At 73.3% G+C, this 57105-nt stretch carries 49 protein-coding genes, 7 tRNA genes and 1 pseudogene (1 of these 57 only partly in view); 39 read left to right on the forward strand and 18 right to left on the reverse strand.

Annotation, left to right across the window (positions count from 1 at the left end):
• The coding region (gene cobT, locus ACFYUY_RS32110) for a nicotinate-nucleotide--dimethylbenzimidazole phosphoribosyltransferase (protein ID WP_387905875.1) at positions 1–2371 on the forward strand (2371 nt) is incomplete at its 5' end.
• 111 nt (positions 2372–2482) lie between these two features.
• Positions 2483–3730, forward strand: a complete 1248-nt coding sequence (gene cobA, locus ACFYUY_RS32115; protein ID WP_360208811.1) for a uroporphyrinogen-III C-methyltransferase — start codon at positions 2483–2485, stop codon at positions 3728–3730.
• Between the two features lie 90 nt (positions 3731–3820).
• On the opposite strand, the gene ACFYUY_RS32120 is transcribed toward cobA, so the two are convergent.
• Positions 3821–6562, reverse strand: coding sequence for a SpoIIE family protein phosphatase (locus tag ACFYUY_RS32120; RefSeq protein WP_387905879.1), 2742 nt, complete (start codon positions 6560–6562; stop codon positions 3821–3823).
• 100 nt (positions 6563–6662) lie between these two features.
• Here ACFYUY_RS32120 and ACFYUY_RS32125 point away from each other — a divergent pair, with 100 nt between their 5' ends.
• Entirely contained in the window at positions 6663–7475 is an 813-nt protein-coding gene (locus ACFYUY_RS32125) for an RNA methyltransferase (protein WP_360208816.1), read from the forward strand.
• 1478 nt (positions 7476–8953) lie between these two features.
• Here ACFYUY_RS32125 and ACFYUY_RS32130 read toward each other — a convergent pair.
• A pseudogene (locus ACFYUY_RS32130) lies at positions 8954–10273 on the reverse strand (serine/threonine-protein kinase); the annotation flags it as partial.
• Between the two features lie 407 nt (positions 10274–10680).
• On the opposite strand from ACFYUY_RS32130, the gene ACFYUY_RS32135 reads away from it, so the two are divergent.
• Entirely contained in the window at positions 10681–10881 is a 201-nt protein-coding gene (locus tag ACFYUY_RS32135) for a hypothetical protein (RefSeq protein ID WP_387905882.1), read from the forward strand.
• 382 nt (positions 10882–11263) lie between these two features.
• Here the strand turns inward: ACFYUY_RS32135 and ACFYUY_RS32140 are convergent.
• The 5 genes from ACFYUY_RS32140 to ACFYUY_RS32160 form a co-directional block, all read right to left on the reverse strand.
• Positions 11264–11335: transfer RNA gene (locus tag ACFYUY_RS32140), tRNA-Val, on the reverse strand.
• Between the two features lie 41 nt (positions 11336–11376).
• Positions 11377–11448: transfer RNA gene (locus ACFYUY_RS32145), tRNA-Val, on the reverse strand.
• Between the two features lie 41 nt (positions 11449–11489).
• Positions 11490–11561: transfer RNA gene (locus ACFYUY_RS32150), tRNA-Val, on the reverse strand.
• A 33-nt stretch (positions 11562–11594) separates the two neighbouring features.
• Positions 11595–11668 (reverse strand) — tRNA-Cys (locus ACFYUY_RS32155).
• Between the two features lie 40 nt (positions 11669–11708).
• Positions 11709–11781: transfer RNA gene (locus ACFYUY_RS32160), tRNA-Gly, on the reverse strand.
• Positions 11782–12090: 309 nt separating this feature from the next.
• On the opposite strand from ACFYUY_RS32160, the gene ACFYUY_RS32165 reads away from it, so the two are divergent.
• The 3 genes from ACFYUY_RS32165 to ACFYUY_RS32175 all read left to right on the forward strand — a co-directional run bounded on the left by ACFYUY_RS32165 (position 12091) and on the right by ACFYUY_RS32175 (position 15004).
• Positions 12091–13152, forward strand: coding sequence for a chorismate-binding protein (locus ACFYUY_RS32165; RefSeq protein ID WP_360208822.1), 1062 nt, complete (start codon positions 12091–12093; stop codon positions 13150–13152).
• Positions 13153–13186: 34 nt separating this feature from the next.
• On the forward strand, positions 13187–14017 hold the full coding sequence (locus ACFYUY_RS32170) for an aminotransferase class IV (RefSeq protein ID WP_387905885.1): 831 nt from the start codon (positions 13187–13189) through the stop codon (positions 14015–14017).
• A gap of 144 nt (positions 14018–14161) precedes the next feature.
• Entirely contained in the window at positions 14162–15004 is an 843-nt protein-coding gene (locus tag ACFYUY_RS32175; protein WP_360208828.1) for a GNAT family N-acetyltransferase, read from the forward strand.
• Between the two features lie 12 nt (positions 15005–15016).
• On the opposite strand, the gene ACFYUY_RS32180 is transcribed toward ACFYUY_RS32175, so the two are convergent.
• On the reverse strand, positions 15017–15517 hold the full coding sequence (locus tag ACFYUY_RS32180; RefSeq protein WP_387905887.1) for a DsbA family protein: 501 nt from the start codon (positions 15515–15517) through the stop codon (positions 15017–15019).
• 110 nt (positions 15518–15627) lie between these two features.
• Here ACFYUY_RS32180 and ACFYUY_RS32185 point away from each other — a divergent pair, with 110 nt between their 5' ends.
• A complete protein-coding gene (locus tag ACFYUY_RS32185) occupies positions 15628–16089 on the forward strand; it encodes a hypothetical protein (protein WP_360208833.1) in 462 nt (153 codons plus the stop codon).
• A 32-nt stretch (positions 16090–16121) separates the two neighbouring features.
• On the opposite strand, the gene ACFYUY_RS32190 is transcribed toward ACFYUY_RS32185, so the two are convergent.
• The gene (locus ACFYUY_RS32190; RefSeq protein WP_360208835.1) at positions 16122–16691 is read right to left on the reverse strand and encodes a CGNR zinc finger domain-containing protein; all 570 of its coding nucleotides are present in this window, start codon (positions 16689–16691) and stop codon (positions 16122–16124) included.
• A gap of 387 nt (positions 16692–17078) precedes the next feature.
• Entirely contained in the window at positions 17079–17492 is a 414-nt protein-coding gene (locus tag ACFYUY_RS32195) for an SsgA family sporulation/cell division regulator (RefSeq protein WP_030056266.1), read from the reverse strand.
• A 194-nt stretch (positions 17493–17686) separates the two neighbouring features.
• On the opposite strand from ACFYUY_RS32195, the gene ACFYUY_RS32200 reads away from it, so the two are divergent.
• The 3 genes from ACFYUY_RS32200 (at position 17687) to ACFYUY_RS32210 (ending at position 18596) form a co-directional block, all read left to right on the forward strand.
• The gene (locus ACFYUY_RS32200) at positions 17687–18163 is read left to right on the forward strand and encodes a TIGR02611 family protein (RefSeq protein ID WP_387905890.1); all 477 of its coding nucleotides are present in this window, start codon (positions 17687–17689) and stop codon (positions 18161–18163) included.
• A gap of 78 nt (positions 18164–18241) precedes the next feature.
• Positions 18242–18313, forward strand: a tRNA-Val gene (locus ACFYUY_RS32205).
• A gap of 211 nt (positions 18314–18524) precedes the next feature.
• Positions 18525–18596, forward strand: a tRNA-Val gene (locus tag ACFYUY_RS32210).
• A 62-nt stretch (positions 18597–18658) separates the two neighbouring features.
• On the opposite strand, the gene ACFYUY_RS32215 is transcribed toward ACFYUY_RS32210, so the two are convergent.
• Positions 18659–19426 (reverse strand): exonuclease domain-containing protein, encoded by a 768-nt coding sequence (locus tag ACFYUY_RS32215; RefSeq protein ID WP_360208841.1) that lies wholly within the window; start codon positions 19424–19426, stop codon positions 18659–18661.
• 149 nt (positions 19427–19575) lie between these two features.
• On the opposite strand from ACFYUY_RS32215, the gene ACFYUY_RS32220 reads away from it, so the two are divergent.
• From ACFYUY_RS32220 to ACFYUY_RS32235, 4 genes are all read left to right on the forward strand, one after another.
• Positions 19576–20130 carry a DUF4365 domain-containing protein gene (locus ACFYUY_RS32220; protein WP_360208844.1) on the forward strand — a complete coding sequence of 185 codons (555 nt, stop codon included), beginning with the start codon at positions 19576–19578 and terminating at the stop codon, positions 20128–20130.
• A 32-nt stretch (positions 20131–20162) separates the two neighbouring features.
• The gene (locus ACFYUY_RS32225; protein WP_387905894.1) at positions 20163–21338 is read left to right on the forward strand and encodes a hypothetical protein; all 1176 of its coding nucleotides are present in this window, start codon (positions 20163–20165) and stop codon (positions 21336–21338) included.
• A gap of 87 nt (positions 21339–21425) precedes the next feature.
• Positions 21426–23405: a threonine--tRNA ligase gene (gene thrS, locus ACFYUY_RS32230; protein ID WP_360208848.1), complete on the forward strand. Its 1980-nt coding sequence runs from the start codon at positions 21426–21428 to the stop codon at positions 23403–23405.
• A gap of 81 nt (positions 23406–23486) precedes the next feature.
• Complete coding sequence (locus tag ACFYUY_RS32235; RefSeq protein WP_360208851.1) at positions 23487–24047, forward strand: HIT domain-containing protein; 561 nt, start codon at positions 23487–23489, stop codon at positions 24045–24047.
• A 112-nt stretch (positions 24048–24159) separates the two neighbouring features.
• Here the strand turns inward: ACFYUY_RS32235 and ACFYUY_RS32240 are convergent, their stop codons facing one another.
• Positions 24160–25800: a hypothetical protein gene (locus ACFYUY_RS32240; protein WP_360208854.1), complete on the reverse strand. Its 1641-nt coding sequence runs from the start codon at positions 25798–25800 to the stop codon at positions 24160–24162.
• A gap of 205 nt (positions 25801–26005) precedes the next feature.
• Between ACFYUY_RS32240 and ACFYUY_RS32245 the strand changes: the two genes are divergently transcribed.
• Positions 26006–26434, forward strand: coding sequence for a DUF393 domain-containing protein (locus tag ACFYUY_RS32245; RefSeq protein WP_360208946.1), 429 nt, complete (start codon positions 26006–26008; stop codon positions 26432–26434).
• Here the strand turns inward: ACFYUY_RS32245 and ACFYUY_RS32250 are convergent.
• Positions 26422–28470 carry an elongation factor G-like protein EF-G2 gene (locus tag ACFYUY_RS32250; protein WP_387905898.1) on the reverse strand — a complete coding sequence of 683 codons (2049 nt, stop codon included), beginning with the start codon at positions 28468–28470 and terminating at the stop codon, positions 26422–26424. The two genes, ACFYUY_RS32245 and ACFYUY_RS32250, sit on opposite strands and share 13 nt — an antisense overlap.
• 243 nt (positions 28471–28713) lie before the next feature.
• On the opposite strand from ACFYUY_RS32250, the gene pgsA reads away from it, so the two are divergent.
• The 16 genes from pgsA to ACFYUY_RS32330 all read left to right on the forward strand — a co-directional run bounded on the left by pgsA (position 28714) and on the right by ACFYUY_RS32330 (position 44757).
• Entirely contained in the window at positions 28714–29361 is a 648-nt protein-coding gene (gene pgsA / locus ACFYUY_RS32255; RefSeq protein ID WP_360208858.1) for a phosphatidylinositol phosphate synthase, read from the forward strand.
• Positions 29362–29377: 16 nt separating this feature from the next.
• Positions 29378–30364 (forward strand): phosphatidylinositol mannoside acyltransferase, encoded by a 987-nt coding sequence (locus tag ACFYUY_RS32260; protein ID WP_360208860.1) that lies wholly within the window; start codon positions 29378–29380, stop codon positions 30362–30364.
• Between the two features lie 73 nt (positions 30365–30437).
• A complete protein-coding gene (locus ACFYUY_RS32265) occupies positions 30438–31622 on the forward strand; it encodes a glycosyltransferase family 4 protein (RefSeq protein ID WP_360208863.1) in 1185 nt (394 codons plus the stop codon).
• 89 nt (positions 31623–31711) lie between these two features.
• Entirely contained in the window at positions 31712–32077 is a 366-nt protein-coding gene (locus tag ACFYUY_RS32270; RefSeq protein WP_360208866.1) for an isomerase, read from the forward strand.
• A 65-nt stretch (positions 32078–32142) separates the two neighbouring features.
• Positions 32143–32688 carry a hypothetical protein gene (locus ACFYUY_RS32275; protein WP_360208869.1) on the forward strand — a complete coding sequence of 182 codons (546 nt, stop codon included), beginning with the start codon at positions 32143–32145 and terminating at the stop codon, positions 32686–32688.
• 128 nt (positions 32689–32816) lie between these two features.
• On the forward strand, positions 32817–33728 hold the full coding sequence (gene pdxS, locus ACFYUY_RS32280) for a pyridoxal 5'-phosphate synthase lyase subunit PdxS (RefSeq protein ID WP_063346811.1): 912 nt from the start codon (positions 32817–32819) through the stop codon (positions 33726–33728).
• Positions 33729–33824: 96 nt separating this feature from the next.
• On the forward strand, positions 33825–34442 hold the full coding sequence (gene pdxT / locus ACFYUY_RS32285) for a pyridoxal 5'-phosphate synthase glutaminase subunit PdxT (RefSeq protein ID WP_360208872.1): 618 nt from the start codon (positions 33825–33827) through the stop codon (positions 34440–34442).
• A 79-nt stretch (positions 34443–34521) separates the two neighbouring features.
• On the forward strand, positions 34522–35280 hold the full coding sequence (locus tag ACFYUY_RS32290; RefSeq protein WP_313762932.1) for a YebC/PmpR family DNA-binding transcriptional regulator: 759 nt from the start codon (positions 34522–34524) through the stop codon (positions 35278–35280).
• A 224-nt stretch (positions 35281–35504) separates the two neighbouring features.
• Entirely contained in the window at positions 35505–36053 is a 549-nt protein-coding gene (gene ruvC / locus ACFYUY_RS32295; protein WP_360208875.1) for a crossover junction endodeoxyribonuclease RuvC, read from the forward strand.
• A gap of 13 nt (positions 36054–36066) precedes the next feature.
• Positions 36067–36678, forward strand: coding sequence for a Holliday junction branch migration protein RuvA (ruvA, locus tag ACFYUY_RS32300; RefSeq protein WP_360208877.1), 612 nt, complete (start codon positions 36067–36069; stop codon positions 36676–36678).
• Positions 36679–36748: 70 nt separating this feature from the next.
• Positions 36749–37825 (forward strand): Holliday junction branch migration DNA helicase RuvB, encoded by a 1077-nt coding sequence (ruvB, locus tag ACFYUY_RS32305; RefSeq protein WP_360208879.1) that lies wholly within the window; start codon positions 36749–36751, stop codon positions 37823–37825.
• Positions 37826–38072: 247 nt separating this feature from the next.
• Complete coding sequence (gene yajC / locus ACFYUY_RS32310) at positions 38073–38474, forward strand: preprotein translocase subunit YajC (RefSeq protein ID WP_360208882.1); 402 nt, start codon at positions 38073–38075, stop codon at positions 38472–38474.
• A 146-nt stretch (positions 38475–38620) separates the two neighbouring features.
• Positions 38621–40432 (forward strand): protein translocase subunit SecD, encoded by a 1812-nt coding sequence (gene secD / locus ACFYUY_RS32315; RefSeq protein ID WP_387905906.1) that lies wholly within the window; start codon positions 38621–38623, stop codon positions 40430–40432.
• A 4-nt stretch (positions 40433–40436) separates the two neighbouring features.
• Positions 40437–41534: a protein translocase subunit SecF gene (gene secF / locus ACFYUY_RS32320; protein WP_360208884.1), complete on the forward strand. Its 1098-nt coding sequence runs from the start codon at positions 40437–40439 to the stop codon at positions 41532–41534.
• A 29-nt stretch (positions 41535–41563) separates the two neighbouring features.
• Positions 41564–42148, forward strand: coding sequence for an adenine phosphoribosyltransferase (locus ACFYUY_RS32325; protein ID WP_360208886.1), 585 nt, complete (start codon positions 41564–41566; stop codon positions 42146–42148).
• A gap of 191 nt (positions 42149–42339) precedes the next feature.
• The gene (locus tag ACFYUY_RS32330; RefSeq protein WP_387905935.1) at positions 42340–44757 is read left to right on the forward strand and encodes a RelA/SpoT family protein; all 2418 of its coding nucleotides are present in this window, start codon (positions 42340–42342) and stop codon (positions 44755–44757) included.
• Between the two features lie 86 nt (positions 44758–44843).
• On the opposite strand, the gene ACFYUY_RS32335 is transcribed toward ACFYUY_RS32330, so the two are convergent.
• Complete coding sequence (locus ACFYUY_RS32335; protein WP_360208888.1) at positions 44844–46073, reverse strand: DUF349 domain-containing protein; 1230 nt, start codon at positions 46071–46073, stop codon at positions 44844–44846.
• A 264-nt stretch (positions 46074–46337) separates the two neighbouring features.
• Entirely contained in the window at positions 46338–47165 is an 828-nt protein-coding gene (locus ACFYUY_RS32340; protein ID WP_360208891.1) for a peptidylprolyl isomerase, read from the reverse strand.
• 275 nt (positions 47166–47440) lie between these two features.
• Between ACFYUY_RS32340 and ACFYUY_RS32345 the strand changes: the two genes are divergently transcribed.
• The 4 genes from ACFYUY_RS32345 (at position 47441) to ACFYUY_RS32360 (ending at position 51811) form a co-directional block, all read left to right on the forward strand.
• Complete coding sequence (locus ACFYUY_RS32345) at positions 47441–48148, forward strand: MBL fold metallo-hydrolase (protein WP_360208894.1); 708 nt, start codon at positions 47441–47443, stop codon at positions 48146–48148.
• Positions 48149–48159: 11 nt separating this feature from the next.
• Entirely contained in the window at positions 48160–49422 is a 1263-nt protein-coding gene (gene hisS, locus ACFYUY_RS32350) for a histidine--tRNA ligase (protein WP_360208897.1), read from the forward strand.
• Positions 49419–51209: an aspartate--tRNA ligase gene (aspS, locus tag ACFYUY_RS32355; RefSeq protein ID WP_387905910.1), complete on the forward strand. Its 1791-nt coding sequence runs from the start codon at positions 49419–49421 to the stop codon at positions 51207–51209. The genes hisS and aspS overlap by 4 nt, the downstream gene beginning before the upstream one ends.
• A gap of 92 nt (positions 51210–51301) precedes the next feature.
• Positions 51302–51811: an N-acetyltransferase gene (locus tag ACFYUY_RS32360; RefSeq protein WP_360208901.1), complete on the forward strand. Its 510-nt coding sequence runs from the start codon at positions 51302–51304 to the stop codon at positions 51809–51811.
• Here ACFYUY_RS32360 and ACFYUY_RS32365 read toward each other — a convergent pair.
• Positions 51808–52737 carry a LysR family transcriptional regulator gene (locus ACFYUY_RS32365; protein ID WP_387905913.1) on the reverse strand — a complete coding sequence of 310 codons (930 nt, stop codon included), beginning with the start codon at positions 52735–52737 and terminating at the stop codon, positions 51808–51810. The genes ACFYUY_RS32360 and ACFYUY_RS32365 overlap by 4 nt on opposite strands.
• Positions 52738–52945: 208 nt before the next feature.
• On the opposite strand from ACFYUY_RS32365, the gene ppk2 reads away from it, so the two are divergent.
• From ppk2 to rpsD, 3 genes are all read left to right on the forward strand, one after another.
• On the forward strand, positions 52946–53764 hold the full coding sequence (gene ppk2, locus ACFYUY_RS32370) for a polyphosphate kinase 2 (protein WP_387905916.1): 819 nt from the start codon (positions 52946–52948) through the stop codon (positions 53762–53764).
• Between the two features lie 93 nt (positions 53765–53857).
• Positions 53858–55207 (forward strand): replication-associated recombination protein A, encoded by a 1350-nt coding sequence (locus ACFYUY_RS32375; protein ID WP_360208908.1) that lies wholly within the window; start codon positions 53858–53860, stop codon positions 55205–55207.
• Between the two features lie 344 nt (positions 55208–55551).
• A complete protein-coding gene (gene rpsD, locus ACFYUY_RS32380; RefSeq protein ID WP_360208910.1) occupies positions 55552–56166 on the forward strand; it encodes a 30S ribosomal protein S4 in 615 nt (204 codons plus the stop codon).
• Positions 56167–56299: 133 nt separating this feature from the next.
• On the opposite strand, the gene ACFYUY_RS32385 is transcribed toward rpsD, so the two are convergent.
• Together ACFYUY_RS32385 and ACFYUY_RS32390 are read right to left on the reverse strand one after the other, a co-directional pair.
• Entirely contained in the window at positions 56300–56620 is a 321-nt protein-coding gene (locus ACFYUY_RS32385) for a tetratricopeptide repeat protein (RefSeq protein WP_387905937.1), read from the reverse strand.
• Between the two features lie 56 nt (positions 56621–56676).
• Positions 56677–57105: the 3' portion of an ATP-binding protein gene (locus tag ACFYUY_RS32390; RefSeq protein WP_387905920.1), read on the reverse strand. The gene runs 1761 nt beyond the window's last position; 429 of the gene's 2190 nt are visible here — the last part of the coding sequence; its start codon lies off the right edge, out of view — the gene reads right to left on this strand; it ends in the stop codon at positions 56677–56679.

Genomic DNA, 57105 nt, shown 5'->3' on the forward strand with positions numbered 1-57105 from the left:
GTCGGCCGAGGCCCCTGCGGTGCAGGAGGTCCCGGAGGCGCAGCCCGTCGCCGAGGCGGTCGTGGAGCAGGCCCCCGAGGCCGTGGCCGAGGTCGCCGCCGAACCCGCCGCCGAGGTCGTCGCCGAGGCCGCCGCACCGCAGTCCGCCCCCGAGGCGGCTCCCGTCGCCGAGGGTGAGGCGCCCGTCGTCGAGGCCGCCGCCGAGGTGCCCGTGGTCGTCGAGGCCGTGGAGTCGGTGGAGTCGGCCGAGGCCCCTGCGGTGCAGGAGGTCCCGGAGGCGCAGCCCGTCGCCGAGGCGGTCGTGGAGCAGGCCCCCGAGGCCGTGGCCGAGGTCGCTGCCGAACCCGCCGCCGAGCCCGCCGTCGAGGCCGAGGTGCCCACCACGGCGGAGGCCGGTCAGGAGGCGGCCCAGGCCGCCGAGCAGGCCGAGCAGCCCCAGCAGGCCGTGGAGGCCGTGGAGGCGCCGGCGACCGAGGCGCCCGCCGCCGAGGCCGCCGCGGTGGAGGCCGTGGCCGCCGACGCCGGGGCGCCCGAGCAGCCCGCCGGCCAGTCCGCCGAGCAGCCGGAGGAGCAGCCCGCGGCCGAGGCGGCCGTCGAGGAGCCCGCCGAGCCGCGCGGCCCGGCCGCCCCCGGCTTCGACGAGGCCGGCCGCGAGGCCGTCCACCAGGTGATCCGCGAGCGCCGTGACATCCGCAACGGCTTCCGCCCGGACGCGATCCCGCACGAGGTGCTGATCCGCGTCCTGGAGGCGGCCCACACCGCGCCCAGCGTCGGCTACTCCCAGCCCTGGGACTTCGTGGTGATCCGTTCGGCGAAGACCCGTCGCCGGATGCACGCCCTGGCCGAGCGCCAGCGCGAGGCGTACGCGGACTCGCTGCCCAAGGGCCGGGCCAAGCAGTTCAAGGAAATCAAGATCGAGGCCATCCTCGACACGCCGGTCAACATCGTGGTGACCGCCGACCGCACCCGCGGCGGCCGGCACACGCTGGGCCGGCACACCCAGCCCCAGATGGCCCCGTACTCGGCCGCCCTGGCCGTCGAGAACCTCTGGCTGGCCGCCCGCGCCGAGGGCCTGGGCGTCGGCTGGGTGAGCTTCTTCGACGACGAGGAGCTGGTCCGCGAGCTCGGTCTGCCCGAGCACCTGGAGGTCGTCGCCTACCTCTGCGTCGGCTTCGTCGACAGCTTCCCGGACGAGCCCGAGCTGGAGCAGCAGGGCTGGGCGAAGAAGCGCCCGCTGTCCTGGGTCGTCCACGAGGAGCAGTACGGCAACCGCGCCCTGCCGGGCGAGGAGCCGCAGAGCCTGCTCGCCGAGACGCTGCGCGGGATCCGCCCGCTGGACGCCAAGGCGCTCGGCGAGGCCTGGGACCGTCAGAAGCGGATGACCAAGCCGGCCGGATCGCTCGGCATGCTGGAGATCATCTCCGCGCAGCTGTCCGGGCTGTCCCGCAAGTGCCCGCCGCCGATCCCGGAGCCCGCCTGCGTGGCGATCTTCGCCGCGGACCACGGCGTGCACGCCCAGGGCGTCACCCCCTGGCCGCAGGAGGTGACCGCCCAGATGGTCGGCAACTTCCTGGCCGGGGGAGCGGTGATCAACTCCTTCGCCAAGCAGATCGGCACCGAGGTCTGCGTGGTCGACGTCGGCGTGGCCGCCGAGCTGCCGGACGCCATCCAGCAGGGCCGCACCACCGGTCTGCTGCCGCGCAAGGTCCGGCCCGGTACGGCCGACATGACCCAGGGCCCGGCGATGACCCGCGAGGAGGTCCTGCAGGCCGTCGAGGTCGGCATCGAGACCGCCCGCGACCTGGTCGCCGCCGGTAACAAGGCGCTGGTCACCGGCGACATGGGGATCGCCAACACCACCGCCTCGGCCGCCCTGATCTCGGTCTTCACCGGCCTGGACCCGGCTGAGGTCACCGGCCGCGGCACCGGCATCGACGACGAGACCCACGCCCGCAAGATCGAGGTCATCCGCGCCGCGCTGGCCCTGCACCAGCCCGACCCGGCGGACCCGATCGGCGTCCTCGCCGCCGTCGGCGGACTGGAGCACGCCGCGATCGCCGGCTTCCTGCTGGGCGCCGCCTCGCTGCGCACCCCGGTGGTCCTGGACGGGGTCATCGCGGGCTCGGCGGCACTGGCGGCCAAGGCGATCGCCCCCGAGGTGCTGGCCGCCTGCATCGCCGGCCACCGCTCGGCCGAGCCCGGCCACCAGGCGGCGCTGGCGAAGCTCGGCCTGCGTCCGCTGATCGACCTGGACCTGCGGCTCGGCGAGGGCACCGGTGCCCTGCTGGCCCTGCCGCTGGTGCAGAGTGCGGCCCGGGCGATGCACGATGTAGCCACCTTCGACTCCGCCGGGGTCACCGAGAAGGCCTGACGCACCCCGTCACCGCTCCGCGGACCGGCCCGAGGGCGCGCCGGTCCGCGGAGCGGCGTCACGTCGTACCCCCACCCCCACACCCGCACCACCGATCCAGGAGCAGCGCCGATGACCGCGCCCACCCCGCACCCCAGCACCGAAGGACGCACGCCCTACCCGGTCGGCCTGCTGCTCGCCGGCCGCCGCGTGGTCGTGGTCGGCGGCGGCCAGGTCGCGCAGCGCCGGCTCCCGGCGCTGATCGCCACGGGTGCGGACCTGCACCTGATATCGCCGGCCACCACCCCTGCCGTCCAGGCCATGGCCGACGCCGGCGAGCTGACCTGGCACGCCCGCCCGTACCGGGACGGCGACCTGGCCGGTGCCTGGTACGCCCTGGTCGCCACCGACGACCCGGAGGTCAACGGGGCGGTCAGCGCCGAGGCCGAGCGCGAGCGGGTGTTCTGCGCCCGCAGCGACGACGCCTCCGCCGCCACCGCCTGGACGCCGGCCAGCGGCCGGGACGCGGGTGCCACCGTCGCGGTGCTCACCGGCGACCCGCGCCACTCGGCGGGCCTGCGCGACGCCATCGTGGACGGCCTGCGGGACGGCTCGCTGGCCGCCCGCCAGTTCCGTGCGCACGGTGCCGGCGTGGCCCTGGTCGGCGGCGGCCCGGGCGACCCGGACCTGATCACCGTGCGCGGCCGCCGGCTGCTCGCCGACGCCGACGTGGTGGTCACCGACCGGCTCGCCCCGCGCGAGCTGCTCGCCGAGCTGCCCGAGCACGTCGAGGTGATCGACGCGTCCAAGATCCCGTACGGCCGGTTCATGGCCCAGGAGGCGATCAACCGGACGCTCGTCGAGCACGCCAAGGCCGGCAAGTTCGTGGTCCGGCTCAAGGGCGGCGACCCGTACGTCTTCGGGCGCGGCGGCGAGGAGCTGCTGGCCTGCGCGGAGGCCGGGCTGCCGGTCACCGTGGTGCCCGGCATCTCCAGCTCGATCAGCGTCCCGGCGGCGGCGGGCGTGCCGGTCACCCACCGGGGCATGACGCACGAGTTCACCGTCATCTCCGGCCACGTCGGCCCGGACGACGAGCGCTCGCTGACCAACTGGGCGGCCGCCGCGCAGATGAGCGGCACGCTGGTGCTGCTGATGGCGGTGGACAAGATCGGTGCGATCGCCGCCCGCCTGGTGGAGCACGGGCGCCCGGCCGACACCCCGGTGGCGATCGTCCAGGAGGGCACCACCGCCGCCCAGCGGCGGGTGGACGCGACCCTGGCCACCGTCGCCGCCGTGGTCGAGGCGGAGCGGATCAAGCCGCCGGCGGTGATCGTCGTCGGCGACGTGGTCAACGTGCTCGCGGCGGCCTTCCGCAGCTGAGCGCCGCGCGGTTCCGGGGCGGGCGGCGGGTCAGGCCCCGCCCCCGGAGCCGCGCGGGGACGCCGCACCGGCGGCCGGGCCCCTGGCGGGCTACTCCAGCGGCTGCTCCGTCCAGATCACCTTGCCCGTCGCCGTGTAGCGCGTCCCCCAGCGGTCCGCGAACTGGGCGACCAGGAACAGCCCGCGCCCGCCCTCGTCCGTGGTCGCCGCGTACTTCAGGTGCGGCGAGGTGCTGCTGCCGTCCGAGACCTCGCAGATCAGCGCGCGGTCCCGGAGCAGCCGCACCCGGATCGGCCCGGAGCCGTAGCGGATCGCGTTGGTCACCAGCTCGCTCAGGATCAGCTCGGTGACGAACGCCGCCTCGTCCAGCCCCCACGACGCCAGCCGCTCCGCCACCGACGACCGCACGGCGCCCACCGCGGCCGGGTCGGAGGGCACCTCCCACTCCGCCACCTGGTCCGGTGCCAGCCCCCTGGTCCGGGCCACCAGCAGGGCTATGTCGTCCAGCGGGCGCTCCGGGAGCATCGCGCCGAGCACGTCCGCGCAGGTCTGCTCCGGCGTGCGCGGCGGCCCGGTCAGCGCCGCGCGCAGCAGCTCCAGCCCCTCGTCGATGTCCCGTTGGCGGTCCTCCACCAGGCCGTCGGTGTACAGCACCAGGCGGCTGCCCTCCGCCAGGTCCAGCTCGACGGTCTCGAACGGCAGCACCGCCAGCCCCAGCGGCGGGCCGGTGGCCAGCTCCGGGAACACCACCCGGCCGTCCGGGGCCACCACGGCCGGCGGCGGGTGCCCGGCGCTGGCCATCGTGCACCGGCGCGCCACCGGGTCGTAGATCGCGTAGAGGCAGGTCGCCCCGGCGAGCGCCGCGTCCGAGCCGCTCGCGGACTCGTCCTGGTCGATCCGGTTGACCAGCTCGTCCAGGTGCCCGAGCAGTTCGTCCGGCGGCAGGTCCAGGGTCGAGAAGTTGTGGATCGCCGTCCGCAGCCGCCCCATCGTCGCCGCCGCGTGCAGGCCGTGCCCCACCACGTCCCCGACCACCAGCGCCACCCGTGCGCCCGGCAGCGGGATCACGTCGAACCAGTCGCCGCCGACACCGGCCTGGGCCGGCAGGTAGCGGTGCGCGACGTCCAGCGCGTTCTGCGCGGGCAGGTTGCGCGGCAGCAGGCTGTGCTGGAGGGTCACCGCCATCGCGTGCTCGCGGGTGTAGCGGCGGGCGTTGTCGATGCACACCGCCGCGTGCGACACCAGCTCCTCGGCCAGCGCCACGTCGTCCGTCTCGAACGGCTCGGGCCGGTCCGAGCGCCAGAACCGGGCCACCCCCAGCAGCACCCCGCGGGCCCGCAGCGGCACCCGCACCAGCGAGTGGACCCCGTACGCCAGCACCCTCGCGGACCGCTCCGGATCCTGCTCGCGCCAGTCCCGGGCGTCCGCCAGCCGGGGCTCCAGCCCGGGTCTGCCGCTGTGCAGGGCCCCGGCGAGCGGCGTCTCCGGCACCACGTCCAGCACGGTGTCCACCGGGTAGAAGGGCGCGTCGTCCCGGATCCCGGCGAACGCGGCGCGCCGCATCCGTCCCATCGAGGGGCCCGGCGGCGGCTCCTCGCCGGCCAGCACCTGCTCCGCCAGGTCCACGGTGACGAAGTCCGCGAACCGCGGCACCGCCACCTGCGCCAGCTCCTCCGCCGTGCGCGTCACGTCCAGCGAGCTGCCCACCGTCACCCCGGCGTCGTAGAGCAGCCGCAGCCGGCGCTGGGCGACCTCCGCCCGGCCGGAGAGCGCGAGGAGTTCGGTGGAGTCGCGCAGCGTGGCGACGCAGCCCTGCGGACCGCCCGCCGTACTGGTCAGCCGGACGTTCACGGCCAGCAGCCGCTCCCCGGCCATGACCACCTCGTCGGTGACCTGGCGGTCGGCGGTGAGCAGCTCCAGCGGGGCCGGTTCCAGGCCCAGCTCGGTGACGGGCCGGCCCTCGGCGTCCGCCGGCAGGTCCAGCAGCCGCCGGGCCTCGTCGTTGCAGAGGATCAGCCGCCCGTCGCCGCCGACGATCATGACGCCCTCGCGCACCGCGTGCAGCACGGCCGCGTGGTGCTCGTACATGCGGGTCATTTCCTCCGGGCCCAGCCCGTGGGTCTGCCGCCGCAGCCGCCGGCTGATCAGCGCGGTGCCGAGCGTGGCGAGCCCGACCGCGCCCGCGGCGGCGCCCAGCACCACCGGTAGCTGGCGCTCGCTCGCGGTGCTCACGTTGGCCAGCGTGATGCCGGCCGAGACCATCCCGGCCACCGAGCCGTCCGGCGCGTAGACCGGGACGACCGCCTGGACCAGCGGGCCGAGGGTGCCGGTGACCTCCTCGGTCACCACCTGGCCCTGGAGGGCGGGCTCGTAGGTGCCGATGAACTTCTGGCCGATCCTGGCGGGGTTGGGGTGGGTCAGCCGGATGCCGTCGTTGTTCAGCACGACGATGAAGTCGACGCCCGCCGCGACCCGCGCGGACTGCGTCTTCGGCTGCAGGATCGCGGTGGGATCGGGGGAGCGCAGCGCCGCCACGATGCCCGGCGAGTTGGCGAAGGTCTGTGCGACCGCCACCGACCGGTTGCGGGCCTCGTTGTTCGCGTCGTTGCGGGACTGCACCACCAGAGCCACCGCGGCCGCCACCACGAGCAGCAGCACGACGAGGATCTGCAGCGCGAAGACCTGCCCGGCCACCGACCGGTGCTTGACGGGCCACGGCCGTTTCGCGCGTGGCAGCTGTTGCCGACCGTATGGGCGCCCACCGGAGGGGCCGGCGGAACCAGTAGCACCAGAGGCCGACGGAGCCCAGGATCGACCCGGAAAACGGGCCATACGGTCATATTTGCACTATGGCTGGCGGAGAGCCAAGGCCAGCGGATCCGACCGCTTGGGCCGTTTGGCCTTCGCCGCCCCGCCTTGGCAAGATCGCAGGGTGTCCGAACCCCGTGCCATCACCGACCCCGCCGACCCTCGCCTCGGCGACTACACCGGCCTCACCGACGTCGAACTGCGCCGCCGGCGCGAACCCGCCGAGGGCCTGTTCATCGCCGAGGGGGAGAAGGTCATCCGCCGCGCCCTCGCCGCCGGCTACCGGATGCGGTCGATGCTGCTGACCGCCAAGTGGCTGGACGTGATGGCCGACGTCATCGCCGAGGCCGACGCCCCCGTGCACGTCGTCGAGCCGGGGCTCGCCGAGGCCGTCACCGGCTACCACGTGCACCGCGGCGCCCTCGCCTCGATGGAGCGCAAGCCGCTGCCGGAGGCCGCCGAGCTGCTCGCCGGGGCCCGCCGGGTCGCCGTCCTGGAGGGCCTGGTCGACCACACCAACCTCGGCGCCATCTTCCGCAGCGCGGCCGCGCTCGGCATGGACGCCGTCCTGCTCTCGCCGGACTGCGCCGACCCGCTCTACCGGCGCGCCGTCAAGGTCTCGATGGGGGCCGTGTTCGCGGTGCCCTACGCCCGACTCGATCCCTGGCCCGCGGCCCTGGACGCGGTGCGCACCGCGGGGTTCACCCTGTTGGCCCTCACCCCCGCCGACACCGCCGTCGACCTCGCCACCCTCTCCCCGCACCGGCTCCCCAGGGCCGCCCTGATGCTCGGCGCCGAGGGCGACGGCCTCACCCGCGCGGCCCTGGCGGCCGCCGACCACCCCGTCCGCATCCCGATGGCGCACGGCATCGACTCCCTGAACGTCGGCGCCGCCGCCGCAGTGTCCTTCTACGCCGTCACCGCCCCCACCCCCTGACCCCGCCGCCGACCGAAAAGCCGCCCCACCAGGCGGCAGCCCCCAGCCGTCGCCTCGCGCACAGGACGTCGCCCTCCCCGACCTCCCACGCAAGACCCCCGCCGCTCGACCCGGATCCGGGCGCTTCACCCCCAGCACGAGACATCGCCCCGCCCGACTTCCCACCCGGCCGAACGGCAGGCCCACCCCGTCCGGTGCCCGCGGCACTTCGGCGGCTCCCTGCGGCCACGAAAGGTCGCCCCGCCCGACTTCCGGGCTCCTCTTCGGCTGCAGGAAGTCGGCCTGTCCGACTTCCCATGCGGGATGCCCTGGGCGGCCGGCGTGGATCCGGTACTACCCCAGCACGAGACGTCGGCCCGTCCGACTTCCCGCGCCGGTAGGCAGCAGATCGCTGCAGCCCGTGCCCGCGGCACTTCGGCGTTTCTCCTCGCACATGAAAAGTCGCCCCGCCGGACTTCGCGGGCGGCGATGCTTTCAGGGCCTGCTTCGGGCGTGGGAAGTCGGCCTGCCTGACTTCCTGCGTGTGGAGGCCATGTAGGCCGGCGTGGATCCGATGCCTGTGATGGTCCCGGTGATTCATCAGTGGCCGGGAGGCTGGCCCGCCGTGGCCTATGCCTGTGGTCCTTCGGGACTCGCGTCGAGAACGAAAAGTCGGCTGGGCCGACTTCCTGCGCACGCAACCGGGCCAGCTGGTGCGGATCCGATGGCCGTAATGCCCTGGTGGTTCACCCTGGGCACGAAAGGTCGGCCTGCCTGGCTTTCCGTGCAGCCGGGCGGCATGCCAGCTGCGGCCCGTGCCTTCGTGGTTCAGGGTTCGCCGCGGGCACGAAAAGTCGGCCGGGCCGACTTCCTGGGTGGTTGTGGGGTCAGCCGGTGGGGGAGGTCGGCGGGGGTGGGGCGGCGGCGGGCGGTGGGGTGCCGGGGGTGGAGGCGCCGGGCCAGGACTCCTCCAGGGTGCCGTCGGCGCGGACGGTGTAGCGCGTGGAGGTGACGGCGCCGCCGGGCGCTCGTTCGTCACGGACGACCGTGCCGCCGTCGAGCCGCCAGGCGGCCGCCGCCTGCGGGTCGGCCGCGGAGGAGCGGGAGGAGGCCGCGGCCGGGGTGTCCCCGCTGAAGGCGAAGAGCTGGACGAGGTCCACGGGCACCGAGCCCTCGGTCCGGCGCAGGACGACCACCGTCGCCGGGGAGCCCTTGTACCGGGCCGGCAGTACCGCGCTGAGGGTGACCTGCGGGCCGCCGCCGACCGATCGGCCGTCCCGCAGGGCGATGCCGGGCCCGCCGGCGCCGTCGGGGTAGCTGCGGTTGGGCCAGTCCACGGCCGGGCCCGTTCCCTGCGGGGGAGCCAGCGCGCTTTCCCCGGGCCGGACGGCCGCCGGCGCCGCGAGCGGCGTGGCCTGGGGCTGGGCGGCGGCCGGTGGCGCGGCGGCCCCGTCCACGGAGGTCCCGCCCACCGAACCGCCCGCCGAACCGCCCGCTGACCCGCTCGGCGCAGCCGGTGCGCTGACGGCCGGGGAGGCCGGGGGCCGCAGACCCTGGTTGCTGCGGTTCTCGCAGCCCTGGGCGGCGGCGATGGCGAGGGCGACGCCGATCGTCACGGTGACGAAGACGACGATCCGCTGCCGCAGCAGCCGCTGCCGGGCGCTGCCGGGGCGCCCGCCGCCGGGGGCGGGAGTGTGCTGGCGGTCGCGGGGGCGTCCCCGGTCGCGGGGCCCGGGACGGCCGGGCGGCGGGGTCTGCGGGCGTTCCTGCAGCCGTCGGGTCACCGGGGTGGGCTCGGGGCGGGGGAGCGGTGCCGCGGACCCCTGCGGGCGGCGCGTCGCCGCCGCGCGGGGCCGGGCCGCCGCGGGTTCGGGCGAGCGCCCGGGTGCGGGTACGCCGTGCCGCGCCGCGTCGGGCGCGGGCGGTCCCCCCGGTGCGGGTGCGGGCGGCGCGCCGCGGCCCGGTCCGGGCCGGGTGGCGCGAGGGGCACCGGCGGCCGCGCCGCGGGCGGCGAGTTCGCTGAGCCGCTCGTGCAGGGCGGCGGCGCCGGGCCGCTCGGCGGCCTCCTTGGCGAGGCAGGCCCGGATGAGGGGGGCCAGCTGCGGCGGTAGCGCGGAGAGGTCGGGTTCCTCGTGGACGACCCGGTAGAGCATGACCTCGGAGGAGGCGCCGGATCCGAACGGGGTGTCCCCGGTGAGCGCGTAGGCGAGGGTGGCGCCGAAGGCGAAGACGTCGGTGGCGGGTGTGACGGCGGCGCCGCGGACCTGTTCGGGTGCCAGGAAGCCGGGGGAGCCGACGGCGGTGCCGACGTGGGTGAGCGTGCTGGCGCCGCGGGACCAGGCGATGCCGAAGTCGATGATGCGCGGGCCGCGGGGGGAGAGGAGGATGTTGGAGGGTTTGAGGTCGCGGTGGACGACCCCGGCCTCGTGGACCTTGACCAGGCCGTCGGCGAGGGCGGCCCCGATCCGGGCGGCCTCCGGCCAGCTGAGCGGCCCTTCGTCGCCGACCCGCTTGTAGAGCGACGGGCCGGGCACGTAGGCGGTGGCCAGCCAGGGGCGGTCGGCTTCGATGTCGGAGCCGACGACGCGGGCGGTGCAGCCGCCGCGGATGCGGGAGGCGGCGGCGATCTCGCGGGCGAAGCGGGTGCGGAACTCCTGGTCCTCGGCGAGTTCGGCGCGGATGAGCTTGAGGGCGACGCGCTGGCCGCGGCGGTCGGAGCCGAGGTAGACGACGCCCATGCCGCCGGCGCCGAGTCGCCGGTGCAGACGGTACGGCCCGACGATGCGGGGGTCCTCACGCCTCAGCCGCATCATCGCCATGTTCCGTCCCCGTCAGCCCGTGGGTGAGGCCCCGTCGGTTGGGGCATCGTCAGTTCCTGTCTGGCACAGCTTACGGACTGCCTGCTGCGGTGTGCTGATACGCAACACCTCAAGCGGCCGTGCGATTGTCGGATCTTGCGTTGACCCGCAGGTCACAGGGGTGCCGGATCGTTTCTCGGGGTTGCCCCTCAGGGTTCCCCCGGGGGTGCGGCGAAGGCTCTCTCCCCCTCCGGTAGTACGCCCCGAGTCCGGGCGTCATACTCCGGGATGCCCGCGGAACAGTACGACGGCATGACGCCCGAACGGCCCCCCGAGCCATAGCGTTGTGGTCAGCGGTGGACGGGGAGCTCGTCCCCCGAGGTAAGCCGTCCACCGCGCCAACTCGACCGGATCACAGGAGCAAGGGCATGGCACCGCAGCTCACGGGAACCCCCCGCCGCCGTCGGCCGGCCTTCCCCCAGTCCCGGTCGACGGAGCAGCCGACCAGGCACCCGGCGGTGGCGCTCGCCATGGCGCTGCCCTGCGCGGTGCTGCTGGTGATCCTGTTCGGCGGTTGGGACCAGATGGCGAACCAGGCCCAGGCCGTCGCCGACCTGATCTCGCGCTGAGAACGACCACCCGCGAGGGGAACCACACTCCGGCCCGCAGGGGCCGGCCACAGAACGGGCACTGGTCCCCTGGGGACGGGGAGCAGTGCCGCCGGGGAGGCCGCGGCCGCGTTGACACGCGGACGGGCGAGGAGCGGTGCGCAGAGCACCCCGGCAGGCGGAGACGCCGCGTACGGACGTCGGTGAGGGCGACCGTACGCGGCTCTTCCCCTTTCCCGGGCCGGGCAGCCCCGGGCCCCGGCCCCACGAGCCCCCTCCAGGGACCGCGCCGGGAACCCACGCCCCCTTCCGAGGCTCCGCCGCGCGACGTCATCGGACCGCCGGGGGAACGCCGAAAGGCCGGGGCCGTGATCCTCACGGATCACGGCCCCGGCCGTTGCTGTGCGCGATACTGGGATTGAACCAGTGACCCCTACCGTGTCAAGGTAGTGCTCTCCCGCTGAGCTAATCGCGCCTGGTGTGGCGGTCCTGCAGCAGACCCCGAAGGATCCGACGTGCGCGATACTGGGATTGAACCAGTGACCCCTACCGTGTCAAGGTAGTGCTCTCCCGCTGAGCTAATCGCGCCTGGTGTGGCGGTCCTGCAGCAGACCCCGAAGGATCCGACGTGCGCGATACTGGGATTGAACCAGTGACCCCTACCGTGTCAAGGTAGTGCTCTCCCGCTGAGCTAATCGCGCGGGGAGGTCGTCCGGTGGAACCGGTCGTCCTCTTGGAGGTGGAGACGGGATTTGAACCCGTGTACACGGCTTTGCAGGCCGTTGCCTCGCCTCTCGGCCACTCCACCAGGCAACACACGAAGAACGATCTTACACTGTTCTCCATCGAGCGGACGACGAGATTCGAACTCGCGACCCTCACCTTGGCAAGGTGATGCTCTACCAACTGAGCCACGTCCGCCTGTCTCCCGGGGGCTTCACCGCTTTTCTTCGGCTGCGCTCCCTGGCGACGTGTTGAACTCTAGCGGATTCCCGGGCCAGCTAAAAATCCGTTCCCGCAGCGTGCCGAGGGGATGCCCGCGGAGGGGGGTCCGGCCGGGCCCCGGAGCCGGTCACCGGCCGCCACCTGCGGCGCTCCCGGACGATCATCCGCAGGCCACCTGGCGCACACCCGCGCGACCTCCGGAGCTGCTCACGCCCCCCGGGCCGGACCCGCGCCCCCGACCTACACTTCAGGCACCGCCGCCCAGCACCACCGCGCAGGAGAACCGTGTCCGGCCCGATCGACCCCCGCACCCCGCTCGCCCGCTTCGGCGGCCGCCTGGCCACCGGCCTGCGCGACGTCACCTCGGACCCGGCCGCCCTCGACTCCACCGGCCACTGGGCCGTCGCCTACGACTTCGAGGGCCGGCTGACCTGCGCGCGCTTCGACGAGGTCCGCCCCGCCCCCGCACCGCCCTCGGGAGCGGGCTGGCGCGGACCGGAGGCCGGTGACTGGCAGAGCTCGCTGGACCGGGCCGCCTACACCGCGGGCGTGCGCCGCATACGCGAACACATCGCCGCCGGCGAGGTCTACCAGGCCAACCTCTGCCGGGTCCTCTCCGCGCCGCTGCCCGACCCTGAGCTCAGCGACGTCGACGCCCTCACCGGTCTGCTCGCCCACGGCAACCCCGCGCCCTACGCGGGCACCATCCGGCTCCCCGCGCACGGCGTCGAGATCGCCACCGCCTCGCCCGAGCTCTACCTGCGCCGCACCGGCCGCACCGTCTCCTCGGGGCCGATCAAGGGCACCGGCCGCACCGAGGACGACCTCCTCGACAAGGACCACGCCGAGAACGTGATGATCGTGGACCTGGTCCGCAACGACCTCGGACGGGTCTGCGCCACCGGCAGCGTCACCGTCCCCGACCTCTGTGCCGTCGAGAAGCACCCCGGGCTGGTCCACCTGGTGTCCACCGTCGAGGGCACCCTGCGCGAGGGCGCCGGCTGGCCCGAGCTGCTCGCCGCCACCTTCCCGCCCGGATCGGTCACCGGCGCCCCCAAGTCCAGCGCCCTGCGGATCATCGAGGCCCTGGAGACCGCCCCGCGCGGCCCCTACTGCGGTGCCGTCGGCTGGGTGGACGCCGACCGCGGCGAGGGCGAGCTCGCCGTCGGCATCCGCACCTTCTGGATCGACCGGAGCGACCCGGCGGCCCCCGTGCTGCGCTTCGGGACCGGCGCCGGCATCACCTGGGGCTCCGACCCCGACCGGGAGTGGGCGGAAACCGAACTGAAGGCCGCCCGGCTGGTCGCGATAGCGTCGGGCGGCGAAACCGACCCGACCGGGACGTAAGCCACCCCGACTCCCGCCCTAGGAGCAGCCCTCCATGCAGAACCCCACCACGAGCTGGGTCAACGGGACGCTCGTCGACTCCGCCGACGCCGCCGTCTCGGTCCTCGACCACGGACTCACCACCGGTGACGGGGTCTTCGAGACCATGAAGGCCGTCGACGGACGGGCCTTCGCGGTCACCCGCCACCTCGACCGGCTCACCCGCTCCGCCCGCGGACTCGGCCTGGCCGACCCGGACCACGACCTGGTCCGCGAGGCCTGCGCGCAGGTCCTGGCCGCCAACCCGGTTCCGCTGGGCCGGCTGCGGATCACCTACACCGGTGGCAACGCCCCGCTGGGCTCCGAGCGCGGCACCACCGGCCCCACCCTGGTCGTCGCCCTCGGCGCGATCGACCGCCGCCCGGACGAGACGGCCGTGGCCGTCGTCCCGTGGCGCCGCAACGAGCACAGCGCCGTCGCCGGCCTCAAGACCACCTCCTACGCCGAGAACGTGGTCGCCCTGGCGGCCGCCCACCGCGTCGGTGCCTCCGAGGCCCTCTTCGCCAACACCGCCGGCCGGCTCTGCGAGGGCACCGGCTCGAACGTCTTCGTGGTCATCGGCGGCCGGCTGCTCACCCCGCCGCTCGAGTCGGGCTGCCTGGCCGGCATCACCCGCCGACTGGTGGTCGACTGGTGCGGCGCCGAGGAGGCCGACCTGCCGCTGAGCGCGCTCCAGGACGCCGAGGAGGTCTTCCTGACCTCCACCACCCGCGACGTCCAGGCCGTGACCCGCGTCGACGACCGTGCACTGCCGGGCGTCGGCCCCGTCACCGCCAAGGCGATGGCCGTCTTCGCCGAGCGCAGCGGGGACGACCTCGACCCGTGACCCCGGCGCGTGACTCGGGCCCCGGCCCCGGCCCGTGACTCCGGCCCGGCGACGGACCCGGTGGCCGCACCGCCGACGCGGTCCGGCCACCGGGGTGGAGGGATCCGGGGTAGAGGGATCCGGGCACGGGGAAGGGACCACCACATGACCACGACGCTGCGTCCCGAGGGTCCCGAGACACCCACTGCCGCCGGCGGCCGCACCAGGCGCTGGCAGATCTGCGCCAACGGCCGCCCGGTCGGCGCGCTGCGCACCACCGCCGTCCCGCACGGCTCCCAACTCTGGGGTGAGATATCGGAGTTGGAGGTCAGAGAAGGGCGAGGCCGGGGCCGCGGAACGTTCGGCGCGCTGGCCGCGGAGGAGGTGCTGCGCAGCTGGGGCTGCACCCGGTTGGACGCCAACGTCCCCGAGCCGGCGCGGATCGCCAGGGAGCTGGCCGTCACCCTCGGCTACACCGAGCGGACCAGGAACCTGGCGAAGCGGCTGACGGCGGCCCCGGCCCTCCCGCCCGGCGCCACCGCCCGCCGGATCGGGCAGGCCGAGTTCCCGGCGTGGCTCGACCGGTCCGCCCGGCACTACGTGCGGTCCCTGGTCGACTCCGGGCTGAGCGAGGAGCAGGCCCGCGCGAAGTCGGAGCTGGACCACCTGCGCCAGCTCCCGCAGGGCGCCGACAGCCCGGGCGTCGCGCTGCGCCGGCTGTGCGCGGACGGCACGGAGGAGCCGCTCGGCTCGCTCTGGCTGGACCTCCACCTGCGCGACCTCCCCGACGGCGCGCCGCTCGCCTGGGTGATGGTCGTCGAGGTGTCCCCGGCCCACCGGGGCCGGGGACACGGCCGCACGCTGATGCTGCTGGCCGAACGCGAGTGCCTGGCCGCCGGGGTGCGCGACCTGGGGCTCAACGTCTTCGCCGACAACGAGGTCGCCATCGGGCTCTACGCCTCGCTCGGCTACCGGGTCACCAACCGCCTCTACGGAAAGCCGCTGTGACCGGACGTGGCGTCAGGAGGCCTTCGCCGCCTCGAGGACGGCCTCGATCCGGGCCCGCAGGCCGTCCTGGCTCTGCCCGCCGTCCAGCCGCTCCCGGCCGATGACGTAGGTGGGCGTGCCGGTGATCCCGATCGCCCGGCCCTCGGCCTGGTCGGCGTCGACGGTCAGCATGTGCCGGCCGTCGATCAGCGCGGTGTCGACCTCCTCGACGTCGGCCCCGACCTCCCGGGCGACCTCCAGCAGCACCTGCTGACCGCGTGCGTCCAGGTCCTCGACCCGGGCCAGCAGCGCCTCCACGAACGGCCACCCCAGCCCCTGCGCGAACGCCTCCTCGGCGGCCTCCGCGGCCGCGTAGGCGTGCTTGTGCTTCTCGAGCGGGAAGTGCCGGACCTCGATGCGCAGCGCTTCGCCGTACGCGGCGCGCAGCGCCCGTACGTCGTCCAGCGCGGTGCGGCAGTCCGGGCACTGGAGGTCGCACCAGAACTCGAGGCGGGGGAGGGAACCATCGATCATCCCCCCAGTGTTCCACTAGTGGGCGCCCGCTCCGGCCGACGGTGCGCCCCGGTGCAGGCCGACAGGGAGGCAGTGATGACCAGGACGACCGGACGCGAAGGGGCGGGCCGGTGCTGACGGCGGCGGTCAGCTTCGTGCTCACCGCCGGCGGGGTGGCCGTGGCCGGTCTGCGGGCCTACCGGCGGCGCTACCTGTCCGCGACCCGCTGGTTCGCGGTGGCCCTGCTGCCCGCCGGGCTCTACCTGACGGGCCTGTTCCCGGTGGCCCGGACGATCGGTGACGAGTTCGCCGACTGGGCGACCAGGCTGGTCTTCGACCCCCGGGTCTGGACGGGCATCGTGCTGCTCGGCGTCTCCGCCGCCCTGCTGGTCGCGACCCGCTGGCTGGGCCGCCGGGGCGCGGCGGACGCGGAGCAGGTGGCCGCACCGGCGCGTCCGGCCGCGGCCGGCCCGGCGGCGGAGCGCCCCGCGGTGGCCCCGGCCGCACCGAAGCGGCCGGCGGCGGGCAAGCGCGACGACGGGCTCGGCGATTTCGCCGACATCGAGGAGATCCTCCGCAAGCGCGGCATCTGACCTCCGGCGCCGGGCGCCCGCGGCGCGGCGGCTCAGGCGGAGGGAACGGCCTCCGCCGACCGCTGCCGCGCCCGGTAGGCGGCGACGTGCAGCCGGTTGCCGCAGGTGCGGCTGTCGCAGTAGCGCCGGGAGCGGTTGCGGGAGAGGTCGACGAAGACCCGGGCGCAGTCCGGCGCCTCGCACCGGCGCAGCCGCTCCCGCTCGCCCGCCATGAGGATGAAGGCCAGCGCCATGCCCAGCTCGGCGGCCAGGTGGTCGCCGAGCGCGGCGTGCGGCGCGAAGTAGTGGATGTGCCAGCCGTGGTGGTCGTGGTTGGTGAGCCGCGGCGTCGTGCCGGCGGCCGCGACGATCCCGTTGACCAGCTCGGCGGCCTCGGCGGTGGACTCCGTCCCGAACACCTCGCGCAGGCGGGTGCGGAGCTCGTGCACCTTGCTCAGGTCGTCGTCGGTCAGCGAGTCGATCTCGCTGATCGCCTGGCCGACCACGAAGGCGTCGAGCGCGGCCACGTCGGGCAGGCGCTCGGTCCCGCAGACCTCGGGCGCGGTGTTGAGCAGCTCGACGAGGATGCTCAGCGCGCACTCGGTGTCATGGGTGATCAGCACGTTGGGGGCTCCTCGCGCAGGGGGCTCCGGTACCCCGCGTCCACGGTTACCCCAGACCATACCGGGCCTTGCGGCAGAAGGGCGGCGCGTTCTTTCGAAGGCGTGTACGGATCTCGTCAGAGCGTCGCAAACCGGGCGGCCGGCGGCCCGCGGGCCGGTGGAACCGACGGCGCCCGGCAGCGAGGCCGGCCACCCGTACGGATGGCCGGCTCCGGTGCCGGGCGCCTGCGGTGTCACTGTCCGCTCCGGTGGGAGCGGGCCGGTCACCGGCCCCGAGACCGCGTCGTGCGCGGCTGAGTCTGCTGCCGTGCCCCCGAGTAGGACGGCTGCGGTGACGGCAGGGGGTACGACCCCGCCGACAGCGGGGCGTGACCGCCTCCGGGTGGGTCAGCTTTCGGCGAGGATGTGGGACAGCTCCCGGTCGAGGTCGAAGTGACGGTGTTCGGTGCCGGGGGGCACCGCGGCGTCCGTCCGCTTGAGGAACGACTCAAGCGCGCGGGCCGGGGCCTCCAGCAGGGCTTCTCCTTCCGGAGAGCTCAGCGCGATGCAGACCACCCCTTGCCCGTGGCTGCGGGACGGCCACACCCGGACGTCGCCGGTACCGGTGGGTCGGTGCAGCCCCTCCGCAAGGAGATCTCGGGCGAACACCCACTCCACGGTCTCGTCGGCGCCCGTGTGGAACGTGGCGTGCACGGCGTAGGGGTCGGCGGTGTCGTAGCGCAGGCCCGCGGGGACGGGCAGTGAGGACTCGCTGGACACGATGAGGCGCAGGTGCAGCTCGCAGCTGACCGTGGTGTTCATAAGCGCCATGGCCTTTCGCTCAGTGTGCGCTCGGGGAATCGCACGTCGGCGAACGGACCATCCCACCCCCAAGACCGATGTAAACCCCTCTGTCCCGATTCGGGCGCGAGTCGTACCCCTTACGGCGCATTGCGGAATCGCGGCGGAGCGGCCGGGGCCCGCATTACCGGGCGCTTCTCGGTTACTTTCCTGGCATGACTGTGCGAAACGACAAGACGGCCGGGAACACGGGAACGGGTGAACCGGATCCGTCGGACGGACCGGGCGGTGCCGGCCCGGACGCCGGTGCCGACGGCGGCCGGGGGGCCGGCTCCCGGGCCCCGGCGTTCGTCCGCCGTTCGCGCGCGCTGCACCAGGCCTGGCGGGTGGGGGTCTTCACGGCCGGCCTCGCCGTGGTCGTGCTCGGCGTGGTCATGCTGCCGCTGCCCGGCCCCGGCTGGGTGGTGATCTTCCTGGGCATGGGGATCTGGGCCACCGAGTTCGGCTGGGCCCGGTCGGTGCTGCGCTGGACCCGCCGCAAGGTCACCGAGGCGGCCCACCGGGCCATGGACCCGCGGGTGCGCCGCCGCAACCTCACCGTCACCGCCGTCGGCCTCGCCGTGCTCGCGGGGGCCGGCGGCTGGTACCTCGCCCGGTACGGGCTGGCGCTCCCCTGGAGCGGGGGCGGCTGACCGGCCCGGGGGCGGGGGAGGCCGCAGCAGGGGTGTTCGGAGCACCCCCGGGGATGCGGTAATGTTTTCCCTGCACCCGGGCGATTAGCTCAGCGGGAGAGCACTTCGTTCACACCGAAGGGGTCACTGGTTCGATCCCAGTATCGCCCACCGGAATGCATAGTGATACGTGAGGCCCAGCCGATTATCGGCTGGGCCTCACGTGTATTTCCGGAATCCCCGAACGGTGGCCGGTGGGAATGCGACTGAGGATCAGTCATCTTCCGCGCGGAGCGCGAGTTCTGCCGGTGCGCCAGCGTCACCCGGAGGGCGCGAGTTGTACGACGACCGCCAAATGGTGCTACAGTTCTTCTCGTTGCCCGGGCGATTAGCTCAGCGGGAGAGCACTTCGTTCACACCGAAGGGGTCACTGGTTCGATCCCAGTATCGCCCACCGGACAGCACGCAGGCCCTGACCAGGAAACCGGTCAGGGCCTGCGGCGCGTCCGGGCCCGGTTACGCCGCCGCCTCGCAGCCGTGCCCGGGCTCCAGCCGGCGGCCGCAGCCGCACCGGGCCGGGCGCAGCGGCCAGGAGAGGTCCACCCGCTCCGGCGTCCCCGACCGGTCGAACCAGCTCTGCAGGCCCCGCGCCTGCGCCGCGTGCCAGATCGCCTGCCGCAGGTGCAGCTCCGCCGCGGTCAGCCCGCCCAGCGCCGCCGGGTAACGGAACCCGATCCGCCGGGTCAGCGCCAGCGCGGCCGTCGCGTCCGCCGCCGCGTCGTGCGCCCCGGCCAGCTCCACGCCGTAGTGCGCGCACAGGTCGGTCAGCGTCCGCCGGCCCTTGCGGTAGCGGTCCACGTGCTTGTCCAGCACCCGGGGGTCCAGCACCACCAGCCCGGCTGCGCCCAGCCCGCCGGTCAGCGTCAGGCCGTGGTGGCGGCGCAGCTCCCGGTCCAGCAGCGTCAGGTCGTACGGGGCGTTCATCACCACCACCGGGACGCCGGCCCGGGCCTGGGCCGCCAGTGCGCGGGTGACCTCCGCCACCACCACGCCGACCGGCCGCCCGTGCGCGCGGACCTGTTCGTCGGATATGCCGTGCACCGCCCGGGCGCCGTCCGGGATGGGCACGCCCGGATCGGCGAGCCAGGTGGTGGTCCGGACGTCCGCGCCGGGGGCGCACTGGACGACCAGGGCGGCCGAGACGATGCGGTCGGACTCGACGTCCACGCCGGTGGTCTCGGTGTCGAAGGAGGCGAGCGGGCCGGTGTACCAGTGCTGCTGCATGACTGCCCCTCAGGCGAGCGTTCCGCACCCCGGTGATACCCGCTCCTGACGCCCTTTCAACCGTTTGGCGCAGGGCGGACCGGGGATCCTCCGGGGGGACGTCCCGTTCGGTTCCGGACGGGCCCGGAGCCGGGGGAGGCCACGGGGAGATGGCACTGACGCAGCCGCAGCCCGACGGGGCGGCGGCCGTCCTGCGGGGGAACCTCGCGGTCACCGCCTGCATGGAGACGCTGCAGGTCGGCTACCTGCACGCGGTCGCCGCCGCGGCCGGCTGCTCGCTCTCCCAGCCGTTCCCGGACAACGGCATCGACTGGCAGGTCAGCCACGGCTCCCGGGAGCACGAGGTGGACGACGAGGTCACCGTCAAGATCCAGCTCAAGGCCACCCAGCAGATCGCGCCCGGGCCGCCCGGGCCGTTCTTCAGCTTCACCCTGGACAACGACCACCTGCGCAAGCTGGCCCGGGCACGGGTCGCGGTGCCGCGCATCCTGGTCGTGATGCTGCTGCCGCGCCGGGTCGACCACTGGCTGCGGGCCCGCCCGGACGCCCTGGAGCTGCGGCACTGCTGCTACTGGGTCAACCTGGCCGGCCACCCGGTCACCGGGCAGCGGCGCACCAACGTCCGGGTGCCCACCGGAAGGGTCTTCGACGACCGCGCGCTCTGCGACATCATGGCCCGGGTCGGCGCGGGTGAGAGCCCGTGACGGCCGGGCCCCGGCAGCGAGGAGCAGCATCCATGACACCGCCGCACGCACCGGACGGCCCGGCCCCGGCCCTGCCCGACCCGGCCGCCGTCGACCCGGCGGTGCTCGCCACCCTGCTGGCCCGGCACGGCTGGGTCCGGCGGGGCGGCCCCGCCGCGCGCTACGGACGCTGGACGCCCCCGGAGGACGAGCCCGGCACCAGCCTGCTCGTCCCCGCCGGGGACGGCTTCGACGACGCCGTCGACCTCCTCGCCGACGCCGTCACCGCGCTGTCCCGGTCCGCCACCCCCTCCGCCCGAGCCGTCCTCCGGGCCCTCGCGGTGCCCGGCGACGAGCTGCGCTGGCACCGCGAACTGCCCGGACCGGCCGGGGCCGCCCCCTGGGCGGAGGCCGAGCGGCTGCGGGGCGCCGCCCGGGCGATGCTCGCCGCCGGCGCCAAGGCCGCCCGGAGCACGGCCGCCTACTTCGGGGCGCGGCTGGACGACCACGCCGCGGACTTCCTGGACCGGGTCCTGGTCGTCGAACAGGGCACCGACCTGACCGCCCACACCCCCGCCCCCGAGGGCCGGGCCGCCGTCACCACGCTGGTGCGGGCCCTGGAGGCGCTGCGCGACGCCGTCGACTACCGGCGGGTCAGCGGCGGGCCCGACGTCTTCGAGAACGCCGTCGGGGCCGGGGTCAGCCGGGAGCTGGTGCAGTCCGTCGAGGAGCTGGTCCGCGGCACGACGGCGGCCCGGCTCGCGGTCGCCTGGTCGGCCGCCGCAGGGACGCCGGGCGGGTTCGGCGACCGCCGGATCGTCCTCGAATTCTCGCCCGGCGACCTGCCCGCCCTCGCCGAGGCGGCCGACCTGCTGGAGCGGATCGAGCCCGCGGTGGCGGTCACCGTCGTCGGCGTCGTCGTCCGGCTCAAGCGCGCCGGCCCGACGGGGCCGGGCGCGGTGCGGCTGCGCGTCCTCGGCGGCGCGGAGGTCCGCGAGCTCAAGCTCCGCCTGCCCGACCCGGACTACCGGATCGCCGCCGAGGCCCACCTCGCGGGCCTGCCGGTCCGGGTCTCCGGCCGGCTCGAACGGCACGGCGCCTTCCGCCGGCTGACCCGGCCGCACGGCCTGGAACCCTGCGGCTGGGAGGACGCCGAGCGCGAGCGGCTGCTGAAGTCCCTCGGGGACGGGCGGGGGGAGGGCCCGGGCGAAGGGGGAGAGGGGGCGTAGGTGCGCGGCGGGGGTGACGCTCTCGGTACCATCGTCACGCGCAGCGCAGTGTTGCGTCCTCTGAATCCAGCACGTCAGGAGAGACCGGTGACGGACGTCCGGGTAATCATCAGCCGCGAACCCGATCGGGAAGAGCGCGTGGTGACGACGGGCACCACGGCCGCCGAGCTCTTCGCCGACGACCGCTCGATCATCGCCGCCCGCGTCGGCGGCCAGCTCAAGGACCTCGCGTACGTCCTGCAGGACGGCGAGGAGGTCGAGCCGGTCGAGATCGGCAGCAAGGACGGCCTCGACATCCTGCGCCACTCCACCGCGCACGTCATGGCCCAGGCCGTGCAGCAGCTCTTCCCGGAGGCCAAGCTCGGCATCGGCCCGCCGGTGAAGGACGGCTTCTACTACGACTTCGACGTCGAGAAGCCCTTCCACCCCGATGACCTCAAGGCCATCGAGAAGAAGATGCAGGAGATCATCAAGCGCGGGCAGAGGTTCTCCCGCCGCGTGGTCACCGACGAGTCCGCCCGCGAGGAGCTGGCCGCCGAGCCGTTCAAGCTGGAGCTGATCGGCCTCAAGGGCTCCGCCGCCACCGCCGGCGAGGGCGCCGACGTCGAGGTGGGCGCCGGCGAGCTCACCATCTACGACAACCTGGACGCCAAGACCGGCGAGCAGTGCTGGGGCGACCTCTGCCGCGGCCCGCACCTGCCCAGCACCCGGCACATCCCGGCGTTCAAGCTGATGCGCAACGCGGCCGCCTACTGGCGCGGCAGCGAGAAGAACCCGATGCTGCAGCGCATCTACGGCACCGCGTGGCCGAGCAAGGACGAGCTGAAGGCCCACCTGGACTTCCTCGTCGAGGCCGAGAAGCGCGACCACCGCAAGCTCGGCAACGAGCTCGACCTCTTCTCCATCCCGGAGGAGATCGGCTCCGGCCTCGCGGTCTTCCACCCCAAGGGCGGCGTCATCCGCCGGGCGATGGAGGACTACTCGCGCAAGCGGCACGAGGAGGAGGGCTACGAGTTCGTCTACACCCCGCACGCCACCAAGGGGAAGCTCTTCGAGAAGAGCGGCCACCTCGACTGGTACGCGGACGGTATGTACCCGCCCATGCAGCTCGACGAGGGCGTGGACTACTACCTCAAGCCGATGAACTGCCCGATGCACAACCTGATCTTCGACGCGCGCGGCCGCTCGTACCGTGAACTGCCGCTGCGCCTCTTCGAGTTCGGGACGGTGTACCGCTACGAGAAGTCCGGCGTGGTGCACGGCCTGACCCGCGCCCGCGGCTTCACGCAGGACGACGCGCACATCTACTGCACCCGCGAGCAGATGGCCGAGGAGCTCGACTCCACGCTGACCTTCGTGCTCAACCTGCTCCGCGACTACGGTCTGACCGACTTCTACCTGGAGCTGTCGACCAAGGACCCGGAGAAGTTCGTCGGCAGCGACGAGGCCTGGGAGGAGGCCACCGCCGTCCTGGCGAGCGTGGCCGAGAAGCAGGGCCTGCCGCTGGTCCCGGACCCGGGCGGCGCGGCCTTCTACGGCCCGAAGATCTCGGTGCAGGCGCGCGACGCCATCGGCCGCACCTGGCAGATGTCGACCATCCAGCTCGACTTCAACCTGCCGGAGCGGTTCGACCTCGAGTACACCGGGGCGGACGGCTCGCGCCAGCGGCCGGTCATGATCCACCGCGCCCTCTTCGGTTCGATCGAGCGCTTCTTCGCGGTGCTGCTGGAGCACTACGCCGGCGCCATGCCGCCGTGGCTGGCCCCGGTCACCGTCACCGGCATCCCGATCACCGACGAGCACGTGCCGTACCTGCTCGACGTCGCGGCGGAGCTGAAGAAGCACGGGGTCCGGGTCGAGGTGGACACCTCCGACGACCGCATGCAGAAGAAGATCCGCAACGCCCAGAAGAGCAAGGTCCCGTTCATGCTCATCGCCGGCAACGACGACGTCGAGGCGGGCGCGGTGTCCTTCCGCTACCGCAACGGCGAGCAGAAGAACGGCGTCCCGGTGGCGGACGCGGTGCAGGAGATCGTCGAGGCGGTGCGGAGCCGGATCCAGGTGTGATCCGCTGGCACGACCGTCACGCGCGGGGCAGGCTCTCGACGAGTCTGCCCCGCGCGGCTTTGCAAGCACCGCCGGGCGAATATGCTGATCAGCATGACGACTGAGCCGGAACTGCAGCGGGGCGTCGGTGAGCCGGACGGCTTCCGCCGCCTGTGGACCCCCCATCGGATGGCGTACATCCAGGGTGAGAACAAGCCCACCGGCCCGGCTCCGGACGACGGTTGCCCGTTCTGCTCGATCCCCTCGCTGAGCGACGAGGACGGCCTGGTCATCGCCCGGGGGAGCGCCGTCTTCGCGGTGCTGAACCTGTACCCGTACAACGGCGGCCACTTGATGGTCGTCCCGTACCGGCACGTGGCGGACTACACCGACCTGGACGAGGCGGAGACGGCCGAGCTGGCCGACTTCACCAAGCGGGCGATGACCGCGCTGCGGGCCGCCTCGGGCGCGCACGGGTTCAACATCGGGATGAACCAGGGCGCGGCGGCGGGGGCCGGGATCGCCGCGCACCTGCACCAGCACGTGGTGCCGCGCTGGGGCGGCGACACCAACTTCATGCCGGTGGTCGGCCACACCAAGGTGCTGCCGCAGCTGCTGGCGGACACCCGCAAGATGCTGGCCGAGGCCTGGCCGCAGGACTGACCGCGGCGTTCCGCGACCGGCCCGGCCGGCCGGAACGCCGGAAGGGGCCCGCCACCGTCGATCCGGTGGCGGGCCCCTCCGTGTTGTCGGTCGTACGGGCGCCTGCGCGGCCCTACTCGAACTGGTCGACCCTGTACGGGCGGGTGCCCTGCGCCTCGGACTTGATGATCGAGGCGCGGTTCTTGAAGCGCTCGGTGTCCAGGTCGTGCTCCTCCAGGAACTCCAGCGTGGCGGCGTGCACCGCGCCGAGCACCGGGACGGAGGCGTTGAGCGCGTTGTCCGTCATGAAGCGGCTGCCCCACGGCGGGCTGGCCCAGGCGTGCCGGAAGCCGAACGGCTCGGGCAGGCCCATGCCGCCGCCGAGCCAGGCGAGCAGCCCGGGGGCCCGGGTGAAGGGCGCGCGCAGGGCCTGGCGCACCACCTCGTCGTTGTCGATCAGGGGGAGCTGGACGGTGCGCTCCTCCCAGAACTTGCCGGTCTTCTGGACGGTCTTCTCCTTGGGCGCCGGCTTGTCGCCGAAGACACCGTTGACCGGGCCGAGCGCGTAGCCGGCGACGGTGACCGTGAGGGTGTTGGCGAGCAGGGTCACCGTGATGGTGAAGGTGATGATCAGCTTGCCGTCGAAGGTGATGAACTGGGTGGCCAGGTAGTGCCGGGGGCCGCCGCCGGCGAAGGTCTGCTTGTCGGCGATGGTCTGCAGGGCGAAGTCGCGCATCCGGTCGCCGTCCATGTCGGCGTTGCCGGGGCGGGAGATCTCGTCGGCGTTCTCGCCGATCTCCATGACCGCCCACTGCTTGACCGTGATGTTGGTCATCCCGCTGTTGGCGACCTCGCTGACGGCGAGCCCCTTGAGGTGCGAGGAGATCTTCCGGACGAGGTCCCAGGGGTGGAAGGCGCGGAAGTCGGAGTGGCCTTCGGCGGGGCGCATCACGTCGACCAGGCGCCACTCGCCCCAGCGCCGGCCGATTCCGAGGATGCCCTTGGGTCCGGCGTAGTGCTGGATGTTGGTCTCCTGCTCGCCGTCCATCCGGGCGAGCCGGTCGCGCAGGTCGACGGCCTTCTTGTCGAGGTCGTCGCGGGGGACGGCCTTGGCGACGCTGGCGGCGACGGCGTTGCCCTCGACCAGGGCCTGCCAGCGCGCGCGGAGGTCCTTGGTGGACTGCAGCACGATGCGCCGTGCGAGGATCCAGCCGATGATCGGCGGGACCATGGCGATCCGCAGGTAGACGCCGAGCGGGCCCTGGACGGGCGGCTTGACCAGCACCAGCACGGACACCACGGCCGCGGCCAGCAGGGCGAGGCTGCCGTAGAGCTCGTCCTGGAGGGCCTTCCCCTTCATGAGGTAGATCCGCAGGTAGAACGCGCCGACCCAGAGCAGGGTGCCGGGCAGTGCGAGCAGGCCGAAGAGCAGCGTGACCACCGTCAGCCTGCGGTCCCGCGCGGCGCGCAACTCCTGGGCGGCGAGGCAGTGTTCGACGATCTGGCGGGTGTCGGTGCCGAACGAGGGCACGATCGGCTTGCGCCCGGCGCCCACCGTGCGGGCGATCACGGCGGCGCTGAACGCCTCGCCGAGATTGGCCTCGAAGAGCTTGAACCGGGGCTTCTTGTGGGTCGCGGCGGTGACCTTGCCGACGAAGTCCTCGATCTTGCCGTCGCGGTACGCGACCGAGGAGAGCGCCTGGGTGACTCCGGTCTGCGGCCCGGCGTCCGTCCGGGGTATCTGCGCACCCGGGGTCATGTCGAGTGTGGTCACGGTGGCGACCCTCCTCCCCTTGTCAGCGGCAGGTTACCGTGCCGTGGTGCCGCCGCGCTCATGATCGTCTGAAGTGCCGTCACGATCCGGCCGCACCCGGCCCGAGGGGCATGATGCCCAGCTTCGGGCGGGTCGATACCCGGGCGGCGGGGGCGTGTGGGGGTGGGGCAGGATGGTGGTGACCGCGAGGAAGGGGGCCCACCTGATGGACCCGGTGCTGGTGTTCGACGGGGACTGCTCGTTCTGCTCGTCCTGCGTGCGGTGGGGGGAGCGCTACCTGCGCCAGACCCTGGCCTCCGGCGGCTGGGAGGCGGTGCCGTTCCAGTTCGCGGACCTGCCCGCGCTGGACGCGCGGGCGGGCGGGCGCGGCGAGCTGACCGCGGAGCGCGCGGAGCGCGAGGTGCTCTGGCTGACGCCGACGGGCCGGGTGTACGGGGGAGCGCAGGCGGTGGCCCGGCTGCTGCTGCGCACCGGCGGTGCCTGGGCCTTCCTGGGCGCGGTGCTGACGCTGGCGCCGGTGCGGCCGGTGGCGGGGCTCGCCTACCGCTGGGTGTCGCGCAACCGCCACCGGATGCCCGGCGGCACGGCGGCGTGCGCGCTGCCGCACCGGCCGGGCGGCGTTCAGTCGGTGTAGCGGGCGGCCACGGCGGTCGGCATGGGTTCGTGGCGCAGGTAGGCGCGGGAGAACTCGGCGGTGCCGTGGGTGAGTGAGCGCAGGTCGACGGGGTAGCGGACGAGTTCGAGCTCCGGGACCTCGGCGCGCAGCAGGGTCAGGCCCGGGCCGCCGGTCTCGGTGCCGAGGACGCGGCCGCGGCGGGCGGCGAGGTCGCCGAGGACGGCGCCGAGGTAGTCGTCGGGCAGCATCACGGTGACGGCGGCGACGGGTTCGAGCAGCCGGATGACGGCGTGCTCGGCCGCGTCGCGCAGGGCCAGGGCGGCGGCGTTCTGGAAGGACGCGTCGGAGGAGTCGACGGAGTGCGCCTTCCCGTCGGTGAGGGTGACCCGGACGTCGACGAGCGGGTGCCCGGTGGCGACGCCCTTGGCGAGCTGGGCGCGCAGGCCCTTCTCGACGGAGGGGATGAAGTGCTTGGGGACGGCGCCGCCGACGACCTGTTCCCGGAACTCGAAGCCGGAGCCTGCCGGGAGCGGCTCGACCTCCAGGTCGCAGATGGCGTACTGGCCGTGGCCGCCGGACTGCTTGACGAGCCGGCCGTGGCCGGCGGCGGCGGTGCCGAAGGTCTCGCGCAGGGCGACCTTCGGCTCCACGGTGTCGACGTGGACGCCGTGCCGGCTGCGCAGCCGGTCGAGCACGACGTCGACGTGGGCCTCGCCGGTGCACCAGAGGACGAGCTGGTGGGTGTCCGGGTTCTGTTCGAGGCGCAGGGCCGGGTCCTCGGCGGTGAGGCGGGCGAGGGCCTGGGAGAGCTTGTCGTCGTCGGCCTTGCTGTGGGCCTCGACGGCGATCGGGAGCAGCGGCTCGGGCAGCGTCCAGCCGTCGAGGTCGACGGGGTGGCCGGGGTCGTGGACGGTGTCGCCGGCGCGGGCGGTGGTGAGTTTGGCGGCGCAGACCAGGTCGCCCGCGACGGCGTGCGGGACGGGCCGCTGGAGCTTGCCGAACGGGCTGGTGAGGCCGGTGACGCGCTCGTCGCCGTTCTGGTCGGCGGTGTGCGCGGGGCCGGTGAGGTGGATCCGGGTGTCGGGCCGCAGGGTGCCGGCGTACAGGCGCAGCAGGCTGATCCGGCCGACGTAGGCGTCGCCGGTGACGCGGACGACCTGGGCGGCGAGCGGGGCGTCCGGGTCGCAGTCGGGGGCGGGGCGGGTGCGTTCGGTGGGGTCGGGGAAGGTGTGGACGATCAGGTCGAGGAGCTCGGCGGCGCCGAGGCCGTTGTCGCTGGTGGGGACGGCGGGGTGGAGGACGCAGTCGAGGACCTCGCGGCGCAGGCCGGCTTCGAGCGCCTCGGTGTCGAGGGCGTCGCCGGCCAGGTAGCGCTCCATCAGGGTGTCGTCCTGGCCGGAGATGGCCTCGACGAGGCTGTCGTGGGCGGGGCCGGTGTCGGGCAGCGGGGCCGCCCGGCCGTAGGTGTCGCCGGTGAGGAGGTCGACGCTGCCGTCGGGGTGGCCGTCGTGGAGGACGGGCAGGAAGAGCGGGCGCAGGGTGTCCGGGCCCAGGTCGAAGGCGTCGTGGCAGGCGGTGAGGATGTCGTCGAAGCCGGTGTGGGCGAGGTCGAGCTTGGCGACGGCGATGGCGCGCGGGATGCCCTCGGCGGCGCACTCGCGCCAGCGGGCGCGGGTGGGGGCGGTGACCGGGTCGGTGGCGGAGACGACGAAGACGGCGGCGTCGGCGGCGTGCAGCGCGGCGCGCAGGTCGGCGGTGAAGTCGGGGTGGCCGGGCGGGTCGATCAGGTTGATCTTGACGCCCTTCCACTCGAGCGGGAGCAGCGAGAGCTGGACGGAGCGCTGCTGGTGGTGCTCGATGTCCTCGTGGTCGGACACGGTGGTGCCGTCGGTGACCCGGCCGGCCCGGCCGGTGGCGCCGGCGGCGAGCGCCAGGGATTCGGCGAGGGTGGTCTTGCCCACACCGCTGGAGCCGATCAGGACGACGTTGCGCAGGTCCCGGGGGCCGGTGACGGCGGGCGCCTGAGCGGCTCGTGCCGTGCTGCGGTCGGGCATCGGGGTCTCCTCCCGTAGCGCCGGGGGTGTCCTTCGAAAGTCTAGGGGCGGGTGTCGGGGCGGCGCGTGTCGTACGACGGGCGGGTGCGGGGCGGGACGGGTGTGTCGCGGGGCGGTGGGTGCGACGGAGCGGCTCCCCGGCCTGGCTACGATGGGTGCGCCGGGCGGGCTGATCCGTCCGGTCGTCTGCCGCGCGAACTGCGCCAGGCGGGTACCAGGGAGATCGGAGCGGTCGGGAAGGCCATGCTCAACAAATACGCGCGTGCCTTCTTCACACGTGTCCTGACCCCGTTCGCCGCGTTCCTGATCCGGCTGGGCGTGAGCCCGGACGCCGTGACGCTGATCGGTACCGCCGGTTCGGTGGCCGGTGCGCTGGTGTTCTTCCCGCGCGGGGAGTTCTTCTGGGGCACCATCACGATCACGCTGTTCATCTTCTCGGACCTGGTGGACGGGAACATGGCCCGCCAGCTGGGCCGGACCAGCAAGTGGGGGGCGTTCCTGGACTCCACGCTGGACCGGGTCGCGGACGCCGCGATCTTCGGCGGCCTGGCGATGTGGTACGCGGGCAAGGGCGACAACGACCTGCTGTGCGCGGTGGCGATCTTCTGCCTGGCGAGCGGTCTGGTGGTGTCGTACACCAAGGCGAGGGCGGAGAGCCAGGGCCTGCCGTGCGACGTGTCGGGGCTGGTGGAGCGGGCGGAGCGGCTGGTGATCAGCCTGGTGGCGGCCGGGGTCTCGGGGCTGCACACGTTCGGGGTGCCGTACGTGGAGTGGCTGCTGCCGGTGGCGCTGTGGCTGGTCGCGGCGGGCAGTCTGGTGACGGTGTTCCAGCGGATGCTGACCGTGCGCCGGGAGGCGTTCGAGGCCGACCGAGCGGCGGCCGGGAGCTGATGGGGGGCGTCCTGCGGTGACGGACCGACTGGTGTACTGGGCGTACGCGCTGGGCTGGGCGGTGCTCAAGCACCTGCCGGAGCGGGCGGCGCGGGGCCTCTTCGACGGCCTGGCGGACTACGCCTGGCGCAAGCGCGGCAAGCGGGTGCTCCAGCTGGAGGCCAACCTGCGCCGGGTCCGTCCGGGGCTGGACGAGGCGGGGGTGCGGGAGCTGTCCCGGGCCGGGATGCGCTCGTACCTGCGGTACTGGATGGAGTCGTTCCGGCTGCCGGTGTGGAGCCGCGAGCGGGTGGCCCGCGACGTCCGGGTGGACGGCACGGAGCACCTGCGGGAGGCGATGGAGTCCGGGCGGGGCGCGGTGATAGCGCTGCCGCACATGGGCAACTGGGACCTCGCGGGCACCTGGGTGGCCCAGCAGGGCTTCCCGTTCACGACGGTCGCGGAGCGGTTGAAGCCGGAGCGGCTGTTCGACCGGTTCGTGGCGTTCCGGGAGGGCCAGGGCATGGAGGTCCTGGCCCTGACCGGCGGCGGGGTGAACGTGATCGGCACGCTGGCGCGGCGGCTGCGCGAGGGGCGGCTGGTCTGCCTGGTGGGGGACCGCGACCTCTCGGAGGCGGGCCTGGAGGTGTCCTTCTTCGGGGAGGCGACCAGGATGCCGGCCGGTCCGGCGGCGCTGTGCCAGCGGACCGGGGCGGCGCTGCTGCCGGTGACGCTCTGGTACGAGGGCCCGGTGATGCGGGCACGGATCCACCCCGAGGTGCCGGTGCCGCCGGGGGAGGACCGCAAGGAGCGGACCCGGGCGATGACCCAGGCGCTGGCGGACGTGTGGGAGCGGGGGATCGGCGAGCACCCGGAGGACTGGCACATGCTGCAGCGCTTCTGGCTGGCCGACCTCCCGGTCCGTGAGACGGTGGGGGAGGCGGCCGGGCCGCGCCCCGAGCGGGCCCGGGAGGCCGGGCCGGAGCAGGCCGGCGAGCCCGCGGCCGAGGCCTCCGGGTCCTGATCCCGGCCGACCGGGTCCTGGCCCCGGTCAACAGGAGTGCCCGCAGGAGTACCCGAAGGAGCATGAGGAACCCGTGAAGATCGGCATCGTCTGCCCGTACGACTGGGACGTCCCCGGCGGGGTGCAGTTCCACATCCGGGATCTCGCCGAGCACCTGATCGGCCTGGGCCACGAGGTGTCGGTGCTGGCGCCGGCCGAGGACGACGAGGCCCTGCCGCCGTACGTGGTCTCGGCCGGGCGGGCGGTGGCGGTGCCGTACAACGGCTCGGTGGCGCGGCTGAGCTTCGGCATCCTGTCCGCGGCGCGGGTGCGGCGGTGGCTGCACGACGGGCGGTTCGACATCCTGCACGTCCACGAGCCGGCCTCGCCCAGCCTGTCGATGCTGGCGGCGTGGTCGGCCTCCGGGCCGATGGTGGGGACGTTCCACACCTCGAACCCGCGTTCGCGGGCGATGATCGCGGCCTCGCCGATCCTGCAGCCGGGCCTGGAGAAGATGCGGGCCCGGATCGCGGTGTCGGAGTACGCCCGGCGGACGCTGGTGGAGCACCTGGGCGGCGACGCGGTGGTGATCCCGAACGGCGTGGACGTCGGCTTCTTCGCCGAGGCCGAGCCGGACAAGCGCTGGACCGGCGGCGCGGCGGACGGCGAGCCGGGCACGATCGGCTTCATCGGCCGGATCAACGAGCCGCGCAAGGGCCTGCCGACGCTGCTGGCCGCGCTGCCGAGGATCCTGGCGGAGCGGCCGGGGGTGCGGCTGCTGGTGGCGGGCAAGGGCGACGAGGAGGAGGCCGTCGCGGGCCTGGCGCCGGAGGTCCGTGCGCAGGTGGAGTTCCTCGGCATGGTCAGCGACCGGGACAAGGCCCGGCTGCTGCGCAGCGTGGACCTGTACGTGGCGCCGAACACCGGGGGCGAGAGCTTCGGGATCATCCTGGTCGAGGCGATGTCGGCGGGCGCCCCGGTGCTGGCCAGCGACCTGGACGCGTTCAAGCAGGTGCTGGACGGCGGCGACGCCGGCGAGCTGTTCCCGGTGGAGGACGCGGACGCGCTGGCCCGGTCGGCGCTGCGCCTGCTGGGCGACCCGGGGCGGCTGGAGGAGCTGCGGAAGGCGGCCTCGCGGCACGTGCGGCGGTTCGACTGGTCGACGGTCGGTGCCGACATCCTGGCGGTGTACGAGACGGTGACGGCGGGGGCCGCGGCGGTGGTCGAGGAGGACGTGCGCAGCGGCCGGCGCGGCCGGTTCGGGCTGGCGCGCGACTGATCCGCGTCGGCGGGGGACCCTGCGGGGCGGCGGCCGGGCCGGGTTAGGGTCGGTGGTCCGTACTGGTGTCGACGCATGGGGGAATTCCGATGCCGCAGATCTCCGTGGACTACTCGCCGGGCCTGGCCGGCTCCTTCGACCGCAGGGCGCTGGGCGTGGCGATCAACCGGCTCGCGGTGAAGACGATCGACGCGACCCCGGGCGCCTGCAAGACGCTGTTCCGCTGCGACGAGGACTTCGTGGTGGGGGACGGCGAGGAGCCGGCGGCGCAGGTGTACGTCGAGTTCCAGATCTTCCCGGGCCGGACGCCGGAGGCGAAGGCGGCGCTCAGCGAGGGCGTGCTGGCGCTGCTGGCCGAGCACGTCCGGCCCGAGCCGGGGGTGCGGCTGCACACCGCGGTGAACGTCTCGGACATCGACCGGGAGTCCTACCGCAGCGCCGCCCTCGGCGGGTAGGGCATGGCACCGGCCCGGCCGCTGCGAGCACGTCGGGCCGGTGACACCGGGTAGCGTTGCGCCCCGTGACTACCTGGATCTGGGCCGGCGTGGCCGTGGTGCTGTTCGGCATGTACCTGAGTTGGACGGCCGGCCGGCTGGACCGGCTGCACGCCAGGATCGACGCCGCGCGCGCGGCGCTGGACGCGCAGCTGGTCCGCCGGGCCTCGGTGGCGATGGAGCTGGCGACCTCCTCGCTGCTGGACCCGGCGGCCTCGCTGCTGCTGCTGGACGCGGCCCACGCGGCCCGGCAGGCCGAGGACGAGCAGCGCGAGGTGGCGGAGAGCCAGCTGAGCCTGGCGCTGCGGGCGGTGCTGGAGGAGCCCGAGCAGGTGGCGGCGCTGGTGGCCGAGCCGGGTGGCGAGGACGCGGTGCGGGACCTGACGGCGGCGGTGCGCCGGGTGCCGATGGCCAGGCGGTTCCACAACGACGCGGTGCGGGCGGCCCGGGCGGTGCGCGAGCACCGATTGGTGCGGTACTTCCGGTTGGCCGGAAAGGCGCCGTTCCCGATGGCCTTCGAGATGGACGACGCCCCGCCGCCCGCTCTCACGCCCGAGGGAGCGCCCGCCTAGGCTGTGCTCGGATACGGCCCGTTTGTCGCATCCCGTCGTCCGGGCTGGACTTGGTGGCGCATGGTTGGGCCCCTTGTTCCGCCTACCATAGGGCGATAGCACTGGTTCATCTTCGAGTGAGGTCTCACGTGTCCACCACCCCCACCACCGCAGACCAGCCGCAGATCGGCACCGCCCGGGTGAAGCGCGGCATGGCCGAGCAGCTCAAGGGCGGTGTGATCATGGACGTGGTCAACGCCGAGCAGGCCAAGATCGCCGAGGACGCCGGAGCGGTGGCCGTCATGGCCCTGGAGCGGGTTCCCGCCGACATCCGCAAGGACGGCGGCGTGGCCCGCATGTCCGACCCGAACATGATCGAGGAGATCATCGAGGCCGTCTCCATCCCGGTGATGGCCAAGTCGCGGATCGGCCACTTCGTCGAGGCCCAGGTCCTCCAGTCGCTGGGTGTCGACTACATCGACGAGTCCGAGGTGCTGACCCCGGCCGACGAGGTCAACCACTCCGACAAGTGGGCCTTCACCACCCCCTTCGTCTGTGGCGCCACCAACCTGGGCGAGGCCCTGCGCCGCATCGCCGAGGGTGCGGCCATGATCCGCTCCAAGGGCGAGGCCGGCACCGGCAACGTCGTCGAGGCCGTCCGCCACCTGCGCCAGATCAAGAACGAGATCGCCAAGCTGCGCGGCTTCGACAACAACGAGCTGTACGCCGCCGCCAAGGAGCTGCGCGCCCCGTACGAGCTGGTCAAGGAGGTCGCCGAGCTCGGCAAGCTGCCGGTCGTGCTGTTCTCCGCCGGTGGCGTGGCCACCCCGGCCGACGCCGCGCTGATGCGCCAGCTGGGCGCCGAGGGCGTCTTCGTCGGCTCCGGCATCTTCAAGTCGGGCGACCCGGCCAAGCGTGCCGCCGCCATCGTGAAGGCCACCACCTTCTTCGACGACCCGAAGATCATCGCGGACGCCTCGCGCAACCTGGGCGAGGCCATGGTCGGCATCAACTGCGACACCCTGCCGGAGACCGAGCGCTACGCCAACCGCGGCTGGTAGTCCGCCCGTACTCCTGAGCCGGCCCGCCGCGCGCCGAGGCGCCGCGGCGGGCCGCGCCACGTACTTCCGTAGATCGATCGAACGAGGTTGAAGACCGTGAGCACTCCAGTCATCGGCGTCCTCGCCCTGCAGGGCGACGTCCGCGAGCACCTGGTCGCGCTGGCCGAGGCCGACGCGCTGGCCCGTCCGGTGCGCCGTGCCGAGGAGCTGGCCGAGGTCGACGCGCTGGTGATCCCCGGCGGGGAGTCCACCACCATGTCCAAGCTGGCGCTGCTGTTCGGCGTGATGGACCCGCTGCGCGAGCGGGTGGCCGCCGGGATGCCGGTGTACGGCACCTGCGCGGGCATGATCATGCTGGCCGACAAGATCCTCGACGGCCGGGACGACCAGGAGACCGTCGGCGGCATCGACATGACGGTGCGCCGCAACGCCTTCGGCCGGCAGAACGAGTCCTTCGAGTCCGGGATCGCCTTCAAGGGCATGGCGGACGCGCCGGTGCACGGCGTCTTCATCCGCGCCCCCTGGGTCGAGGCCGTCGGGGCCGGCGTCGAGGTGCTCGCCGAGCTGCCCGCCGCGGACGGCCCGGACAGCAGGATCGTGGCGGTGCGCCAGGGCAACCTGCTGGCCACCTCGTTCCACCCGGAGCTCACCGGCGACCACCGCGTGCACGCCTATTTCGTCGCCATGGTCGAGGAGCACCTCGCCGCGAAGTGACGGGGTTCCTACCACCCGTTGCGACACCGGTAAGATCTCATCTGTTTCATTTCCATTTGGCGACGTAAAGGAGCTGGCGATGTCCGGCCACTCTAAGTGGGCTACCACCAAGCACAAGAAGGCCGTGATCGACGCCAAGCGCGGCAAGCTCTTCGCCAAGATGATCAAGAACATCGAGGTGGCGGCGCGCACCGGCGGTCCCGACCCGGCCGGCAACCCGACCCTCTACGACGCCATCCAGAAGGCGAAGAAGAGCTCGGTCCCGATCGACAACATCAACCGCGCCGTCAAGCGCGGTGGTGGTCTGGAGGCCGGCGGCGCCGACTACCAGACGATCATGTACGAGGGCTACGGCCCGAACGGCGTCGCCGTCCTGATCGAGTGCCTCACCGACAACCGCAACCGCGCGGCCTCCGACGTGCGCGTCGCGATGACCCGCAACGGCGGCTCGATGGCCGACCCGGGCTCGGTGTCGTACCTGTTCACCCGCAAGGGCGTCGTGATCGTCCCCAAGGCCGACGGCGTGGACGAGGACAAGCTCTTCGAGGTCGTCCTCGACCAGGAGCCCGAGGAGATCAACGACCTCGGCGAGTCGTTCGAGATCGTCTCCGAGGCCTCCAAGATGGTGGCAGTGCGCACCGCGCTGGTGGACGCCGGCGTCGACTACGACTCTGCCGAGGCCAACTTCCTCCCGAGCATGCAGGTCGAGCTGGACGTCGACGGCGCCCGCAAGATCCTGAAGCTGATCGACGCGCTGGAGGACAGCGACGACGTGCAGAACGTCTTCGCCAACTTCGACATCTCCGACGAGGTCGGTGCGCAGCTCGACGCCGAGTGATCCTCCCCGAGTGATCGCCCGCGGGCGATCACCGGCGGGTGATCGTTCCCGCGGCCCGGCCCGGTGGTCCCAGGACCGCCGGGCCGGTGTCGTCGGCGGGGTTGTCGGACCCGGACGGTAGCCTTCGCAGGTCGCCCGCCGTGAGCCGCGGAGCGCGCCGGGTCCGGATCCGGGCCCGGGCCCGGGCCCGGAGGCGGGCGGCGATCGACGGAGAGGCGGGGCTTGTGGTTCGGGTACTGGGCGTGGACCCGGGGCTGACCAGGTGCGGGGTCGGCGTGGTCGAGGGTGCGCCGGGCCGGCCGCTGCGGATGGCCGGGGTCGGGGTGGTGCGCACGCCCGCCGAGGCCGAGATCGGGCAGCGGCTGCTGCTGGTCGAGCAGGGCATCGAGCAGTGGCTCGACGAGCACCGGCCCGACCTGGTGGCCGTCGAGCGGGTCTTCGCCCAGCACAACGTGCGGACGGTGATGGGCACCGCCCAGGCCAGCGCGGTCGCGATGCTCTGCGCCACCCGGCGCGGCATACCGGTCACCCTGCACACTCCGAGCGAGGTCAAGGCCGCCGTCACCGGCTCCGGCCGGGCCGACAAGGCCCAGGTCACGGCCATGGTGCAGCGCCTGCTGCGGCTGGACGCCCCGCCCAAGCCGGCCGACGCCGCGGACGCCCTGGCGCTGGCCATCTGCCACATCTGGCGCGGCGGCGCGACGAACCGCCTGGAGGCCGCGGTGCGGGCGGCCCGCGCCACCTCCCCGCAAGCCCGTCCCACCCCCCGTTGAAAGGCAGTAGCCGGTGATCGCCTTCGTGCAAGGGCCCGTGGCGGCCATCTCCTCCGGACTCGCCGTGGTCGAGGTCGGCGGGGTCGGCATGGCCGTGCAGTGCACGCCGAGCACGCTGGCCGGGCTGCGGCTGGGGGAGCCGGTCCGCCTCGCCACCTCGCTCGTGGTCCGGGAGGACTCGCTGACCCTGTTCGGCTTCGCGGACGACGACGAGCGCGCCGTCTTCGAGATCCTGCAGGCGGCCCCGGGGGTCGGCCCCAAGCTGGCGCAGGCGATGCTCGGGGTGCACAGCCCGGACGCGCTGCGGGCCGCGGTGGCCGGCGGCGACGAGAAGGCGCTGGTGGCGGTGCCCGGCATCGGCAAGGCCAAGGCGGCCAAGCTGCTGCTGGAGTACAAGGACAAGCTGGGCGCCCCGCACGGCGCGGTGCCGGCGCAGAAGCCGATCGCGGCCGGTCCGGCTCCGTGGAGCGAGCAGCTGCACTCGGCGCTGACCGGCCTCGGCTACGCTCCGCGGGAGGCGGACGAGGCGGTCGCGGCCGTCGCCCCCGAGGCGGAGGCCCAGGCGACGCCGGACGTCGGTGCGTTGCTCCGGCTCGCCCTGCGCGGCCTCAACCGGGCCCGCTGACCACTGACGATCTGTCCGTTTGTCGACTTTGGAGTCCACAGCACATGAGCGAGCGAAGCGGGGCGGGGTCATGAGTGCGTACGACCCCGATCCGGTCGACCGGCTGGTGACGCCCGCCGCCGACGGTGAGGACCAGGCGGTCGAGGCGGCGCTGCGCCCCAAGCTGCTGGAGGAGTTCATCGGCCAGGAGCGGGTGCGCGAGCAGCTGTCCCTGGTGCTCCAGGCGGCCCGCAAGCGCGGCAGCGCCCCGGACCACGTCCTGCTCAGCGGGCCGCCCGGGCTGGGCAAGACCACCCTGTCCATGATCATCGCTGCCGAGCTGGGCGCCCCGATCCGGATCACCTCCGGCCCGGCGATCCAGCACGCGGGCGACCTCGCGGCGATCCTCTCCTCGCTCACCGAGGGCGAGGTGCTCTTCCTCGACGAGATCCACCGGATGTCCCGGCCGGCCGAGGAGATGCTCTACATGGCGATGGAGGACTTCCGGGTCGACGTGATCGTCGGCAAGGGGCCGGGCGCCACCGCCATCCCGCTGGAGCTGCCCCCCTTCACCCTGGTCGGCGCCACCACCCGGGCCGGTCTGCTGCCGCCGCCGCTGCGGGACCGCTTCGGCTTCACCGGCCACATGGAGTTCTACGCGCCGGCCGAGCTCCAGCAGGTGGTGCGGCGCTCGGCCGCGCTGCTGGACGTGGAGATCGACCCGGCGGGTGCCGCCGAGATCGCCGGCCGCTCGCGCGGCACCCCGCGCATCGCCAACCGGCTGCTGCGCCGGGTCCGCGACTTCGCGCAGGTGCGGCACGACGGCCTGGTCAGCGCCGAGATCGCGGCCAGGGCGCTGGACGTCTACGAGGTGGACGCACGGGGCCTGGACCGGCTGGACCGCGCGGTGCTGAACGCGCTGCTGCGGCTCTTCGGCGGCGGTCCGGTCGGTTTGTCGACACTGGCGGTCGCCGTGGGTGAGGAGGCCGAGACGGTGGAGGAGGTGGCCGAGCCGTTCCTGGTCCGCGAGGGGCTGCTGGCCCGGACCCCGCGCGGGCGGATCGCCACCGCCGCCGCCTGGCAGCACCTCGGGATGACCCCTCCGGTCCAGACCACCCGCGGCGCGGTGCCGGCCCAGTCCGAACTCTTCCCGGCCGACGGGGGCTGAACGGGTGACCGCCCGCCGCCCGCTTCCCGGTGGGCGGCGCCACCACGCCCCGAGGAGAAGCCACGGGAGAAGTCCGGGGAAACTGTGCAGGCGGAGGGTCGCCACTTTCGGCGGCAGGATGCGATGCTTGGCGTTGTCCGATCAGTTCGGGGTCGCCTAGACTCCGCCGGACCGCCCCTCTCACCTGACGGGCCGACCATTACCACACAGGCTGCCGATCGGCGGCCCGTAAAGGACCCTGGCTGCAGTGAACTTCATCATCCTTCTCCTCCCGATCCTGGCGATCGTGCTCATGTTCCGGTCGCAGAAGAAGCGCCAGCAGCAGCAGCAGCAGATGCAGACCTCGCTGGAGCCCGGGGCGGGAGTGCGCACCATCGGCGGCCTGTACGCCCAGGTGAAGGCGGTCAACGAGGAGACCATCGAGCTGGAGATCGCTCCCGGCGTGGTCACCCACTTCACCAAGAGCGCGATCGCGGCCGTCCTGGACCCCCAGGAGTACGACGCGATCATCAACGGCCGCCCCGCCGACGACGAGCTCGCCGAGCCGGAGGCCGAGGACGCCGAGCCGGTCGAGGACAAGCCGCTGACGCTGACCAAGGACAGCGCCGAGAAGGGCGACGTCGAGGGCGGGGCTCCCGCGAGCAAGTAGTACGGTCGGGCACCAGCCCGGCCGCGCGGCGCAGTGCCGCGAGCCCACAGGACCTCAGGGCCGCAGAACCGCCATGCCCCCGTCCCGCCACGAGCCGGACGGGGGTCCGGTCGGGGAGGTGGCATGGACAGGGAGAAACGAGCAAGGTGGCAACACCCAAGTCGCGCCCGCGCGACGGCTACCCAGGGCGGGCACTGGCCCTCATCCTGGTCGTCACCGTCGGACTGGTCGCCCTCATGTTCGGGACGGGCAACACCAAGCCCCGGCTCGGGATCGACCTCGCCGGCGGCACCAGCATCACGCTGACCGCGAAGTCGACGGACCCCAAGGCGATCAACAAGTCCAGCATGGACATCGCCACCGGGATCATCGAGCGCCGCGTCAACGGTATGGGTGTCTCCGAGGCGGAGGTCCAGACCCAGGGCGACGACACGATCATCGTGAACATCCCCAAGGGCGGCGACCGGCAGAACGCGGCGGACCAGGTCGGTACCACCGCCAAGCTGTTCTTCCGCCCGGTCCTCGCCGTGGCGCCCAGCGGCTTCACCCCGCCCGCGCCCAGCGGCTCCCCGTCGGCCGGTGCCACCGGCTCCCCGAGCGCGACCCCGTCGAACGGTGCCACCGCGGCGCCCTCGGCCACCGCCTCCGGCACGCCCGCCGCGAGCGCCAGCCCCACCAAGCAGGGCCGCGCCCTCGGTGAGGCCCTCGCCGCCGACGCCAGCCCGAGCGCCGCCGCCACGGGCGCGAGCACCGCCCCGAGCGCCCCGGCCGCCGGCACGCCGTCCGCCGCCGCCACCCAGCCCAGTGCCGCCGACGTCAGCGCCGCGCTGACCCAGGGCACCGTGCCGCCGGAGCTGTCCGCCGCCTTCGCCGCCCTCGACTGCTCCAAGCCCGAGGTCCGCGCCGCCCAGACCGGCGCCGACGACAAGGCCGTCGTGGCCTGCTCGCAGAAGCCCCAGAACGGCTACTACGAGAAGCTGGCCCTCGGCCCCGCGGCCGTGAAGGGCGCGGACGTCTCCAAGGCCCAGGCCACCATCGACACCCAGACCGGCGCCGGCTGGCAGGTCCAGCTGCAGTTCAACGGCACCGGCACCGACGCGTTCGCCAAGGTCACCGGCCAGCTGGCCACCCAGACCCCGCCGACCAACCAGTTCGCGATCGTGCTGGACAACGAGGTCGTCTCGCACCCGCAGGTCAACGGCCCGATCCCGGGCGGCAGCGCCGTCATCACCGGCCGCTTCACCCAGGCCGAGGCGCAGGACCTGTCCAACGTGCTGAGCTTCGGCGCCCTGCCGCTGGAGTTCGCCAAGAGCGACATCACCACCGTCTCCCCGGCGCTCGGCAGCGACCAGCTCAAGGCCGGCCTGATCGCCGGCGCCATCGGCATGCTGCTGGTGGTCGTCTACTCGCTGGTCTACTACCGCGGCCTCGGGCTGGTCTCGATCGCCGGTCTGCTCGTCTCGGCGGCCCTGACCTACTCGATCATGAGCCTGCTCGGCGGCGGGATCGGCTTCGCGCTGAACCTGCCGGCCGTCTGCGGCGCGATCGTCGCGATCGGCATCACCGCGGACTCCTTCATCGTGTACTTCGAGCGCATCCGCGACGAGGTCCGCGAGGGCGCCCCGCTGCGCCCGGCGGTCCAGCGGGCCTGGCCGCGCGCCCGGCGCACCATCCTGGTCTCGGACTTCGTGTCGTTCCTCTGTGCCGCGGTGCTCTACGTGGTCTCGGTCGGCAAGGTCCAGGGCTTCGCGTTCACCCTGGGTCTGACCACCGCGCTGGACGTCGTGGTGATCTTCCTCTTCACCAAGCCGCTGATCACGCTGCTGGCCCGGCGGAAGTTCTTCTCCGACGGCCACCCGTGGTCCGGTCTGGACCCGAAGCGGCTGGGCGCCCGCCCGCCGCTGCGCAGCAGCCGTCGCCGTAGCTCCTCCTCCTCTGCCGCCGTGAAGGAGGCCTGACACCGTGTCTCGCTTCTCCAATCTGGGTCACCGGCTCTACCAGGGCGAGGTCAGCTTCGACTTCGTCGGCCGCCGCAAGCTCTGGTACTCCATCTCCGGCGTGATCGTGCTGGTCGCGGCGATCGGCCTGGCCATGGGCCTGCACCTGGGCATCGAGTTCAAGGGCGGCTCGGTCTACACCGTGAGCAAGCCCGGGCTGACCGTCTCGCAGGCGCAGGAGACGGCCGACAAGGTCGTCAGCTCGCACCCGCTGGTGCAGTCGACCGACAACGGCAAGATCCGCATCCAGGTCAGCACCGAGGAGTCGAAGAGCTCGGACGAGATCCGCTCCGAGCTCTCGCAGAAGCTGTCCGTCCCGCTGAACACGGTCGAGGCCCAGGTCATCGGCCCCAGCTGGGGCAAGCAGATCTCCCAGAAGGCGCTCACCGGCCTGATCATCTTCATGATCCTGGTGACGGCCTACCTGGCGATCGCCTTCGAGTGGCGGATGGCGGTGGCCGCCCTGGTCGCCCTCATCCACGACCTCCTGATCACCATCGGCGTGTACGCCCTGGTGGGCTTCGAGGTCACCCCCGGTACGGTGATCGGCTTCCTGACCATCCTCGGGTACTCGCTCTACGACACGGTCGTCGTCTTCGACACCGTGAAGGAGAACACCAAGGGGCTCACGAAGCAGAACAAGCTCACCTACAGCGAGGCGGCCAACGCGGGCCTCAACCAGACCCTGGTGCGTTCGCTCAACACCACGGTGGTCGCCCTCCTGCCGGTCGCGGCGCTGCTGTTCATCGGTGGCGGCATCCTGGGCGCCGGCACGCTGAACGACATCTCGCTCGCGCTGTTCATCGGCCTCGCGGCCGGTGCCTACTCCTCGATCTGCGTCGCCACCCCGCTGCTGGCGCAGCTCAAGGAGGAGCAGCCCGAGATGAAGGCGCTGCGCAAGCGGGTCCTGCAGCACCGGGCCGCGGCCGCCAAGGCCGCCGCCGCGGGCGAGGCCCCGGGCGAGGAGATCGCGGACGAGGACCTGCCGGCGGGTATGGTCGGTCAGCGTGGCCGTGCGGCCGGCACCCCGCGTGCCAAGGGCCGTCCGTCCTCCAAGCGCTGAGCCCGACCCCGACCCCCGAGGACACCACCGTGACCACCGCCGACACCGCCCCTCCCAGCCCGCAGCCGGGCGGGAGGGGCCCGCTCGCCGAGCTGCTGAACAGCCGGATCCGGGACGTCCCGGACTACCCGAAGCCGGGCGTGCTGTTCAAGGACATCGCGCCGCTGCTCGCCGACGCCGAGGCCTTCGGCGCCCTCACCCGGGCGCTGGCGGACCGGGCGCTGGAGCTCGGGGCGACCAAGGTGGTGGGCCTGGAGGCGCGCGGCTTCGTGCTGGCGGCCCCGGCGGCCGTCGCGGCCGGACTCGGTTTCGTGCCGATCCGCAAGCAGGGCAAGCTGCCCGGCGAGGTGTTCCGGCGCTCGTACGAGCTGGAGTACGGCTCGGCGACGCTGGAGGTGCAGTGCGACGCCTTCGCGCCCGGTGAGCGGGTCCTGGTGGTGGACGACGTGCTGGCCACCGGTGGCACCATCGGTGCCTCGCTGGACCTGGTGAAGGAGGCCGGCGCCGAGCTGGTGGGCGTCCTGGTGCTGATGGAGCTGGGCTTCCTGGACGGCCGGCAGCGGCTGGCCGGGCACCTCGGCGGGGCTCCGCTGGAGACGCTGGTCACGGTCTGAGGGACCTGGTGGAGGGCGGCGGTCGGATCATCCGACCGCCGCCCTTCCGTTTCCGGGCCGGGTGGATGAACACCGGGCCGCCCGGCTCGGTACCATGAAGATTCATCCCCTCCCGGTCGCGTCGCACCGTACGGGCCGCGGCAGGGGTCGGCCCCCCGGTGCCCCGAGGAGAGTCCTTGCCCGACGAGGTTGTGCCCACGGCCGCAGCGGCCGCCCCCGACAACCGTCCCACGCCCTCGGGGGCCACCCCGGCACGCCCGGCGCCGACCTCCTCGCGACCGACCGCGCCGACCGGCCGCGGCTCCTCCTCCGGCGGCATGCGCGCCCGCCTGGCCCGCCTCGGCGGCCAGCGCTCCAGCGTGCTCAACCCCGTCCTGGAGCCGCTGTTCCGCTCGATCCGGGCGAACGACCCGAAGGCCGACCCGGCGCTGCTGCGGGACATCGAGCGGGCCTACGCCGTCGCCGAGAAGTGGCACCGCGGGCAGAAGCGCAAGAGCGGCGACCCGTACATCACCCACCCGCTCGCCGTGGCGACCATCCTCGCCGAGCTCGGGATGGACGCCCCGACCCTGATGGCCGGGCTGCTGCACGACACGGTCGAGGACACCGACTACGGCCTGGAGACCCTGCGCAAGGACTTCGGCGACTCGGTGGCCCTGCTGGTCGACGGCGTCACCAAGCTCGACCGGGTCAAGTTCGGCGAGGCCGCGCAGGCCGAGACCGTCCGCAAGATGGTCGTCGCGATGGCCAAGGACCCGCGGGTCCTGGTGATCAAGCTGGCCGACCGCCTGCACAACATGCGCACGATGCGCTACCTCAAGCGGGAGAAGCAGGAGAAGAAGGCCCGCGAGACCCTCGAGATCTACGCCCCGCTGGCGCACCGGCTGGGCATGAACACCATCAAGTGGGAGCTGGAGGACCTCGCCTTCGCGATCCTCTACCCCAAGATGTACGACGAGATCGTCCGGCTGGTCGCCGAGCGCGCCCCCAAGCGGGACGAGTACCTGGCGACCGTCATCGACCAGGTCCAGGGGGACCTGCGCGGCGCCCGGATCACCGCCTCCGTCACCGGCCGGCCGAAGCACTACTACTCGGTCTACCAGAAGATGATCGTCCGGGGCCGGGACTTCGCCGAGATCTACGACCTGGTGGGCATCCGGGTCCTGGTCGACACCGTCCGCGACTGCTACGCGGCGCTGGGCACCATCCACGCGCGGTGGAACCCGGTGCCGGGGCGGTTCAAGGACTACATCGCGATGCCCAAGTTCAACATGTACCAGTCGCTGCACACCACGGTGATCGGCCCGGGCGGCAAGCCCGTCGAACTGCAGATCCGCACCTTCGACATGCACCGCCGGGCCGAGTACGGCATCGCCGCGCACTGGAAGTACAAGCAGCGCGCGGTGGCCGGCGCCTCCAAGGTCCGCACCGACACCCCGACCCAGGTCCGCAAGGACGACAAGGCCGGCGCCGTCAACGAGATGGCCTGGCTGCGGCAGCTGCTGGACTGGCAGAAGGAGACCGCCGACCCGGGCGAGTTCCTCGAGTCGCTCCGCTTCGACCTGGCCAGCAACGAGGTCTTCGTCTTCACGCCCAAGGGCGACGTGATAGCGCTGCCGGCCGGTGCGACCCCGGTCGACTTCGCCTTCGCGGTGCACACCGAGGTCGGCTACCGGACCATAGGGGCCCGGGTGAACGGGCGGCTGGTGCCGCTGGAGTCGACCCTGGAGAACGGCGACACCGTCGAGGTGTTCACCTCCAAGGCGGAGAACGCCGGCCCGTCCCGGGACTGGCTGGGCTTCGTCAAGTCGCCGCGCGCCCGCAACAAGATCCGCGCCTGGTTCTCCAAGGAGCGCCGCGAGGAGGCGATCGAGCACGGCAAGGAGGCGATCGTCCGGGCGATGCGCAAGCAGGGCCTGCCGATCCAGCGGATCCTGACCGGCGACTCGCTGGTCACCCTGGCCCACGAGATGCGCTACCCCGACATCTCCTCGCTCTACGCCGCGATCGGCGAGGGCCACGTCGCCGCGCAGAACATCGTGCAGAAGCTGGTCCAGGCGCTCGGCGGCGAGGAGGGCGCCACCGAGGACCTCGCCGAGACCGCGACCCCGACGCACGACAACCGCCGCGCGGTGCGCCGCCGGGCCAAGGGCGACCCGGGCGTGATCGTCAAGGGCGTCGAGGACGTCTGGGTCAAGCTCTCCCGCTGCTGCACCCCGGTGCCGGGCGACCCGATCCTCGGCTTCGTGACCCGCGGCAACGGCGTCTCCGTCCACCGCGCCGACTGCGTCAACGTCGAGGCGCTGAGCCAGCAGCCGGAACGGATGATCGACGTCGAGTGGGCGGCCACCCAGTCCTCGGTCTTCCTGGTGGCCATCCAGGTCGAGGCGCTGGACCGGTCCCGACTGCTGTCGGACGTCACCCGGGTGCTCTCCGACCAGCACGTCAACATCCTGTCGGCGGCGGTGCAGACCTCCCGCGACCGGGTCGCGATGAGCCGCTTCACCTTCGAGATGGGCGACCCGAAGCACCTCGGCCACGTGCTCAAGGCCGTCCGCGGCGTCGAGGGCGTGTACGACGTCTACCGCGTCACCTCGGCCCGCAAGTAGCGGCCGGGCGCGCGGCGCGCACGAGGAAGGCCCCCGGGGGAGTTCCCCCCGGGGGCCTTCGGCGTACGGCGGGCCGACCGGGACGGTCAGCCGCTGAACTCCTCCTGGCTGCGGTGCGCCTGCTCCAGCAGGGTCTGCACACCGGCCAGCTCGGACTCCAGCTTCGCGGCCTTGGACGCGTTGCCGGCGGCACGGGCCTTGTCCAGGTCGGCCTGGATCTTCTCGGCCTTGGCCTCGAACAGGCCGACCATGCCGGCGGCACGGGCCTTGGCCTCCGGGTTGGACCGCTTCCACTCGGCGTCCTCGGCCTCGCGGATGGCCCGCTCGACCGCGTTCAGCCGGCCGTCCAGCTTCGGACGGACGTCGCGCGGCACGTGCCCGATCGCCTCCCAGCGCTCGTTCACCTCGCGCAGCGCGGCCTTGGCCGCCTTCAGGTCGGTGATCGGCAGGATCGCCTCGGCCTCGGCCGCCAGCGCCTCCTTGAGCTGCTGGTTGGCGACCTGCTCGGCGTCCCGCTCGCTGAACACCGCGGAACGGGCCTGGAAGAACACGTCCTGCGCGCCGCGGAACCGCGCCCACAGCTCGTCCTCGACGTCGCGCTGGGCCCGGCCGGCGGCCTTCCAGCGCGCCATCAGGTCGCGGTAGCGGGCCGCGGTGTCGCCCCACTCGGTGGACGAGGAGAGCGCCTCGGCCTCGGTGACCAGCGCCTCCTTGGTCTGCCGGGCCTGCTCGCGCTCGGCGTCCAGGGTCGCGAAGTGCGCCTTGCGGTGCTTGGAGAAGACCGAGCGGGCGTGCGAGAAGCGGTGCCACAGCTCGTCGTCGCTCTTGCGGTCCAGGCGGGGCAGGCCCTTCCAGGTGTCCACCAGGGCGCGCAGCCGGTCCCCGGCCTCCCGCCACTGGGTCGACTCGGCGAGCTGCTCGGCCTCGGCGACCAGCGCCTCCTTGGCGGTGCGGGTCTCGTCCTGCGCCTTGGCCCGGGCGGCCTTGCGCTCCTCGCGCCGGCTCTCGATCTCGCCGGCGAGCGTGTCCAGTCGCTTGGCCAGGGCCTCCAGGTCACCGACCGCGTGCGCCTCGACGACCTGGGTGCGCAGGTGGTCCAGCGCGGTCTGGGCGTCCTTGGCGGCCAGGTCGGTGGTGCGCACCCGCTTCTCCAGCAGGCCGATCTCCACCTCGATGCCCTGGTACTTGCGCTCGAAGTAGGCGAGGGCCTCCTCGGGCGAGCCGGCCTGCCAGGAACCGACGACGCGTTCGCCGTCGGCCGTCCTGACGTAGACCGTGCCCTGCTCGTCGACACGGCCCCACGGGTCGCTGCTCATAGCGCGTCCTCCACATGACGTCGCGCCCGCGCCGGGGCGGCGCGCGTCCGTCGTCCACAGTTGATGTGCGGCGGACCGATGAGTCCGCCGTCCCCGTCCGCCGAGACTTGCTGCCGAGGGTGGCGGCTAGGCGGGTCCGGGCACCCTATACAACGCCAACATAGGCGACCAGGCCCGGTGCTGTCCGCATCCGGGCCGGGCGATTTCGGGCCCGGGCCGCCCGCGGGCGCCGTCGGCAAGCCTCGCGGGCGACCCCGGGGTAGGTCAACCCTTCGTGGCGGTGACCGAGTTGAAGGTGACGTCGGCCATCGGGTGGCCGTCCGTGCCGCCCTCCAGGGTGCCCGCGGCGGCGATCTTCTGCACCACGTCCAGGCCGCCGGTGATCTTCCCGAAGGGGGTGTAGTTCGGCGGCAGCTGGGTGTCCTTGTAGACCAGGAAGAACTGGCTGCCGTTGGTGCCCGGGCCGGAGTTGGCCATCGCCACGGTGCCCGCCGGGTAGGTCGCGCCGGTCAGGTTCTCGTCCGCGAACTTGTAGCCCGGGTCGCCGGTGCCGCCGGGGACGGTCGCGCTGGCGGTCGGGTCGCCGCACTGCAGCACGAAGATGCCGTCGGTGGTCAGACGGTGGCACTTGGTGTGGTCGAAGTACTTCTCGCCGGCCAGGAAGGCGAAGGAATTCACCGTGTGCGGCGCCTTGGCCGCGTCGAGTGACAGCGTCACCTTGCCGCAGTTGGTGTCCAGCACGGCCGTGTACGAGGCGGCGGTGTCGATCGACATGGCCGGCTCGGTCTTCCACTGCTTGCCGTTCGGCGCACCCGGCGCCGGCGCGGCGCAGCCCTCGACCGCCTTGCGGACCGGGGTGGTCGGCTCGTTGGCCTGGGTGGGCGCGGCCTGGGGCGACTTGTCCTTGCCGTCCGAGTCGAACGCGCCGGTGCCGATCAGCGCACCGCCGCCGGCCAGGACCACGACGGCGAGCGAGGCGCCCAGGATCGCGTTGCGGCGCTTGCGCGCGGCCCGGGCCGCGGCCCGGCGTTCCGCCTGGCGCTCGTACTTCTCTCGGGCGAGCTGCCGCCGCCGCTGTTCGCTGCTGACCACCGGCCGTGTCTCCTACGGATGTGCTGGAAAAGTGGATGGGTACCGGAGCGGATCATCGCATCCATCAGCGGCCAAGTGTAGGGACCGGGCCCGTAAGAACGCGGTGAACCTGTCAGGACGAAGCGCGGCCGCCACCCGCATCTGGTTCGCAACCGGACCCGCACCGCCGGTAGGCTGCCCATACACCACTGGTAGCCGCATCCCCGGAAGCCGCCCCCAGCACCCGGCAGCCGCACCCGCAGCCGCCGCTGCCGACCGCATCACGAAGGACGCGCGTGTTCATCGCCGGATTCCCCGCTGGAGCCTGGGGCACCAACTGCTACCTGGTCGCACCGGCGGCGGGCGAGGAGTGCGTCATCGTCGATCCCGGCCACCAGGCGGCCCGCGGCGTCGAGGAGATGGTCCGCGAGCACCGCCTCAAGCCCGTCGCCGTGCTGCTCACGCACGGCCACATCGACCACGTGGCCTCGGTGGTCCCGGTCTGCGGCGCCCGCGGCGTCCCGGCCTGGATCCACCCCGAGGACCGGTACATGATGTCCGACCCGGAGAAGGCGCTCGGCCGCTCCCTGGGCACCCAGCTGATGGGCGAGCTCACCGTCGGCGAGCCCGACGACGTGCGCGAGCTCACCGACGGCGCGCTGCTGGAGCTGGCCGGCCTGGAGCTCACCGTCGACCACGCCCCGGGCCATACCGGGGGGTCGGTGACCTTCCGGACGCCCGGTGCCGAGGACCTCCCCCCGGTGCTGTTCTCGGGCGACCTGCTGTTCGCCGGCTCCATCGGGCGTACCGACCTCCCGGGCGGGGACAGCGCGGCGATCATGCGCTCGCTGGCCCGGGTGTGCCTGCCCCTCGACGACACCACCGTGGTCCTCTCCGGCCACGGCGGACAGACCACCATCGGCCGCGAGCGCGCCACCAACCCCTACCTCCGAGAGGCAGCGGGGGCGGCAGGCGCCCCGGCCTTCCCGCGACGAGGAATGTGACGGAAGAGAAGTTGAGCACCTTCACCGCCCCCAAGGGCACCTACGACCTGCTGCCCCCCAGCTCCGCGACCTTCCTGGCGATCCGCGAGCGCATCGCCGCGCCCGCCCGCCGGGCCGGCTACGGCTACGTCGAGACCCCGGTCTTCGAGGACGTGAAGCTCTTCTCCCGCGGCGTCGGCGAGTCGACCGACATCGTCAGCAAGGAGATGTACAACCTCACCACCCGGGGCGGCGACGAGCTCGCGCTGCGTCCGGAGGGCACCGCCTCGGTGCTGCGCGCCGCCCTCCAGGCCAACCTGCACAAGCAGGGCAACCTGCCGGTCAAGCTCTGGTACTCCGGCTCGTACTACCGCTACGAGCGCGCCCAGAAGGGCCGCTACCGCCAGTTCTCGCAGGTCGGGGCGGAGGCCATCGGCGCGGAGGACCCGGCGCTGGACGCCGAGTTGATCATCCTGGCCGACGACGCCTTCCGCTCGCTGGGCCTGAGCGACTACTCGCTGCTGCTCAACAGCCTCGGCGACAAGCAGTGCCGCCCGGTCTACCGCGCCGCCCTGGTCGAGTTCCTCGCCGGCCTGGACCTGGACGAGGACACCCGCCGCCGCGCCGGGATCAACCCGCTGCGCGTCCTCGACGACAAGCGCGAGGCCGTGCAGGCCCAGCTCGTCGACGCCCCGAAGCTGCGCGACTACCTGTGCGAGGAGTGCAAGGCGTACGACGAGAAGGTCCGCGAGCTGCTCACCGCGAACGGCGTCGCCTTCGTCGACGACCCCAAGCTCGTCCGCGGCCTGGACTACTACACCCGCACCACCTTCGAGTTCGTGCACAACGGCCTCGGCGCCCAGTCCGCGATCGGCGGCGGCGGCCGCTACGACGGCCTCTCCGAGATGATCGGCGGCCCGGCGCTGCCCTCCGTCGGCTGGGCCCTCGGCGTGGACCGCACCTTCCTGGCGATGGAGGCCGAGGGCGCCGCCCTGGACCTCCCCGCCGCCACCTCCGTGTACGCCGTCGCGCTCGGCGAGGAGGCCAAGAACGTCCTGTTCGCCAAGGTCGTCGAGCTGCGCCGGGCCGGTGTCGCCACCGACCTGGCGTTCGGCGTGAAGAGCATCAAGAACGCCATGAAGTCGGCCGACCGGTCCGGCGCCCGCTTCGCCCTCGTCGCCGGTGACCGCGACCTCGCCGAGGGCGTCGTCCAGCTCAAGGACCTGACCACCGGCGAGCAGAACCCCGTCGCCCTCGACGCACTCGTCACCACCCTGAAGGAGAAGCAGCTGTGATCCGCACGCACGACGCGGGCACGCTCCGCCCGGAGCACGCAGGCACCACCGTCACCCTGGCCGGCTGGGTCGCCCGCCGCCGCGACCACGGCGGTGTCGCCTTCATCGACCTGCGCGACGCCTCCGGCACCGTGCAGATCGTGGTCCGCGACCTGGACTCGGTGCACGGCCTGCGCGCCGAGTACTGCGTCAAGGTCGTCGGCGACGTCCGGGTGCGCCCCGAGGGCAACGAGAACCCCGACATCCCGACCGGCGCCGTCGAGGTCGTCGTCAGCGGGATCGAGGTCCTCTCCGAGGCCGCCCCGCTGCCCTTCCCCGTCGCCGAGTACGAGCCGGGCACGGTCAACGAGGAGGTCCGGCTGCGCTACCGCTACCTGGACCTGCGGCGCGAGGGCCCGGCGAAGGGCCTGCGGCTGCGCTCGAAGGTCAGCAACATCATCCGCCGGGTGATGGAGGAGAACGACTTCCTCGACATCGAGACGCCGTACCTCACCCGCTCCACCCCCGAGGGCGCCCGCGACTTCCTCGTCCCGGTCCGCCTGCAGCCCGGCCACTGGTACGCCCTGCCGCAGTCGCCCCAGCTGTTCAAGCAGCTGCTGATGGTGGCCGGCATGGAGCGCTACTACCAGATCGCCCGCTGCTTCCGCGACGAGGACTTCCGCGCCGACCGGCAGCCGGAGTTCACCCAGCTGGACATCGAGGCCTCGTTCGTCGACCAGGAGGACATCCTGGCCCTCGGCGAGAAGATCGTCGGCGCCATCTGGCGCGAGGTGCACGGCTACGAGCTGCCCGCCCCGCTGCCCCGGATGTCCTACGCGGACGCCATGTCCCGCTACGGCTCCGACAAGCCGGACGTCCGCTTCGGGCAGGAGCTCACGGACCTCACCGAGTACTTCAAGGGCACCGCGTTCCGCGTCTTCCAGGCCCCGTACGTCGGTGCCGTGGTCATGCCCGGCGGCGCCTCGCAGCCCCGCAAGGCGCTGGACGCCTGGCAGGACTGGGCCAAGGCGCGCGGCGCCCGCGGCCTGGCCTACGTCGTCATCGACGCCGAGACCGGCGAGCTGCGCGGCCCCGTCGCCAAGAACCTGTCCGAGGAGCACCTGGCCGGCCTGGCCGCCGCCGCGGGCGCCAAGAACGGCGACGCGATCTTCTTCGCGGCCGGCAAGCAGCGCGCCTCCCAGGAGCTGCTGGGCGCCGCCCGCCTGGAGATCGGCCGCCGCTGCGAGCTGATCGACGAGTCGCAGTGGGCCTTCCTCTGGGTCGTCGACTTCCCGATGTTCGAGCCCATCGAGGACGACAAGGGCGAGTTCCAGGGCTGGCACGCGGTGCACCACCCGTTCACCGCACCGACCGCCGAGTCGCTGGCGACCTTCGACACCGACCCGGGTGCGGCGCTCTCCAACGCCTACGACCTGGTCCTCAACGGCTCGGAGCTGGGCGGCGGTTCGATCCGTATCCACCAGCGCGACGTGCAGAAGCGGGCGTTCGACGCGATCGGCCTCTCCGAGGAGGAAGCGGCCTCGCAGTTCGGCTTCCTGCTGGACGCCTTCAACTACGGCCCCCCGCCGCACGGTGGCGTCGCCTTCGGTCTCGACCGGATCGTCACGCTGCTCGGCGGCTACGACACCATCCGGGACGTCATCGCCTTCCCGAAGACGTCCACCGGCGGGGACCCGCTGACCGGCGCCCCGACGCCGATCACCCCGGCGCAGCGCCGCGAGGCGGGCGTGGACGCCACCCCGAAGCAGCGCGAGGACGCCAAGTCCGAGGCCCAGCCCAAGGCCTGACGCCGAATCCGCTAACCTGCAACGGCCCCGGACGGTCCACCCACCGTCCGGGGCCGGTCCACAACGGTGTGTGACACAGGGAGGGTTGACTCATGAAGGTCACCACGAGAGTCGAATGTCCGGACGACGCCCCGGCCACCAGACGCGTCCACATGGCCGCGTTCCCCGGCCCGGACGAGGCGGACCTGGTGGACGCGCTGCGCCGCGATCCCGCCTGGGTGCCCGGGCTGTCCGTGGTCGCGGTCGACGAGACCGGGCTGGTCATCGGGCACGCGCTGCTGACCCGGCTGCGGGTCGGCGAGGACGGCCTGGGGCTGGCGCTCGCGCCGGTCGCGGTCGCGCCGGAGTGGCAGCGCAAGGGCGTCGGCGAGCTGGTCGTCCGGGCCGCGCTGGCGGCGGCCGAGGAGGCGGGCGAGAAGCTCGTGGTCGTCCTCGGCGATCCGGCGTACTACGGGCGGTTCGGCTTCGCCCCGGCCGTGCGGCACGAGGTCAGCGGCCCGTTCGAGGTGCCCGAGACCTACTTCCAGACGCTGGCGCTGCCCGCGTACGACGGCGGTCCGCGCGGGCTCTGCCGTTACCCGGAGCCGTTCGTCTCGGTCTAGGCCACGCCCCGGGCCGCGCCGGCCCGACCCCCGCCGAACGGCACCGTGACCCGGCAGCTGCGCACGAACGCGGCCATCGCCGGCGTGAGTTCGCGGTCCTTCGGCCAGTAGAGCCCGACCTGGCTCGGGCTGAGCCCCCGCACCGGCCGGTAGGCGACGTCATCCCGCGCGGCCAGCCGGCTCATCGTCTCCGGTGCGAAGCCGACGCCCTGGCCGCACACCACCGCGGCCAGCCACTCGTCGGAGTTGTGCGCCACCGCGCCGATCCGCACCGGACGCCCGCCCAGCTCGTGGGCCGCGAGCCAGTACTCGCGCCAGTGCCCGGCCTCGTGCGGTATCGCCACGAACGGTTCGTCCGCCAGGTCCTCGAGGTCGAGCTCGGCCCGGGCCGCCAGCCGGTGCCCGGCCGGCAGTGCCGCGACCCGCGCCTCCTGGCCGAGCACGGCGGCGTTGTAGTGCTCGACCAGCCACGGCGGTCCGTGCCAGAGCGTCAGGTCGATCTCGCCGGTGGCCAGTCCCGAGGTCGGGTCGAACCAGTTGTTCTGCCGCAGCTCCACCTGCCAGCCGGGCATCCGCCGGGCGAAGTCGGCGAGCGTGCTGCGGGTCACCAGGTTGATGATGCCGCCCTCGAACCCCACCCGCAGCACCGAGCACTGCCCGGCCGCGGCCGCGCGGGTGGTGCGCAGCGCGTCGTCCCAGCCGGCGAGCAGCGCCCCGGTGTGCTCCGCCAGTGCCCGGCCGGCCTGGGTGGGCGTCATGCCGCGCCGCGAGCGCTCGAACAGCTCGACCCCGAGCAGCGCCTCCAGCTGGCGGATCTGCTTGGTCAGCGTCGGCTGGGAGACGAACAGCCGGGCCGCCGCGGCGGTCAGCTGACCCTCCTCGCAGACCGCGGTGAAGCTGCGCAGCAACCGGGTGTCGACATCCATGCCCCAAGGTTATGGAACGGGATATTGGACCGGCCCGGCAGGTGTGGGCCAAGGTTGATCGTTCGGCGTCCGCGCTGATCGGACGGGGGAGCGCGGCAGCGGCGGTTCAGGGGGCCGCCGCTGCCGCGGACCCGTCGCACGACCTGCGGAACCGGCCCCCAGCGCCTACGGTGACTGGTGATCAGCGGCGTCGGACGGAGGAGCCCAGGTGGCGAAGGAGCAGCGGACCGCGGAGTCGGAGCGGCTGTCGAGGAAGCCCTACGAGCGGGAGCTGCTGCGGCTGCAGCAGGAGCTGGTCAAGCTCCAGGAGTGGGTGCGGGTCACCGGGGCCCGGCTGGTGGTGGTCTTCGAGGGCCGGGACGCCGCGGGCAAGGGCGGCGCGATCAAGCGGATGACGGAGTATCTGAACCCGCGCATCGCCCGGGTCGCGGCACTGCCGACGCCGACCGAGCGGCAGCGGACGCAGTGGTACTTCCAGCGTTACGTCGAGCAGTTGCCGGCCGCCGGCGAGATCGTGCTGTTCGACCGCAGCTGGTACAACCGGGCCGGCGTGGAGCGGGTGATGGGCTTCTGCACCGACGAGGAGTACTGGCAGTTCCTGCACCAGTGCCCGACCTTCGAGCGGATGCTCATCGAGGCGGGCATCCTGCTGCGCAAGTACTGGTTCTCGGTCAGCGACACCGAGCAGGAGGCGCGCTTCCGGGCCCGGCTGGGGGACCCGATGAAGCGCTGGAAGCTCTCCCCGATGGACGTCGAGTCGATCACCCACTGGGAGGACTACTCGCGGGCCAAGGACGAGATGTTCGGCCACACGGACGTCCCGGACTCGCCGTGGCACGTGGTGGAGAGCGACGACAAGCGCCGGGCGAGGATCAACATGATCGCCCACCTGCTCTCCACCGTCCCGTACCACGAGGTCACCGCGCCGAGGATCGACCTGCCGCCCCGCCCGGCCCCGCGCGGCTACCAGCGGCCCCCGCGCGACCTGCAGAAGTACGTTCCGGACCACGCGGCGAAGCTGGGCTAGGACGTGGTGCCGCGGATCCCGTCGGACGGGTCGCGCCGCCGCGGTCCGCGCAGGCGCCCCGGGGCTGTCACGGCCCTCGCATAGGCTTCCGGTGTGGACGAACCGGACCTCTTCACCGCCGCCGCCGAGGAACGCCAGGCCAGGGAGCCCGGGCGGGCCCCGCTGGCCGTGCGGATGCGCCCGCGCACGCTGGACGAGGTGGCCGGGCAGCGGCAGCTGCTGAAACCCGGCTCGCCGCTGCGCCGGCTGGTCGGGGGCTCGCGCGGGCCGGCCGCCACCAGCTCGGTGATCCTCTGGGGCCCGCCCGGGACGGGCAAGACCACCCTGGCGCACGTGATCAGCCAGGCCGTGGAGGGCCGCTTCGTCGAGCTGTCCGCGATCACCGCCGGGGTCAAGGAGGTCCGCGCGGTGATCGACGGCGCCCGGCGGGCGGTCGGCATGTCCGGCCGGGAGACGGTGCTGTTCCTGGACGAGATCCACCGCTTCTCCAAGGCGCAGCAGGACTCGCTGCTGCCCGCCGTGGAGAACCGCTGGGTCACCCTGATCGCCGCGACCACCGAGAACCCCTACTTCTCGGTGATCTCCCCGCTGCTGTCGCGCTCGCTGCTGCTCACCCTGGAGTCGCTCACCGACGAGGACGTCCGCGCCCTGCTGCGCCGGGCGGTGGCCGACGAGCGCGGCCTGGAGGGCGCCCTGGAGCTCACCGGGGAGGCCGAGGACCACCTGGTCCGGCTGGCCGGCGGGGACGCCCGGCGGGCGCTGACCACCCTGGAGGCGGCCGCCGGGGCGGCGCTGGAGAAGGGCGAGCCGAGCATCACGCTGGCCACCACGGAGACGGCCGTGAACCAGGCGGCGGTGCGCTACGACAAGGACGGCGACCAGCACTACGACGTGGCGAGCGCGCTGATCAAGTCGATCCGGGGCAGTGACGTGGACGCCACGCTGCACTACCTGGCCCGGATGATCGAGGCGGGGGAGGACCCGCGCTTCATCGCCCGCCGGCTGATGATCTCCGCCAGCGAGGACGTCGGCCTGGCGGATCCGACGGCCCTGCAGACGGCGGTCGCGGCCGCCCAGGCGGTGGCCCTGATCGGCTTCCCGGAGGCGCGGATCATCCTCTCCCAGGCGGCGATCGCGCTGGCGCTGGCGCCCAAGTCCAACGCCGCCTACCTGGCGATCGACGCGGCGCTGGCGGACGTCCGGCAGGGCCTGGCGGGGGCCGTCCCGCCGCACCTGCGGGACGCGCACTACGGGGGCGCGGGCAAGCTGGGCCACGGGCGGGGCTACCAGTACCCGCACGACCTGCCGGAGGGCATCGCGGCCCAGCAGTACGCGCCGGACGCGGTGCACGGCAAGGAGTACTACCGGCCGACCCGCCGCGGCGGCGAGGCCCGCTACGCGGACGTGGTGGAGTGGACGCGGGGGCGGCTGCGGGGGGAGTGAGCCCCGCCGGGGGGCGGGTGATCGGCCTCCCGGGCTGCCGGTATACTCGATCGGAGTGCCATGTCCCGGGACGGCGGCGGGGGAGACCCCACCGACCGGCCGCACCAGCGGGGCAGTGGCCGTAGGCCTCCTCCGGGAGGTCCGCACCAGGAGCGTCGCGCACCGTTATCGGTGTCGCGGGCGGCCGGACACCCGGCCGGCCCGTGTGACAAGCACTTCCGTGCCCGGCTCCGGAGAGCGGCTGATCGCGTCCGCGCAGGCGGCGTGGTTTTCTCCGGGTCGCGACGTGCGACCTCCGTCAACACCTGGTGAAGCCGTATTCGTAAGCAAGGAAGGTTTGGTTCATGGCGAACCAGAAGCGCCCCAAGGTCAAGATCGCGCGTGCGCTCGGCGTGCCGCTGACCCCGAAGTCCGTCAAGTACTTCGAGGCCCGCCCGTACCCGCCCGGCCAGCACGGCCGTGGTCGCAAGCAGAACTCGGACTACAAGGTCCGTCTGCTCGAGAAGCAGCGTCTGCGCGCCCAGTACGACCTGAGCGAGAAGCAGATGGCGCGCGCGTTCGACCGCGCGAAGAAGGCCGAGGGCAAGACCGGTGAGGCGCTCGTCGCCGAGCTGGAGACCCGCCTCGACGCCCTGGTCCTGCGTTCGGGCATCGCCCGCACCATCTACCAGGCCCGTCAGATGGTCGTCCACGGCCACATCGAGGTCAACGGCGGCAAGGTCAACAAGCCGTCGTACCAGATGAAGCCGGGCTTCGTGGTGACCGTCCGCGAGCGCAGCAAGGAGAAGGTCCCGTTCCAGGTCGCCCGTGAGGGTGGCTACGCGGGCGAGGGCCAGACCCCGAAGTACCTCGAGGTCAACCTGAAGGCCCTGGCCTTCCGCCTGGACCGTGCGCCGCAGCGCAAGGAGGTCCCGGTGATCTGTGACGAGCAGCTGGTCGTCGAGTACTACTCGCGCTGACCCGCGGCGGTTCCGCTCCGGCGGTACCACAGCGAGCCCCCGTCGCCTTTCGAGGCGGCGGGGGCTCGTCCCTTTTCCGGGGGGTGTCCCCGGTGTCCCCGGGATGCCCCCGGGGCCGGGTCGGCAGCGGCTCTCAGAGGTCCTCGCCGGTCATCGCGGCGGCCATCCGCAGGTGCGGGCGGGCCTCCGCGGCGCGGCCGCGGCGCTCCAGGGTGCGGCCGAGCATCAGCCGGGCGTAGGCCTCGGCCGGGTCGGCGTCGAGGATCCGGCGCAGCTCCTCCTCGGCGCGGCCGAGCTGGGCGGAGTGGTAGTAGCTGCGGGCCAGCAGCAGCCGGACGGAGAGGTTGCCCGGCTCCTCGGCCAGCACGCCCTCCAGCAGGCGGGCGGCGTCGGTGTACGCCTTGGACTCGAAGTGGAACGTCGCGAGGCGGTACTCGTCGGCGGTGGTGGTCACGGCCACGGTGGGCTCCTTCCGGGTGGTTCCTCGCCCCCTCCAGCAATGGACAAGTTTCAACTATTCCGCACCGGCGAGGGCGCCGGCGCGGGTGGCACCGAGCAGGGCCCGGGGCCGGGCTCAGGCCCGTCCGCAGAGCCCCCGCCGCCCAGCGCCCGGGAGACCGCCGCGTCCAGGTCGAGCCGGGCGCCGGCCTCGTAGCAGTCCTGGTACTCCTGCTCGGTGAGCCCGGCCCTGGCCCGCTCCGCGCACTCCTGGTGCGGGCCGAAGAAGGACCGCGAGCCCAGGAACGGCAGGCCGACCGTGCGCCAGATCCGGTGCGCCGCGCCCTGCAGCACCCGGGCCTCGCGCAGGTCCCCCGGTTCCCCCGGGCCGCCGGGCTCGGTCTCCAGCAGCGCCAGCAGGTCGATCGCCAGCACGATGCCCAGCAGGTCGTGGAACAGGTGGTTCAGCCGGACGCTCTCCCGGGCCAGCGCACGGGCCGA

The organism is Kitasatospora sp. NPDC004745, assembly GCF_042873275.1.
Taxonomy (GTDB): domain Bacteria; phylum Actinomycetota; class Actinomycetes; order Streptomycetales; family Streptomycetaceae; genus Kitasatospora.

Bases quoted from the DNA above. Each gene is read 5' to 3' on its own strand.
- ACFYUY_RS32235 (WP_360208851.1), top strand. From the start codon at position 23,487: ATGCTGATCAGCATGACGACTGAGCCGGAACTGCAGCGGGGCGTCGGT.
- ACFYUY_RS32225 (WP_387905894.1), top strand. From the start codon at position 20,163: ATGACACCGCCGCACGCACCGGACGGCCCGGCCCCGGCCCTGCCCGAC.
- ruvB (WP_360208879.1), top strand. From the start codon at position 36,749: ATGAGTGCGTACGACCCCGATCCGGTCGACCGGCTGGTGACGCCCGCC.
- ACFYUY_RS32245 (WP_360208946.1), top strand. From the start codon at position 26,006: ATGGACCCGGTGCTGGTGTTCGACGGGGACTGCTCGTTCTGCTCGTCC.
- ACFYUY_RS32195 (WP_030056266.1), bottom strand. From the start codon at position 17,492: ATGAACACCACGGTCAGCTGCGAGCTGCACCTGCGCCTCATCGTGTCC.
- ACFYUY_RS32250 (WP_387905898.1), bottom strand. From the start codon at position 28,470: ATGCCCGACCGCAGCACGGCACGAGCCGCTCAGGCGCCCGCCGTCACC.
- ACFYUY_RS32120 (WP_387905879.1), bottom strand. From the start codon at position 6,562: ATGGCCCGTTTTCCGGGTCGATCCTGGGCTCCGTCGGCCTCTGGTGCT.
- ACFYUY_RS32290 (WP_313762932.1), top strand. From the start codon at position 34,522: ATGTCCGGCCACTCTAAGTGGGCTACCACCAAGCACAAGAAGGCCGTG.
- ACFYUY_RS32220 (WP_360208844.1), top strand. From the start codon at position 19,576: ATGGCACTGACGCAGCCGCAGCCCGACGGGGCGGCGGCCGTCCTGCGG.
- ACFYUY_RS32215 (WP_360208841.1), bottom strand. From the start codon at position 19,426: ATGCAGCAGCACTGGTACACCGGCCCGCTCGCCTCCTTCGACACCGAG.
- ACFYUY_RS32170 (WP_387905885.1), top strand. From the start codon at position 13,187: ATGCAGAACCCCACCACGAGCTGGGTCAACGGGACGCTCGTCGACTCC.
- ACFYUY_RS32135 (WP_387905882.1), top strand. From the start codon at position 10,681: ATGGCACCGCAGCTCACGGGAACCCCCCGCCGCCGTCGGCCGGCCTTC.
- ACFYUY_RS32335 (WP_360208888.1), bottom strand. From the start codon at position 46,073: ATGAGCAGCGACCCGTGGGGCCGTGTCGACGAGCAGGGCACGGTCTAC.
- ACFYUY_RS32175 (WP_360208828.1), top strand. From the start codon at position 14,162: ATGACCACGACGCTGCGTCCCGAGGGTCCCGAGACACCCACTGCCGCC.
- ACFYUY_RS32360 (WP_360208901.1), top strand. From the start codon at position 51,302: ATGAAGGTCACCACGAGAGTCGAATGTCCGGACGACGCCCCGGCCACC.
- ACFYUY_RS32180 (WP_387905887.1), bottom strand. From the start codon at position 15,517: ATGATCGATGGTTCCCTCCCCCGCCTCGAGTTCTGGTGCGACCTCCAG.
- ACFYUY_RS32270 (WP_360208866.1), top strand. From the start codon at position 31,712: ATGCCGCAGATCTCCGTGGACTACTCGCCGGGCCTGGCCGGCTCCTTC.
- ACFYUY_RS32365 (WP_387905913.1), bottom strand. From the start codon at position 52,737: ATGGATGTCGACACCCGGTTGCTGCGCAGCTTCACCGCGGTCTGCGAG.
- cobA (WP_360208811.1), top strand. From the start codon at position 2,483: ATGACCGCGCCCACCCCGCACCCCAGCACCGAAGGACGCACGCCCTAC.
- ACFYUY_RS32200 (WP_387905890.1), top strand. From the start codon at position 17,687: ATGACTGTGCGAAACGACAAGACGGCCGGGAACACGGGAACGGGTGAA.
- rpsD (WP_360208910.1), top strand. From the start codon at position 55,552: ATGGCGAACCAGAAGCGCCCCAAGGTCAAGATCGCGCGTGCGCTCGGC.
- pgsA (WP_360208858.1), top strand. From the start codon at position 28,714: ATGCTCAACAAATACGCGCGTGCCTTCTTCACACGTGTCCTGACCCCG.